The sequence below is a fragment of the Polaribacter sp. IC066 genome (assembly GCF_007997085.1).
Lineage (GTDB): Bacteria > Bacteroidota > Bacteroidia > Flavobacteriales > Flavobacteriaceae > Polaribacter.
The window spans coordinates 1-57,671 of record NZ_VORR01000025.1 but is presented as its reverse complement, the minus strand read 5'-3'; the positions used below and the strand labels follow the sequence as shown (position 1 = coordinate 57,671).

General features: G+C 31.1%; 50 protein-coding genes and 4 pseudogenes (1 of these 54 running past the window's edge). 30 read left to right on the top strand and 24 right to left on the bottom strand.

Annotated elements, in window-relative coordinates:
- The 3 genes in view from ES044_RS10115 to ES044_RS10105 are tightly spaced (at most 18 nt apart) and all read right to left on the bottom strand, a layout consistent with a single transcriptional unit that may run on beyond the window.
- On the bottom strand, window positions 1-462 hold the 5' portion of the coding sequence (locus ES044_RS10115; RefSeq protein ID WP_147118363.1) for a DUF6850 family outer membrane beta-barrel protein. The gene continues 147 nt to the left of window position 1, outside the view; 462 of the gene's 609 nt are visible here — the first part of the coding sequence; the start codon lies at window positions 460-462; the stop codon falls past the left edge of the window.
- An 18-nt stretch (window positions 463-480) separates the two neighbouring features.
- A complete protein-coding gene (locus ES044_RS10110) occupies window positions 481-777 on the bottom strand; it encodes a putative quinol monooxygenase (protein ID WP_147118364.1) in 297 nt (98 codons plus the stop codon).
- Between the two features lie 4 nt (window positions 778-781).
- Window positions 782-1,642: an S-adenosyl-l-methionine hydroxide adenosyltransferase family protein gene (locus ES044_RS10105; RefSeq protein WP_147118365.1), complete on the bottom strand. Its 861-nt coding sequence runs from the start codon at window positions 1,640-1,642 to the stop codon at window positions 782-784.
- 128 nt (window positions 1,643-1,770) lie between these two features.
- On the opposite strand from ES044_RS10105, the gene ES044_RS10100 reads away from it, so the two are divergent.
- The 7 genes from ES044_RS10100 (at window position 1,771) to ES044_RS10070 (ending at window position 9,173) form a co-directional block, all read left to right on the top strand.
- Complete coding sequence (locus tag ES044_RS10100) at window positions 1,771-2,724, top strand: PhoH family protein (RefSeq protein ID WP_147118366.1); 954 nt, start codon at window positions 1,771-1,773, stop codon at window positions 2,722-2,724.
- Between the two features lie 158 nt (window positions 2,725-2,882).
- Complete coding sequence (locus tag ES044_RS10095) at window positions 2,883-3,335, top strand: hypothetical protein (protein ID WP_147118367.1); 453 nt, start codon at window positions 2,883-2,885, stop codon at window positions 3,333-3,335.
- A 72-nt stretch (window positions 3,336-3,407) separates the two neighbouring features.
- On the top strand, window positions 3,408-6,011 hold the full coding sequence (locus tag ES044_RS10090) for a T9SS type B sorting domain-containing protein (protein ID WP_147118368.1): 2,604 nt from the start codon (window positions 3,408-3,410) through the stop codon (window positions 6,009-6,011).
- 51 nt (window positions 6,012-6,062) lie between these two features.
- A complete protein-coding gene (locus tag ES044_RS10085) occupies window positions 6,063-7,010 on the top strand; it encodes a phosphoribosylaminoimidazolesuccinocarboxamide synthase (RefSeq protein ID WP_147118369.1) in 948 nt (315 codons plus the stop codon).
- A gap of 78 nt (window positions 7,011-7,088) precedes the next feature.
- Entirely contained in the window at window positions 7,089-8,276 is a 1,188-nt protein-coding gene (fabV, locus tag ES044_RS10080) for an enoyl-ACP reductase FabV (protein WP_147118370.1), read from the top strand.
- Between the two features lie 65 nt (window positions 8,277-8,341).
- Window positions 8,342-8,824 carry a hypothetical protein gene (locus ES044_RS10075; RefSeq protein ID WP_147118371.1) on the top strand — a complete coding sequence of 161 codons (483 nt, stop codon included), beginning with the start codon at window positions 8,342-8,344 and terminating at the stop codon, window positions 8,822-8,824.
- On the top strand, window positions 8,817-9,173 hold the full coding sequence (locus ES044_RS10070; RefSeq protein WP_147118372.1) for a glyoxalase: 357 nt from the start codon (window positions 8,817-8,819) through the stop codon (window positions 9,171-9,173). The genes ES044_RS10075 and ES044_RS10070 overlap by 8 nt, the downstream gene beginning before the upstream one ends.
- Before the next feature lie 227 nt (window positions 9,174-9,400).
- On the opposite strand, the gene ES044_RS10065 is transcribed toward ES044_RS10070, so the two are convergent.
- The 9 genes and pseudogenes from ES044_RS10065 to ES044_RS10030 all read right to left on the bottom strand — a co-directional run bounded on the left by ES044_RS10065 (window position 9,401) and on the right by ES044_RS10030 (window position 17,309).
- Window positions 9,401-9,982: a fasciclin domain-containing protein gene (locus tag ES044_RS10065; protein WP_189663200.1), complete on the bottom strand. Its 582-nt coding sequence runs from the start codon at window positions 9,980-9,982 to the stop codon at window positions 9,401-9,403.
- A gap of 150 nt (window positions 9,983-10,132) precedes the next feature.
- Complete coding sequence (locus tag ES044_RS18900; protein WP_223269126.1) at window positions 10,133-10,336, bottom strand: hypothetical protein; 204 nt, start codon at window positions 10,334-10,336, stop codon at window positions 10,133-10,135.
- Between the two features lie 40 nt (window positions 10,337-10,376).
- Window positions 10,377-10,508: a hypothetical protein gene (locus ES044_RS19250; protein WP_262712411.1), complete on the bottom strand. Its 132-nt coding sequence runs from the start codon at window positions 10,506-10,508 to the stop codon at window positions 10,377-10,379.
- Window positions 10,509-11,001: 493 nt separating this feature from the next.
- Complete coding sequence (locus ES044_RS10055; RefSeq protein ID WP_147118373.1) at window positions 11,002-11,766, bottom strand: sulfite exporter TauE/SafE family protein; 765 nt, start codon at window positions 11,764-11,766, stop codon at window positions 11,002-11,004.
- Window positions 11,767-11,834: 68 nt separating this feature from the next.
- A pseudogene (locus ES044_RS10050) lies at window positions 11,835-13,061 on the bottom strand (IS3 family transposase).
- 257 nt (window positions 13,062-13,318) lie between these two features.
- A pseudogene (locus ES044_RS10045) lies at window positions 13,319-13,631 on the bottom strand (AMP-binding enzyme); the annotation flags it as partial.
- Between the two features lie 12 nt (window positions 13,632-13,643).
- A complete protein-coding gene (locus ES044_RS10040; RefSeq protein ID WP_147118374.1) occupies window positions 13,644-15,185 on the bottom strand; it encodes an acyl-CoA carboxylase subunit beta in 1,542 nt (513 codons plus the stop codon).
- Between the two features lie 123 nt (window positions 15,186-15,308).
- A complete protein-coding gene (gene accC / locus ES044_RS10035; RefSeq protein ID WP_147118375.1) occupies window positions 15,309-16,751 on the bottom strand; it encodes an acetyl-CoA carboxylase biotin carboxylase subunit in 1,443 nt (480 codons plus the stop codon).
- A gap of 72 nt (window positions 16,752-16,823) precedes the next feature.
- Window positions 16,824-17,309, bottom strand: a complete 486-nt coding sequence (locus ES044_RS10030) for an acetyl-CoA carboxylase biotin carboxyl carrier protein subunit (RefSeq protein ID WP_147118376.1) — start codon at window positions 17,307-17,309, stop codon at window positions 16,824-16,826.
- Between the two features lie 439 nt (window positions 17,310-17,748).
- Between ES044_RS10030 and ES044_RS10025 the strand changes: the two genes are divergently transcribed.
- On the top strand, window positions 17,749-19,521 hold the full coding sequence (locus ES044_RS10025; protein ID WP_147118377.1) for an ABC transporter ATP-binding protein: 1,773 nt from the start codon (window positions 17,749-17,751) through the stop codon (window positions 19,519-19,521).
- Window positions 19,522-19,774: 253 nt separating this feature from the next.
- On the top strand, window positions 19,775-20,545 hold the full coding sequence (locus tag ES044_RS10020) for a DUF6503 family protein (protein WP_147118378.1): 771 nt from the start codon (window positions 19,775-19,777) through the stop codon (window positions 20,543-20,545).
- Window positions 20,546-20,614: 69 nt separating this feature from the next.
- Here the strand turns inward: ES044_RS10020 and ES044_RS10015 are convergent, their stop codons facing one another.
- Entirely contained in the window at window positions 20,615-21,394 is a 780-nt protein-coding gene (locus tag ES044_RS10015) for a hypothetical protein (RefSeq protein ID WP_147118379.1), read from the bottom strand.
- Window positions 21,395-22,915: 1,521 nt separating this feature from the next.
- On the opposite strand from ES044_RS10015, the gene ES044_RS10010 reads away from it, so the two are divergent.
- Genes ES044_RS10010 through ES044_RS09995 form a run of 4 tightly spaced genes read left to right on the top strand, consistent with a single transcriptional unit; the run spans window position 22,916 to window position 25,241 of the window.
- Entirely contained in the window at window positions 22,916-23,107 is a 192-nt protein-coding gene (locus ES044_RS10010) for a hypothetical protein (RefSeq protein ID WP_147118380.1), read from the top strand.
- 5 nt (window positions 23,108-23,112) lie between these two features.
- A complete protein-coding gene (locus tag ES044_RS10005; RefSeq protein WP_147187103.1) occupies window positions 23,113-24,417 on the top strand; it encodes a Glu/Leu/Phe/Val family dehydrogenase in 1,305 nt (434 codons plus the stop codon).
- A gap of 14 nt (window positions 24,418-24,431) precedes the next feature.
- Entirely contained in the window at window positions 24,432-24,839 is a 408-nt protein-coding gene (locus ES044_RS10000; protein WP_147187101.1) for a GreA/GreB family elongation factor, read from the top strand.
- Between the two features lie 6 nt (window positions 24,840-24,845).
- Entirely contained in the window at window positions 24,846-25,241 is a 396-nt protein-coding gene (locus ES044_RS09995; protein WP_147187099.1) for a hypothetical protein, read from the top strand.
- 429 nt (window positions 25,242-25,670) lie between these two features.
- Here ES044_RS09995 and ES044_RS09990 read toward each other — a convergent pair whose 3' ends face one another.
- From ES044_RS09990 to ES044_RS09980, 3 genes are all read right to left on the bottom strand, one after another.
- Window positions 25,671-26,222: an NUDIX hydrolase gene (locus tag ES044_RS09990; protein ID WP_147118384.1), complete on the bottom strand. Its 552-nt coding sequence runs from the start codon at window positions 26,220-26,222 to the stop codon at window positions 25,671-25,673.
- A gap of 255 nt (window positions 26,223-26,477) precedes the next feature.
- Window positions 26,478-27,020 (bottom strand): NUDIX hydrolase, encoded by a 543-nt coding sequence (locus ES044_RS09985; RefSeq protein WP_147118385.1) that lies wholly within the window; start codon window positions 27,018-27,020, stop codon window positions 26,478-26,480.
- Window positions 27,021-27,225: 205 nt separating this feature from the next.
- Window positions 27,226-28,314 carry a M42 family metallopeptidase gene (locus ES044_RS09980; RefSeq protein ID WP_147118386.1) on the bottom strand — a complete coding sequence of 363 codons (1,089 nt, stop codon included), beginning with the start codon at window positions 28,312-28,314 and terminating at the stop codon, window positions 27,226-27,228.
- Between the two features lie 441 nt (window positions 28,315-28,755).
- Between ES044_RS09980 and ES044_RS09970 the strand changes: the two genes are divergently transcribed.
- From ES044_RS09970 to ES044_RS09915, 13 genes are all read left to right on the top strand, one after another.
- Window positions 28,756-29,643 (top strand): ABC transporter ATP-binding protein, encoded by an 888-nt coding sequence (locus tag ES044_RS09970; RefSeq protein ID WP_147118387.1) that lies wholly within the window; start codon window positions 28,756-28,758, stop codon window positions 29,641-29,643.
- A gap of 85 nt (window positions 29,644-29,728) precedes the next feature.
- Window positions 29,729-33,379 (top strand): ABC transporter permease/M1 family aminopeptidase, encoded by a 3,651-nt coding sequence (locus ES044_RS09965; protein ID WP_147187097.1) that lies wholly within the window; start codon window positions 29,729-29,731, stop codon window positions 33,377-33,379.
- A gap of 273 nt (window positions 33,380-33,652) precedes the next feature.
- Complete coding sequence (locus ES044_RS09960; RefSeq protein WP_223269127.1) at window positions 33,653-34,159, top strand: DUF6913 domain-containing protein; 507 nt, start codon at window positions 33,653-33,655, stop codon at window positions 34,157-34,159.
- A 100-nt stretch (window positions 34,160-34,259) separates the two neighbouring features.
- Window positions 34,260-35,135, top strand: coding sequence for a 4-hydroxy-tetrahydrodipicolinate synthase (gene dapA, locus ES044_RS09955; RefSeq protein ID WP_147118389.1), 876 nt, complete (start codon window positions 34,260-34,262; stop codon window positions 35,133-35,135).
- Window positions 35,136-35,593: 458 nt separating this feature from the next.
- The gene (locus ES044_RS09950) at window positions 35,594-36,454 is read left to right on the top strand and encodes an outer membrane protein assembly factor BamD (protein WP_147118390.1); all 861 of its coding nucleotides are present in this window, start codon (window positions 35,594-35,596) and stop codon (window positions 36,452-36,454) included.
- Between the two features lie 12 nt (window positions 36,455-36,466).
- Window positions 36,467-36,787, top strand: coding sequence for a DNA-directed RNA polymerase subunit omega (locus tag ES044_RS09945; protein WP_147118391.1), 321 nt, complete (start codon window positions 36,467-36,469; stop codon window positions 36,785-36,787).
- On the top strand, window positions 36,787-37,998 hold the full coding sequence (gene coaBC, locus ES044_RS09940; RefSeq protein WP_147118392.1) for a bifunctional phosphopantothenoylcysteine decarboxylase/phosphopantothenate--cysteine ligase CoaBC: 1,212 nt from the start codon (window positions 36,787-36,789) through the stop codon (window positions 37,996-37,998). The genes ES044_RS09945 and coaBC overlap by 1 nt, the downstream gene beginning before the upstream one ends.
- A 183-nt stretch (window positions 37,999-38,181) precedes the next feature.
- Complete coding sequence (locus tag ES044_RS09935) at window positions 38,182-39,072, top strand: DUF4835 family protein (protein WP_147118393.1); 891 nt, start codon at window positions 38,182-38,184, stop codon at window positions 39,070-39,072.
- 772 nt (window positions 39,073-39,844) lie between these two features.
- Window positions 39,845-40,012: a hypothetical protein gene (locus tag ES044_RS18545; protein WP_189663201.1), complete on the top strand. Its 168-nt coding sequence runs from the start codon at window positions 39,845-39,847 to the stop codon at window positions 40,010-40,012.
- Between the two features lie 85 nt (window positions 40,013-40,097).
- On the top strand, window positions 40,098-41,750 hold the full coding sequence (gene recN / locus ES044_RS09930) for a DNA repair protein RecN (RefSeq protein ID WP_147118394.1): 1,653 nt from the start codon (window positions 40,098-40,100) through the stop codon (window positions 41,748-41,750).
- A gap of 148 nt (window positions 41,751-41,898) precedes the next feature.
- Window positions 41,899-42,714, top strand: a complete 816-nt coding sequence (locus ES044_RS09925; protein ID WP_147118395.1) for an enoyl-ACP reductase — start codon at window positions 41,899-41,901, stop codon at window positions 42,712-42,714.
- Between the two features lie 312 nt (window positions 42,715-43,026).
- Window positions 43,027-43,476 (top strand): hypothetical protein, encoded by a 450-nt coding sequence (locus ES044_RS09920; protein WP_147118396.1) that lies wholly within the window; start codon window positions 43,027-43,029, stop codon window positions 43,474-43,476.
- Window positions 43,477-43,479: 3 nt separating this feature from the next.
- Window positions 43,480-44,442, top strand: coding sequence for a glycosyltransferase (locus tag ES044_RS09915; protein WP_147118397.1), 963 nt, complete (start codon window positions 43,480-43,482; stop codon window positions 44,440-44,442).
- Window positions 44,443-44,567: 125 nt separating this feature from the next.
- On the opposite strand, the gene ES044_RS09910 is transcribed toward ES044_RS09915, so the two are convergent.
- From ES044_RS09910 to ES044_RS19370, 4 genes and pseudogenes are all read right to left on the bottom strand, one after another.
- Window positions 44,568-47,039 carry a beta-mannosidase gene (locus ES044_RS09910; RefSeq protein ID WP_147118398.1) on the bottom strand — a complete coding sequence of 824 codons (2,472 nt, stop codon included), beginning with the start codon at window positions 47,037-47,039 and terminating at the stop codon, window positions 44,568-44,570.
- The gene (locus tag ES044_RS09905) at window positions 47,032-47,733 is read right to left on the bottom strand and encodes a copper homeostasis protein CutC (RefSeq protein WP_147187096.1); all 702 of its coding nucleotides are present in this window, start codon (window positions 47,731-47,733) and stop codon (window positions 47,032-47,034) included. The genes ES044_RS09910 and ES044_RS09905 overlap by 8 nt, the downstream gene beginning before the upstream one ends.
- A gap of 190 nt (window positions 47,734-47,923) precedes the next feature.
- On the bottom strand, window positions 47,924-48,676 hold the full coding sequence (locus ES044_RS19375; RefSeq protein WP_317132307.1) for a chitobiase/beta-hexosaminidase C-terminal domain-containing protein: 753 nt from the start codon (window positions 48,674-48,676) through the stop codon (window positions 47,924-47,926).
- A gap of 72 nt (window positions 48,677-48,748) precedes the next feature.
- Window positions 48,749-50,260: pseudogene (locus ES044_RS19370) on the bottom strand (beta-N-acetylhexosaminidase); the annotation flags it as partial.
- Window positions 50,261-50,684: 424 nt separating this feature from the next.
- On the opposite strand from ES044_RS19370, the pseudogene ES044_RS18540 reads away from it, so the two are divergent.
- A pseudogene (locus ES044_RS18540) lies at window positions 50,685-50,939 on the top strand (hypothetical protein); the annotation flags it as partial.
- A gap of 307 nt (window positions 50,940-51,246) precedes the next feature.
- Here the strand turns inward: ES044_RS18540 and ES044_RS18895 are convergent.
- The 4 genes from ES044_RS18895 to ES044_RS09885 all read right to left on the bottom strand — a co-directional run bounded on the left by ES044_RS18895 (window position 51,247) and on the right by ES044_RS09885 (window position 56,449).
- A complete protein-coding gene (locus ES044_RS18895) occupies window positions 51,247-51,489 on the bottom strand; it encodes a hypothetical protein (protein ID WP_223269128.1) in 243 nt (80 codons plus the stop codon).
- Window positions 51,490-51,717: 228 nt separating this feature from the next.
- On the bottom strand, window positions 51,718-52,416 hold the full coding sequence (locus tag ES044_RS18890) for a DUF1624 domain-containing protein (RefSeq protein ID WP_223813551.1): 699 nt from the start codon (window positions 52,414-52,416) through the stop codon (window positions 51,718-51,720).
- Window positions 52,417-52,732: 316 nt separating this feature from the next.
- Complete coding sequence (gene yidC / locus ES044_RS09890; protein WP_147118400.1) at window positions 52,733-54,607, bottom strand: membrane protein insertase YidC; 1,875 nt, start codon at window positions 54,605-54,607, stop codon at window positions 52,733-52,735.
- Window positions 54,608-54,835: 228 nt separating this feature from the next.
- A complete protein-coding gene (locus ES044_RS09885) occupies window positions 54,836-56,449 on the bottom strand; it encodes a CTP synthase (RefSeq protein ID WP_147118433.1) in 1,614 nt (537 codons plus the stop codon).
- Between the two features lie 123 nt (window positions 56,450-56,572).
- On the opposite strand from ES044_RS09885, the gene ES044_RS09880 reads away from it, so the two are divergent.
- Genes ES044_RS09880 through ES044_RS09870 form a run of 3 tightly spaced genes read left to right on the top strand, consistent with a single transcriptional unit; the run spans window position 56,573 to window position 57,574 of the window.
- Window positions 56,573-56,869 (top strand): hypothetical protein, encoded by a 297-nt coding sequence (locus ES044_RS09880; protein ID WP_147118401.1) that lies wholly within the window; start codon window positions 56,573-56,575, stop codon window positions 56,867-56,869.
- Between the two features lie 25 nt (window positions 56,870-56,894).
- Entirely contained in the window at window positions 56,895-57,128 is a 234-nt protein-coding gene (locus ES044_RS09875) for a hypothetical protein (protein ID WP_147118402.1), read from the top strand.
- Between the two features lie 2 nt (window positions 57,129-57,130).
- Window positions 57,131-57,574 (top strand): hypothetical protein, encoded by a 444-nt coding sequence (locus ES044_RS09870; RefSeq protein ID WP_147187094.1) that lies wholly within the window; start codon window positions 57,131-57,133, stop codon window positions 57,572-57,574.
- The last annotated feature ends 97 nt before the right edge of the window (window positions 57,575-57,671 follow it).

Sequence of the window (57,671 nt, the reverse complement as noted above, 5' to 3'; positions counted from 1 at the left end):
GCCTAAATTTAGCAATAAAAATTTTCTTTTTGTGGTGTTTAACTCATTTGTGCCAAGTCTAAATCGAGTTTTATCTGTACTTCTACCTAATCCATAACTTGCGATTAAAAATGGCTTTATTTTTTTTTCTGAAAAATAAAATTTCACAAAAGGAGCAGCTGAAATTGTATGTACGGTTGATTCGTAACCAAAATCTTTATCGTCAATATCTAAATAACCAAATGCGAAATCTAAACCGATAAAAAAATTATTTTCTATTGCATAACCAATCTCAGGAGATACCGTAAATTCTGTTGAAGAACCAGCATCTCTAGAAAAACTATCACCTTCAATAGAATTAGTATCAAAATTAAAATTTATATTTGTGTTAATACCAATTAAATAACTGCCTTTTTCGGTTTGGCAAAATGTAGTGATGGTCATTAATAAAAAAAGGAATAGCGCAATTTTTTGTAATTTCATGCAAGGTATCGTTTGTATTTAAGTTAAAGATTCTTTTTTGTCAACACTCCAAGCTTCGGGTTTTTCATTGAAATAAGTTTTGGTTTGTTTCCAAGTTTCTTTAAAAAAATCAGAATTTCTATAGTTTTCTAAATCGCTTTCATTTTCCCAATAAGAATAGGTGAAAAATAGTTCAGGATTATTTTTATCTTGATACAGTTCTAGCAATTGGCAACCATCAGAATTTCTGATTAATTGTTTTTTTTCTTCAAACATTGCTTGAAACTCTTTAATATATTTTGAGTGAAAACTCATTTTTACAATTCTTACAAACATGCTTTTATTTTAAAACGGTGTATTCTGGTTTAGAGTCTGTGAAAAAATCAATAATTATAGGGTCTCTGTATTCTAAACCCAATAAGGTAGATGCACCACCAACTGATTTTAAATTACTTCTATAAATGGCAATTTCTAAATACGCCGCAGAATTAAAAATGGCCAATCTGTTGCCATCAAACTGTCTGCTTTCTTGATTGTTATTGCCAGTTATTTCATTGTATTTATTGTAAATTTTAACAAAAGAATACCGAGAAGCTGTTATTCTAAAAGTACGTCCTTTACCAATTTCTTGAAACATTTTCTTACTGATGTTGCTAATCAGATTGCCATAATTATCGATGTATAAAACACCACCAATAATTTGATTTTGTGCCTGATTTACTTTTGGCTGAATTTCTATTAACCTTTTATATTCTTTTATTTCTTTACCGATAACCGTTAAGTTTCCGCCTCTGGCAATAAAACAAGCTACTTTTACAAAAATATCTAACACCGGGAAACTACTTTCTATGCGATCATGAATATTAATTTCTACAATTTTTGTAGGATTAATTTCTGATGCAATCATTGAGATTAATCCGTTATCGGGGCACACAAAAAAATGCCCGTCTAGTTCTAGAGCAATATGTTTATTTTCAGAACTTAACTCAGAATCTACACCCACAATATGAATGGTTCCTTTGGGAAAGCTTTTGTAAGAATTTTTTAAAATATACGCTGTTTCGGTGATGTTAAACGGTGATATTTCATGCGTAATATCCACAATTTTAGCATCAGCAAGCTCAGAATATATAGCACCTTTTACAGCCCCAACAAAGTGGTCTTTTGTGCCAAAATCTGTAGTTAATGTGATAAAAGACATGCTGTTTTTGCTGTTAATTAATTGTGAAAAAGATGTGAACTATTTTTGGCAAATCTAGTCATTTTACTAATTTTAATGCCTATTTTTATTTGAATAAATGAAACTAACTTTTTAATAAAAATAAACCTTTGAACGAACGCATTATAGAGTTAACAGAAATTAACCCGAAAGATTTTTTTGGGCCACAAAATAGTACAGTAGCGCAATTGAAAAAATACTTTCCTAAAATTAAAATTGTTGCTCGTGGGGCTCAATTAAAGATTTTCGGAGAGTCAGACCTTTTAGATGAATTTGAAATTCGTTTAGAACGTTTGATAAAGTATTTTATCCGCTACAATAAGTTGGATGAAAATAGTGTTGAACGTATTTTAACATCAACAGGAAACGAAGAAAAATCTGTTTCTGCTAAAAAAGCCAAAGATATTTTGGTGCACGGCGTTAATGGAAAGCTTATTAAGCCGCAAACAGAAAACCAACGAAAAATGGTTGTAGAGATGGCTAAAAACGATATGTTATTTGCTGTTGGACCTGCCGGAACAGGAAAAACATATACAGCAGTTGCTTTGGCGGTACAAGCCTTAAAAGAAAAAGAAGTTAGAAAAATTATTTTAACAAGACCTGCGGTAGAATCTGGAGAAAATCTAGGGTTTTTACCAGGAGATTTAAAAGAGAAATTAGATCCTTATATGCAACCTTTATATGATGCTTTGAGAGATATGATTCCGCATGAAAGACTAGAATCTCATATAGAAAAAGGAATCATACAAATTGCACCTTTGGCTTTTATGAGAGGTAGAACTTTAGATAACGCATTCGTAATTTTAGATGAAGCTCAAAACACAACCCACAATCAAATGAAAATGTTTTTAACAAGGATGGGTAAGCATGCAAAATTTATTATTACTGGCGATCCTGGTCAAATTGATTTGCCTAGAAAACAAGTTTCTGGTTTAAAAGAATCTCTATTAGCTTTAAAAGATATAGACGGCATTGCGCAAGTATATTTAGATGACAAAGATGTTGTAAGGCATCGATTGGTTAGAGAAATAATTTCTGCTTATAAAAGCATAGAAACTGAATAATGAAAATTAAACAGAAAAAATTATACTTACAAGATGTTTTTTATATTGGGTACTTAGATCTTATCATTATAGGAATTGTGAGTGATGCTATTTTTTAAGGAATTTTTGGGGTCTCTTATATAGATTATACCACAATTTTAGATGCATTAATATCGCCATTGAGTTTATTGATTAATAATTGGATTTTATCATTAGCATTATTTGTAATGTTTGGTTTGATGTATTTGTATTTTACAATAGGGATGCCCAAATTGTATAAATATTTAAGAACTAAAAAGTGGTGTCAAAAAGTTTACGATGTCGAAAAATGGGATAAAAAGTATGCAGAAATGGAAAATAAGAAGCACTTAATACCGAGTATGATGTTTCTGTTTTTTCTTTTATTTGTTCCTATGAGAACGGGTTTAGATCTCGGTTTAAAACACAAATATTTAAATAAAGACATAATTCCAGATCACACTTTGGTGTTTAAAGATAATGCGCAATTGGATATTAAAAAAGTAGGTCAGAATTCTACTTATTTTTTCTATTTTATTACGGGCGAAAAAGTAATTATGGCAGCACCAATTGCAGATAATTTAAAGCAAATAAAAAAAATACAAAAAGAGTAAAACATTTTTTTTTGGGTATAATTTTTGATTTAATTTTTATAAATATTAATTTTACAACTAGTTTATACTTTTATGAGAACCATTTTTGTTTTTCTGTTTATTTGTTTTAGTGCAAAAATAGCCGCGCAATGTCCGGCTTCAGGAAACAATATATTATCTTCTCAAGAAAAAGTAGATGCTTTTGTAAACAGCTACAGCAATTGCAAAATAATTAATGGTAATGTAGAGGTTATTGCAGGTTTAATTGACACAGATAATGGTGGTGAGGTTTCTTCACCCATAACAGATATTACAGGGCTTTATTTTTTAGAAACAATCAATGGCGATTTAAAAATATCAGTTGATGTAGCAGAAATAAACGGTTTTAATAACCTAGTTACTGTAAATGGAGATATTGAAATTACGAGTTCAAATCAAATGACAATCATAAGTGGCTTTAATAAATTAGAGAGAGCAGGTGGTTTAACAATTGCTTTAAATGCAAATTTAGAGAGTGTAGAAGGTTTTGCTAGTTTAATACGAGTTTTTAATAGTTTAGAGATAGGTAATAGCGAGGCTCTCAAAACAATTTCTGGTTTTGATACTCTAAAAAGTTTAGGGGGGCAATTAAATATTAGTCAAAACCCGAAGTTATTAAAGATGCCTGCGTTTAATCTAATTGAAACTATTGGCGAGGATTTAAATCTTACTTCAAATCCTAAATTACAAGAAGTAGTCGGCTTTCAAGAACTTACATACATTGGTAGTGATCTAAATATAGAATCAGCAAAAATTATAGAAGGCTTTTATAAATTACAAATTATTGAGCGTTTTTTTGATATTAGAGGGGTTGGCATAGAACAAATTCCTAATTTTAATCTCTTAGAAAATATTGGTGCCTCTTTTAGAATTCAGAACACGAGTATTCAGAGTTTTGAAGGTTTTAATAGTTTAAAAAAAGTCGGAGAAAAATATTTTTTAGAAGATTGGTTTATTGTCAGTAACAATAGTGTTTTGAATTCTGTAAAAGGTTTTGGTCGGTTTGTAAAGGTTGATGGTTTTGTACAAGTGCAAAATAACCCAAGGTTAAGTGATTGCTCTTGGCTTTGTAATTTAATTAATAATGGCGATGTATCAGGACCGCTTACCATTCAAGATAATCTCGGAAATTGTTTAAACTCTTTGGTGGTTATTTTGATTTGTGATCCAGATTTTGACGACGATGGTATTGCAAATGTGATTGATTTAGATGATGATAATGATGGTATTTTAGATACTTTAGAAGGCAACGGACGTATAGATACCGATAAGGATGGCTATCCAGATAATATAGATTTAGACAGCGACGGCGATGGATGTTTTGATGTTATTGAATCTGGTTTTGAAGATCCAAATAATGATGGGGTTTTAGGCGATTTACCAGATACTGTTCATTTTGATGGCACCATAAGTAACGAAAGTACAGGGTATACAACGCCTTCTGACAGAAATATAAATAGAATTTTTGATTTTCAAGAAGTAAACATATTAAGTGCAGGTAAAAATAATTTTCTAGAAATTTGTCGCAATTCTCCTACTATAGATTTGCTCGATGTTTTAAATGGTTTTCCAGATCCAGGCGGCGTTTGGTTTCCTGCTTTAGCATCTGGCGGTAGTGTTTTTAATCCGACAATAGACCAAGAGGGTATTTATTCTTATACCCACACAGATGCTGTATGTGGCGATTTAAGTGCAGAAATTAAAGTAGAATTTCCATCTAATTTAACCGCAGGTATTAATACAGAGGTTGCTCTTTGTGAGGGAATTGATCAGGTAGATTTATTTAAAGCTTTAGAGGGAAACCCTTCTTCTGGCGGATTTTGGTCACCAAAATTAACAAGCGGAACAAATATTTATAATAAATTTGACGATACAGCAACAAAGTATAACTACGTACTTCTAGATAGAGAATGTGGTACGCTGCAAGCCACAATAACCATAGGTAATTTTTTAAAACCAAATAGCGGAGAAAGTTCTGAAAAGCAAATTTGCGAATTTTCTGAAGAAATGAGCCTTTTTGAAATGCTCAACGGAACTCCAGATAAAGGTGGTGTTTGGAGCCCCAGTTTGCCAAATGAAATGTTTGATCCAAAATCAGATACGCCCGGAATATATACGTACACAATAGATAGTGGATTCTGCGGTATCAGTTCTTCTACGGTACAAATAGAAGTTATAAAAAATAGCGAATTAAATAATGTCATTGTTAACATAAATGACTTTTCCGCAAGAAATAATTGGGTAGAGGTTGTTGTGTCTTCTAAAAGAATCTACGAATATTCAATAGATGGCATTCAGTACCAATCAGAAAATATTTTTAATAATGTTTCTGGTGGCGAGCAAAGAATTTATGTACGAGGTTTAGATGGGTGTGAGTTTTTTGAGAAAGATATTTTTGTAAAAACGTATCCTAGTTTTTTCTCTCCCAATAATGATGGTCAAAATGATTTTTGGCGATTAAAAGATTTTCCAGATCTGCAATACACTATTTATATTTACAATCGTTTTGGTAATTTGATAAAAGAAATAAAAAGTAATACTGGTTTTTGGGACGGAACTCATAACGGCAAAAATGCGGTATCTTCTAATTACTGGTTCAGAGTTGTTTTAGAAACAGGAGAGATTTTAAATGGTAATTTTTCTTTGTTAAGAAAATGATTTCCTAAAAATTAAACTTATTTTTGTTCTCCTATCAATACAACTAAAATAATGAACACAATTAACGAAACTAACTTTAAGTTTTCTAATCAAAAATCTGTTTACAAAGGAAAAGTAAGAGAGGTTTATAATATAAATGATGAGCTTTTAGTAATGATAGCAACAGATAGGCTTTCTGCGTTTGATGTTGTTTTACCACGTCAGATTCCGTTTAAAGGTCAAATTTTAAATCAGATTGCCACAAAAATGATGCATGATACTTCAGACATTGTTCCTAATTGGTTATTAGCAAATCCTGATGAAAATGTTGCAATTGGTCATCTGTGCGAACCTTTTAAAGTAGAAATGGTTATTCGTGGTTATATGTCTGGGCATGCAGCAAGAGAATATAAGCTTGGTAAAAGAGTTTTATGCGGTGTAGAAATGCCTAACGGACTAAAAGAAAATGATAAATTTTTAGCACCCATAATTACACCTTCTACAAAAGCAGCAAACGGCGAACATGATGAAGATATTACAAGAGAAGCTATTTTAGCAAATCAAGTGGTTTCTGAAAAAGATTATCTGATTTTAGAAAATTACACTCGAAAATTATTTAAAAGAGGAACCCAGATTGCTGCAAAACGAGGTTTGATTTTGGTTGATACAAAATACGAGTTTGGTAAAACGAAAGAAGGTAAAATTGTATTGATTGATGAAATTCACACACCAGATTCTTCGCGTTATTTTTATGCTGATGGGTATCAAGAAAGACAAGATAAAGGAGAAGCACAAAAACAATTATCAAAAGAGTTTGTACGTCAGTGGCTGATAGAAAATGGCTTTCAAGGAAAAGAAAATCAAGAAATACCGGCAATGTCTGATGAAAAAGTGACAGAAATATCGAATAGATATATTGAATTATACGAACAAATTACAGGAGAAAAATTTGTAAAAGCATCCACAGAAAATGTTTTAAGTAGAATTGAAAAAAACGTCAATTCTTTTTTAAGAAAATAAATATAAACTGATTAATAAAGACCTGATAGGTTTTAAAAACCTGTAAGGTCTTTATTAAAAGTAGTAAAACAAAGAACCATGATTATAGAACCAAGAACAAGAGGATTTATCTGTTTAACTTCACACCCAACAGGCTGTGATCAAAACGTGATCAATCAAATGGAATACGTAAAATCAAAAGGAAAAATTGACGGCGCAAAAAAAGTATTAGTCATCGGTTCTTCTACAGGATTTGGTTTGGCATCAAGAATTACAAGTGCTTTTGGTTCAGATGCTGCAACTATTGGTGTTTTTTTTGACAAAGCTCCTGTTGCAGGAAGACCAGGAACTCCAGGATATTACAATACTGCATTTTTTGAAAAACATGCACACAAAGCAGGTTTGTATGCAAAAAGTATGAATGGTGATGCTTTTTCAAACGAAATAAAACAGCAAGTTGTAGATCTTATCAAGGAAGATTTAGGTCAGATTGATTTGATTATTTATAGTTTGGCTTCGCCAGTAAGAAAACATCCAAATACAGGCAAAAGATTCAAGTCGGTTTTAAAACCTATCGGAGAAACGTTTACAAATAAAACGGTAGATTTTCATACAGGCACGGTATCAGAAATATCAATAAATCCTGCTGAAGGAGAGGATATTGAAAATACAGTGACTGTAATGGGTGGCGAAGACTGGAAAATGTGGATGGATGCCTTAAAAGCTGAAAACTTATTAGCGGATGGTGCAACCACTGTTGCCTATTCATATATTGGCCCAGATGTTACAAAACCAGTGTATAGAAACGGAACAATTGGCGCAGCAAAAGATCATTTAGAAGCAACAGCTTTTACCATTACAGATGATTTAAAATCGATCAATGGAAAAGCGTATGTTTCTGTGAATAAAGCATTGGTGACACAAGCTAGTTCTGCAATTCCTGTAATTCCGTTGTATATTTCTTTGTTATTTAAGGTGATGAAAGAAAAGGGAATTCATGAAGGTTGTATTGAACAAATTCAACGTTTGTATAGTGAGCGTTTATTTGGAGGCGATTTATCTTTGGATGAAAAAGGACGAATTAGAGTTGATGATTTAGAAATGCGTGAGGATGTACAAGCAGAAATTGCTGAACTATGGAAAAAAGCAACATCAGAGAATTTAGCAGAAATAGGAGATTTACAGGGGTATAGCGATGAGTTTTTTAGCTTATTTGGCTTTAAAGTTCCTGGTGTAGATTATGACGCTGATGTAAATGAGGTTGTGGTAATTCCTAGTGAAAAGTAAATTTTAAAACAACAAAGACTTCACAGGTTTTTAAAACCTGTGAAGTCTTTTTCAACTATAAAACCTTGAAACCCGCAACTTTAAAACAACTTAAAGACGAATTAAAAGACAAATCTGCACTTGAGCTAAAGGAGCTTTGTTTGCAGCTATCTCGATTTAAAATAGAAAACAAAGAGTTACTTACATATTTATTGTTCGAATCTCATGATGAAGATGCTTATATTCAGAAGGTGAAAGAATTTATTGATGTTCAGTTTATAGAGATAAACTCAAATAATTATTATTACATCAGAAAAGCAACTCGTAAAATTTTAACAAAAATAAAAAAACACATTCGCTATTCTAAAAAGAAAGAAACAGAGGTAGCGTTGCTCTTGTATTTTTGTGTTAAACTTAAAAGCATGAAACCTTCTATGAATAGAAGTCAGCGTATTCAGAGCATTTTTGAAACTCAAGTAAGAATGATCAAAAGAGCGATTGATAAACTACATGAAGATTTACAGTACGATTTTAATTTAGATTTAAATAAATTATTAGATAATGAGTAAAGAAAGACCAGAATTACCGGGAATTATAAAACCACGAACCACAGAAATAGAAGGGTTTCAGAATAAAACAATTAGACCGATTATAAAAATGCAGCATGCATTACTCATTGCATTTATAACAAATTATTTTGAAAAAAGGAAAATAGTGTACCCTAGTTTATCCGAAGAGAAAAAGAAATTGAAGATAAAGTCGATATTAGAAAAAGATATTCAATTTAGAAATATGGTTCTTGGCAGTATCATCGGTCATTTTTCTATGGATGAATATGTATATTATATTATAAGTGCATCTGAAATGAACAAAAGAATTATACAAATTACAATTCAAAGATTTCAAGATAGTTTATAAAAGTAAGAAACCGCTGCAGTGCAGCGGTTCCAATCAATCAACCAAAAAACTTCTTTTATTTTAATTCCGTATGGAAACGAAAAGACTTTATAGAAGTATTCCTATATATTTTACTCTAATTTTCTTACCCCAAAGATAACTTATTTTTGTTTAACTTAAGGTTAAAATCGTTAAACATGACTGTTGTTTTTAAAATTATAGCTTTTATCTGGCTATAGAAAGTGGTATTATTCTGGCATTAAAACAGTGTCAATAGCATGCACTATTCCGTTAGAAGCCGCTACGTCTGCAATTACAACTGTAGAAACGTTTCCTTTTGTATCGGTTAGAATAACTTGACCATCTAATAAAGATGCTGTTAATATTCCTCCTTGTACTGTTTTAATTACAAATTTACCATCGTTATCATTAATAGCCTCGATTACTGCCGCTGCATTAAATGTTCCTGAAACTACATGATAGGTTAAAATTGAAGTTAACATTTCTTTATTTTCAGGCTTTAATAATGTAGCAACTGTTCCTTCTGGTAATTTGTCAAACGCAGCGTTAATTGGTGCGAATACAGTAAAAGGACCAGCACTATTTAAAGTTTCAACTAAATCTGCTGCTGTTACTGCGGCAACTAATGTGGTAAAGTTTTCGTTATCTGCGGCAACCCCTACAATTGTTTTAGCTTCCATATCTTTAGCTTCAGGCACTTCTTCTACAGTAACTTTTTCTTCTTTTTTTTTATCGGCATTTTTAGCACAGCTATAAACTGTTATTAGTGATCCGACTAAAAGTAATGTAATCATTTTTGTAATTTTCATTTTTAATTAGTTTAAGTTCTCAACAAAGTTAAGAACTTCTTTGGATATTTTGTTTAATAAAATGTTAAAAATTATGAACAAAAGGTAAAGTATTAATAATATTTAAGTCGCTTTTTTAAAAAGCGACTTAAAATTCAAAAAATAATGTTTTTAATTTTTTTTCGGCATCAGTTTTTTCTGATATTTTCTTTGAACAATATGAACAATAATTAAAATAAGAATTACAAAATAGAACGTGGTTTTACTCATCGGTAGAATTTCATTACCAAAAAGTTTTATGTGCGCTAAATAACCACCTTCTGTAACCAACATAATACCAACAATGAAAAGAATAAACAATGCTAAAACCTTCATACATTTTGTGTTTCGCTAGAAAAGAAGAGATTTTATTCGCCTAAAACAACATTAATAAACCACTAATTACACTGGCGATTGTCATAATTATAAATGCAGTTGTAGCACTTTCAGTTTTACAGGTAAAACCAATTGCTGCTAAAATAGATTCAAAAGAGAAAACTAAAGCCATAATAATGTTGCTTGCAGTAATTCCATTTCATTTTCTGATATTTACCATCGTAAAGTTTTCAAAATTTTGCCCACAATCAAAAGCTAAATTTCTTTTGTTGCTAAATAAATAATCTGCTACCAAATAACACAAGGATGCTCTGCGCGCTCCGCAAATATTTAACCACATTATCTATACCAAAAGTTAAAAACAAAAAGGCTATATGCAATAGTCAATGATAGCATAAAATAAGAGTAGTAAAACAATGTACAAGGCAGTGGCTATTAAAATGCTCACTTTACTAATTATTTTATGCAAATTCAGGTGCTGTTTTAGATTTTAAAGAAATGTATCGTAAATTATCAAAACCAAGAATAGCTTGCAATAACACTAGCATTAGGAGGATAAATAAATCTGCTAACATTTTTTATTTATTGATTAAAACGAACTTAAAGATTTTTTTTTCATTTTTTACAGAACAATTTTTATCTATTAAATTTAAATGCCCTTTAATCTAAAAAAGAGAATTCCATAAAATACGCAAGCTTACAAAAGCAATTAATACCGCAGTTGCTTTTTTAAGTTGTATCGGAGTAAAGTAGCTTTTGCTCATTCTGCTGCCTATTTGTCCGCCCATAAAAACAGTAATTAATAGTATAAATGTTAAATTCCAATTAATATAAAAATCCGGACTTATATATTGACCAACCAATCCGGCTATTGAGTTTACTAAAATAAAAAAACTTGCAGTTGCTGCTATTTTTTTTGGTGTGTCCCAATTGGTTAAATGTAATATTGGAGCTAAAAAAATGCCACCACCAATACCAACCATCCCGGAAATAAAACCAATAAACCCGCCATAGAAACCATTTTTTAAAGGTTTTGAACTGTTACTTTTTTTATCCGAAGAAACGATGCTTTTAGAAATCCACATCGTAATTGCTGCAAATAGCAAGGTAAAGCCCAAAAGAATAAAAAAGAATTGCTGATTTATTTTTAAATATCCGCCTAAAAAGGAGAGCGGAATGCTACAAATGACGATAGGGATTATTTTTTTCCAATTTATTTCTTTTTGTTTGTGAAAGAAATATACATTTCCAAACACAACAACAATATTGCATAACAATGACGTGGCTCTAATTTGTGTAAATGCAATTCCGGTTAAGGCTAAAATAGCCAAATAGCTAGAACCACCGCCAAAACCCACTGAAGAATATAGTATTGAAACTAAAAAGAAAAGAAATATTACGAGGCTGTAATTGGTAAATAATTCTATCATATTAATTTATTGAAAGCCTCTAAAGTAATGCATACTGATTTGGACTACCTAGTAAATTTGTGACTATTTTACGAGTTTACTTTTTTAATAAATCCTCTCAATTTTATTTCCATTTCTAGAGGTGAGAGATATCCTAAACTAAAATGTAATCTTTCGTTGTTATATCAAAGAATATAGTCTTTAATAGACTCGTATAATTGATTATAAGACGTAAATTTAAATCGGTAGAGCCCTTCGTATTTGATTGTTTTAAAAAATTTTTCAGCTACAGCATTCCTTTTTTATTAAATGCTGCGCTTTTATTCTCAATATCAAATCTTTCCTGCTCATACTTTGGGTTATTTTAAGATTAAAGTTACAGAGATTAGTCATTTTGTTTGATGTATACTGGACACCTCTATCTGAATGAAAAATAAATTTATTGCTAATACTTCTTGTTTTTCGAGCTTTAATCCAAGCTTTCATTACCGTATTTTGTGTAGTCATATCTTCATTTAAAGACCATCCAATAATCTTTATATCAGCAAGATTTATGATGGTTGTTAAATAACTCCAATCATCATTAACTTTAATATAAGTGATATCAGATACTCGCTTTTCTCCTAATTTAAGACTAGAAAAATATCTACTTAACTCATTTTCAGTAACTAAATATTTATGATTAGAGTCAGTTATAATTACAAATTTTCTTTTTAAAACACTTCTTAAACCCATTTCTTTTATCAGTAGTCCGATGTAAGAGCGGGAATAAATCAAGCCTTCTCGTTCTAGTTTTTTTTGAATTCTATAACTACCATAAATTTCTCTACTTTGCTCAAAAATAACATTTATCCTTTCTTTTAGATACGTTGTCGGTGTTTTTAAAAATATACTATCTTTGTTTTTAAACCAAAGATAGTAAGTGTTTTACTAACTTTCATTAATCTACACGTCTTTCAACTACATATATATTAACATTTTCTAAAATGAATTGATATCTTATAAGTCGCTCTTGGATATTTGATATTAAGAGGAGAAAACATCGTTTTCGGGTTGTTTGCTCATCACCTTTTTTAAGATGTCACGTTCCATCGTTACATTCTTTAATTAATTCTTTAGTGCTTTAAGCTCTTGAGCTTCTAGAGATATTTCTTTCTTTTTGGAAAAATCTCTTGATTTCACCTTGTATTCTCGCTTCCAACGCCCAACCATGCTAATGCTTAAGCCATAATCCTCACTAACTTGTTTGATCGTAATACCTAATTTAATAGTTCTACGATTATAACTTTAAATTCATTGTCATACTTTTTTACTATACCTCAACTATAAAATTAATAAGCTCATAAAAATCGTCACACCAATGGTAGACACTAAAGAAAGATGTAAAGAATTAGATGAAAATAATTTTAATCCTATTCTTAATACTTGTTAATTGTTTGCGTTTTCTAGTCAATAACTTTTATAAATATTGAATTTAAAGATAAATAATGATAATATCTTCAGAATAATACCCCCAAAGATGTTCATGTTATCATTATTAAAAAATAGTTTTTAATAATATTTATTTCACAAACTACAATCTCTCATCAATAATACATTGTAAAACTTTAGGGTTTAAAAGTGTAGAAACATCCCCTAAATTATCCATTTCATTAAAAGCTATTTTGCGTAAAATACGACGCATAATTTTCCCGAACTTGTTTTGGTAATCCTTCTGAAAATTGAATTTTATCTAATTTTGCTATTGTCCTTATTCTGTCTGCAATTAATTGATTGATTTCTTTTTTTAAGTTATCGTGATTCCTGCTTTCTCCTATGTCTTTTAAAGTTACATAACTGCATAAAACACTGCCCTTAATATCATGCGGAAAACCTACAATAGCATTCTATGTCTATTTTTACAAAGGAATATTACCATGTTTCCGTTTCGGTCTTTCTACTTCTTTATGCTCTAGCATCGCAAAGGCTTTAATTAATTTACGTCTCGTATCTTTTGGTAAAATTACTTCATCGATAAATCCACGTTGGGCTGCACTATAAGGATTTGTAAAAAGCGCTGCATATTCAGCTTCTTTTTCTTTCCATTTTTCTTCTGGATTTTCTGCAGCTTTAATTTCGCGTTTAAAAATAACTTCAGCAGCTCCTTTTGCTCCCATAACGGCTATTTCTGCGCTTGGCCATGCAAAATTCATATCAGCTCCTATATGTTTTGAGTTCATAACATCATAAGCGCCACCATAAGCTTTTCGAGTAATTACGGTTACTCTAGGCACTGTCGCTTCACTAAAAGCATAAAGTAATTTTGCTCCATGCACAATAATACCATTCCATTCTTGATCTGTTCCTGGTAAAAAGCCAGGCACGTCTTCTAAAACTAAAAGAGGAATATTAAATGCATCGCAAAAACGGACAAAACGTGCTGCTTTTTTAGAACTATTTACATCTAAAACACCTGCTAAAAATAGCGGTTGATTGGCTACAATACCAATACTTCTCCCTCCCAATCTCGCAAAACCCACAATAATATTTTCGGCATATTCTTTATGAATCTCGTAAAACGATTCTTCATCGATAATTCCAGAGATTACTTCATGCATGTCATAAGGCTTATTGGAATTATCAGGAAGTACATGCGATAGGTTGTCTCTAATTTCATCTTGTAATTCAAAAGGCAATAACGCAGGCGTTTCGGTATTATTTTGAGGTAAATAACTTAAAAGATTCTTGATGTCTTCTAAACATGCTGCATCATTTGAGGAGGTTATATGTGCAACACCAGATTTGGACGCGTGCGTACTTGCACCTCCTAATTCTTCACTAGTTACTTCCTCATTGGTTACTGTTTTTACGACATTCGGACCCGTAACAAACATATAACTGGTATTTTCTACCATGATCGTGAAATCTGTTAATGCAGGCGAATATACAGCGCCACCAGCGCAAGGTCCCATGATTGCTGATAGTTGCGGAATGACTCCGGAAGACTGTACGTTTTTATAAAAAATATCGGCATAACCAGCAAGAGAACGAACTCCTTCTTGAATTCTGGCGCCACCAGAGTCATTTAATCCAATGATAGGCGCACCAACTTTAAGTGCTAAATCCATAATCTTGCAAATTTTTTCGGCATGTGTTTCTGATAAAGAACCGCCAAAAACAGTAAAGTCTTGTGCAAAAACATAGGTCAATCTTCCATTTACAGTTCCATAACCTGTTACAACACCATCTCCATAAAAAACTTGATTTTCCATACCAAAGTCTTTCGTTCTGTGAACCACTAAAGCACCAATTTCTTCAAAAGAACCTTCATCTAAAAAGTAGAAAACTCGCTCTCTTGCTGTTAATTTTTTCTTTTGATGTTGTGTATCTATTCTAGCCTGTCCGCCACCTAAATAGGCTTTCGCAAGTTTTTCGTTAAGGTTCTTTATTTTAGATTCCATTTATGATGTGCTTTTTTAAAGAATTTATCTTTGTTTGAATAAGACTTCCATTTTGATTTTTTAAGTTTTGCCAATAGCCAATAGCCAATAGCCAATAGTTAAAAACTAACAGCTAAAAACTAACTATTTCAAAGGCAATCGTACTAATTTTTGATCTTTTATATATTGTTGTACTGCAATAAGTGCAGCAATTTTAGCTTCTTTTTGTTGCTTACTTTTTAAAGCTTCTGGCGTGTAGTATTTCTTTACAAAATGCGTGTCGAAGTTTCCTGAGCGGAACGCATCATGCTCGCAAACAAAACTTCCGAAAGCCAAAGTGGTTTGAATACCTTTAATCTGATAATTTTGAATGGCAGTAATCATTAATTCGATCGCTTCTTCTCGTGTTTTTCCGTAAGTTATTAATTTAGACAACATCGGGTCGTAATAAATAGGGATGTCCATTCCTTCTTCAAAACCATTATCCACACGAATATTTTTACCTTCGGGAGTTTTGTAAACCTCTAAATTTCCGACACTTGGTAAAAAATCGTTTAAAGGATCTTCTGCATAGACACGTAATTCCAAAGCATGTCCATTAATTTTTAAATTATCTTGTGTTATGGGAAGTTTTTCACCACGAGCAACACGAATTTGTAATTCTACCAAATCCGTTCCCGTTATCAGTTCAGAGACAGGGTGCTCTACTTGCAGGCGTGTATTCATTTCTAAAAAATAGAAATTATGAGCATCGTCCAATAGAAATTCTACAGTGCCAGCGCCAATATAATCACAGGATTTTGCTACTTTAATGGCAGCTTCGCCCATTATTTTGCGCAATTCTGGAGTTAAAACAGTCGAAGGTGCTTCTTCAATTACTTTTTGATGACGACGCTGTATGCTGCATTCGCGTTCAAAAAGATGCACCACATTGCCATGTGTATCTGCCATTACTTGAATTTCGATATGTCGAGGTGAGCTTACATATTTTTCTATAAAAACAGCACCATCACCAAAGGCAGAGGTCGCTTCACTAATTGCTCGATTCATTTGCGATTCAAATTCAGCTTCTTTTTCGACCACACGCATTCCTTTTCCACCGCCACCTGCAGAGGCTTTAATAAGAATTGGGAATCCGATTTGTTTTGCTGTTTCTTTTGCTTTAGCGATATCAGTAATGGCTTCCTCGGTTCCCGGAACCATCGGAATATTGTAGGCTTTTACAGCTTCTTTTGCTGCTAATTTACTGCCCATAATTCTAATGGCTTTTGATTTAGGACCAATAAAAATGATGTTATTATTTTCACAAGCTTCAGCGAAGTCCGCATTTTCAGATAAAAAGCCATAGCCCGGATGGATCGCATCGACTTCTAATTTTTTGGCAATTTCAATAATTTTATCACCTAATAAATACGATTTACTAGAAGGCGCTTCACCTATCAAGATAGCTTCGTCTGCAAACCTTACATGCGGTGCATTTCTGTCTGCTGTAGAGAATATTGCAACGGTTTTTATGCCCATTTTTTTTGCGGTTCGCATAACACGGATGGCAATTTCTCCTCTGTTGGCTATTAATATTTTTTTCATTTATTGGTTTCTTGAAGCTAAAGTGTATATTTTGTTTCTACAAATTGGCATATTAAAAAGCACATGGTGTGCCTATTCAAATTCTATTAAAAGTTGGTTTTTGTTCACGTTTTCGCCATTGGTAACCGAAATAGATTTTATAATACCTGCTCTTGGTGACGTTAAAGTGTTTTCCATTTTCATAGCTTCTAAAATAATTAACGGATCGAATTCTTGTACTTCTTGTCCAACTTTTATACTAATAGCTACTATTAACCCTGGCATTGGAGCTTTAATTTCGTTTACTTTTTTAGTGGTTCCAATTTCAAATCCCATTTCTTTAATTAAAGTATCTAACTCATTAAAAATGTTTACGTTATAAGTATTGTTATTTACTTTTACCGTATATTTTTTTTGATTAAAATTAGCTTCAGTAATCTCGGCTTTGTATGAATTATTTTGCTGTAAGACGTGAAACTCTGCATCTGAAACTTTGAACGAGTCTAGGTTTAAAACAGTTTTTTCATCAATTTCAAAATCAGAAGTGTTGTTTACTTTTACTTGATAGGAATTTTTCAATTTTTTGTAATTTATTTTTTCATCGTAAATATAATTATTCTAAAGGTTTCTGTTTAAGTAATTTGCAGAAACATCATTAATTTGATATATTTTTAGTTAAAAAATTATAAAGCTATTTACTTATGTAAATTTATTTTAATTGATATGTATTGGTTTTTGTACAAGAAAATGACTTTAGATTTACGCGAAGTTTTTAAAAATGAGCATGAAAAATTATGCGACGTATCTTATGCAAAATAGTATTTATGTGAGATTGCGTAAACTATGTAGGCCAACAAATTTATTTTAAACCTTACAGATTTATAAAACCAGTGAGGCTATATTAAGAGATTTATTCGAAAAAGAGGGTAGTTGTCAATCTTTTTGTTAATATGTCATGGTTCTTTTGAATGGCATATAAATTGACAATTACAAATTAATTACATTGTTAAAATAAATTATGCAACATTTAAAAAATAAAGATTCAAAAAAAGAAAGTAAAAGACCAAAAGTATCTATTCTTAAAGCCTTTAAAACGATTATTTGGCCAAAGCGAAAATTAGTTTTTATCGGTTTAATTTTGATTGTTTTTAGTAGACTTTCTAGTTTGGTTTTGCCTTGGAAAAGTAAGGCGTTACTGGATGATGTGATTCCGAATAAAGATTATGATCAGCTGTATAATCTATTGCTAATTGTTGGATTGGCAATTTTAGTGCAATCGATCACTTCCTTTTTATTAACAAGAATTTTAAGTGTGCAAGCACAGTTTTTGATTTCTGAATTAAGAGCACAAGTGCAAAAGAAAGTACTGTCATTACCCATAAGTTTTTTTGATAATACCAAATCTGGCGCATTGGTTTCTAGAATTATGAATGATGTAGAAGGCGTTCGGAATTTAATAGGAACTGGTTTGGTGCAATTAGTTGGTGGTACAATTACAGCGGTAATTTCAATGGTTTTATTGATTCAAATTAGTCCTTCAATGACCTTTTTTGTGCTAGTTCCAGTGGCTATTTTTGGAGTGTTAGCTTTAAAAGCATTCAAATATATTCGTCCGATTTTTAGAAATAGAGGCGTTATCAATGCAGAAGTAAACGGTAGGTTAGTAGAAACTTTATCGGGAGTAAGAGTCATTAAGGCTTTTAATGCAGAAGCACAAGAAAATGAAGTTTTTGAAAAAGGGGTGGATAAGTTATTTCAAAATGTAAAAAAGAGCTTAACAGCGACTGCTTTAATGACAAGTTCATCCACTTTTTTATTAGGAATTGCTTCCACTGGAATTATGGGAATTGGAGGATATAAAATTATAACAGGCGAATTAACGGTAGGAGATTTTCTATCCTTTACCTTATTACTTGGTTTTATGATTGCACCAATTGTTCAAATGAGTAATATTGGGAGTCAATTAACAGAAGCGTTGGCAGGTTTAGACAGAACAGAAGAGTTAATGAATATGGAGGCAGAAGAAGATGATGAAGAAAGAACCATTTCTCTAAAAAATATTGAAGGAGAAATTGTTTTTCAGGATGTTTCTTTCGCTTATGAAGAAGGAAAGGATGTGTTGAATAATATCAATTTTAAAGTTCCTTCGGGCTCTGTAACAGCTTTGGTTGGGAGTTCTGGTTCTGGAAAATCTACCATTGCTGGTTTGTCTGCAACATTCTTGAATCCGAAATCGGGTACAATTACAGTTGACAATCAAGATATGTCTAAAGTAAAATTATCAAGTTTTAGAAAACATTTGGGTGTTGTTTTGCAAGATGAATTTTTGTTTGAGGGCACTATCAAAGAAAATATTTTATTTCCAAGACCAAACGCAACCGAAGAAGAATTACAAGATGCGGTAAAAGCAGCGTATGTTAATGAATTTACAGATCGTTTTGAGTATGGTTTAGATACGTTAATTGGAGAAAGAGGTGTAAAACTTTCTGGTGGTCAGCGTCAGCGATTGGCAATTGCGAGAGCAATTTTGGCAAATCCGAAAATAATAATTTTAGACGAGGCAACTTCTAGTTTAGATACGGAAAGCGAATCTTTAATTCAGAAAAGTTTATCAGAATTGGTAAAAGACAGAACTACGATTGTTATTGCCCACAGATTGAGTACTATTAAACAAGCAGATCAAATTTTAGTCATTGAGTCTGGTAGTATTGCCGAAAGAGGTACTCATGATGAGTTAATTGAAGCCAAAGGCAGGTATTTTGATTTGTATACCTATCAGTCGAAGATATAATTGAAAAGTTTTATAGGAGTTAAAAACATTTCGATACTATTTTGTAAAAAAAAAACAAAACTACTCGATGTTACATTATGTTTATACTCGACTTAAATTAGAAGAAACTGTCAGTTCGAGTAAAATTTCTTTTTCAGAAATTTTGTATCGAGAACATTTTATTTAATAAATAGCTTAAAATTTTTACCATAAATTTGTAGTTAGTTATTAAAAATATCGACTTGGTAAATTCTTAAAATCAACACAATCAATTATGAAAAAAGTTGCATTCTTATTTGTTTTATCATTAGTCATACTTTCTTGTAAAAGTGAAGCTAAAAAGGAGTCAAAAAAAGAAGAAACTAAAGAAGTCGTAAGAGAAAATTTTCCGGATGAATTAGGAAAAGTATTTCAAACTCACGGAGGGATTGATACTTGGAGAAAAGCACAAACACTGTCATTTAACATAGGTGAAGAAGTGCATACTTCTGCTTTGCATTCGCGTAAAATAGTGATCAATTCTCCAGAATACTCTTTAGGGTTTAACGGGAAAGAAGTTTGGCTAGACCAAGAAAATTCTGATTCTTTTAAAGGGAATAAAGATTTTTATTACAACTTGTATTTTTACTTTTATGCGATGCCTTTTGTATTGGCCGATGAGGGCATTATGTATGAAAAAGTAGACGATTTAGTTTTTCAAGAAACTAGCTATCCTGGTTACAAGATTTCATATAAAGCAAATGTTGGTTCTTCGTCAGATGATACTTATATAGTGTATTACAACCCAAAAACATTTCAGATGGAGTGGTTAGCCTATACCGTTACTTTTAAGTCTAAAAAGCCAAACGACTCCTACCATATTATTAAGTATAATATATGGCAAAACACTAGCGGATTGATTTTGCCAAAAGAAATTACTTGGTATAAAATAGATGAAAAAGGAATGCCAACAGTTCCTGAAAGACCAGCAACAGAATTCACATTACCACTAATAAGTAAGGCTAAATTGGCAGATGCATTTTTTGAAAAGCCAGTTGTTCAGTAGGGTGTTTTTAAAAACTAAATTTATTTTTAAAAGGGATTGATTTTTAGCTTTCTAAAATAAACTAATTTATCAATCCATTTTAGAAATAGGTTTTTTTTCTAAATCATAAATAGCTGTAGAAATATCTATGCGAAACCATTTTTTAAACATTTTATGGTTTCGTCTTTGTGGCCATTCTTTTTTATTCGCCTGCCATTCGCCGAGTTCCATCATAAAATAACGGTCAAATTTCTTTTTTAAGTGCGCTTCTATATCAAGAATATCATCATTTATTAAATAAATATTTACTTGGTTTAGTGTAGCTTCGTCAATTGGGTTATCTAGATAAAGACTATTGACCCAATCTATGAAAGGTTGCAAGGGTTTTAACGATACTGCAGCTCTATTTATATAATTTTCTTCAAAATCATCTGGACTACTTTCTTTATTCGATGCTTCTTTGAGCATATTCGTTATATAACCGTTTTCGGATTGTGTAAAAACTTTTAAAGTTGGGATGCCCTTTTTTTCATAAAATTCGAAATCAATTATAAAATTTGTAAATTCTTTAAAATTAGAAACTTTAGATGCGATCATCTTTTTTAATAAAGGATAATTAATATCTTTATTTTTAGCTGTAGAAATTATAGGATCAAATTCTGACGTTTTTATAAGAGATTGCATATTTCCTAAATTCCATGCATTTATTACAAAATCAAAAATATCTTCTTGATATTCAAAATGGGTCATATCGTTGAAAGAATTATCAAAAGGTTGCATAAATTGCTCTATGAGCGTAGAATATTTCACTCCTGTATTTTGAATGATGTTCTTGTCTCCAAATAAGTTTAAAACTTTATTTTTTTTCATTTTTATGCAATTTTAAAAAGTTATTAATTTTATTATAGGATGCTACAATAACACTCATGAAACTGCGGCAGCAAAATATTTTAAGGTTCTTTATGTTTCTTAAAACCGTTAAATCTTATATTTATAAACCTGCAACTTTTTCTGTTTGCATGGTTAATGCAGAAGTAGGAACTTTTAATTCGGTTATAAAAACGCAATGATGCTCGTTATCTTGAATTTAGTTCTCCTGTTTTACTTAATGAATTCTTGTTTTGATTTTAATGAGTCCTTTTTCTTTCAATTATAAACCAATTTCTTTAAAACCTATTTGTTTAGCACTTTCTATAATTTTTTCACTTGCACCAATATATCCTGCTACAACAATGGCTCAAATTTATGGAAATACTCTTTTAATTAAGGTTTTTTTTTCGGATTTTTAGCTAAATTTTCTAGATACAAATGTAATTCTTTTCTCCGATTTTTAATTATTTATCCAAAAATAATATTAGAAAGCATCTTCAGTAAATTGCTCACGCTGTTTAGTTTTTTTATAAATATTTACCTAATTAATTCTTTCGTATTTATTGATTTTAACAATTCTACTTTTCTTTTAAGCTTTCTGTATATTTTTTTCAAAAATGTACTTTTTACTGCACGTTGTATAACGCCAATAATAAAAGATTAAGTGGTTTCTGTAGGGTTGATTCTTGCTCATCATAAATCAGAATAAAATATGGTGCTCATTTTTACGCTGCTTATTTTAAAATTTATTTAACTATTTTTCGAAGTAACTGATTGTTCTGAATTGCTTTCTTTTCAAATATTAATGCAATTTTTTTAAAGTAACTTCAAGAAAAAGAAAAGTCTTAGTTCAGAAAATATTTTTTTTTGAACTCAATAATTCTACTAAAAGAACCATCAATTTATTTTGTTTTATTCCTAATCCAGTTCAGTACGATGCTTGATCTTGCATTAATAATTAACTATCTATCCTTTATTTTTTTAACACCTACTTAAATGAAGCGGATTCCTAATTTAAGCGGTTTTTGTACCAATTTAATTGTATCGTTTCTATATAAATTTTAAGTTGAACCTTCATCTCGAAAATAGGTTAATCTCACTAATGAGCTCAACTTGGTTTTGTCTGTAATTCAATTTTTGTTTTAATACGGCAATACTTTAAATCAAAATATTAAAAAGAGATTCTTTTTTGAGTTCTCCATCGCTCTGTCGAAAATTTTTTTGTTGATTTATACGTTAACATACATTTAAATGGTTTTTAAATATCCCTTTAGGGAGCTCTTTTTCCTGGAATAATTTTAGCCACTTTATAAATATTAAAATACATTTTTTAGTTTGTAGTTATTCTTTTTAAAACGAGTAAAAAAGTAGCAGTTGGTGCATTTTTACCTAAACTTTTTGTTTTTAACTAGATGGGTGTTAGTTTAATTTGCTGTTTTTAAGCATTTTATATATTTCGTTCTCTATGTTAAAATTATGGTACAGGAATTGCCAATATATGATTGCAATTAAAATACAATGATGAAAATTAACAAAAAAAGTTTATGTCGTACTTGTGTACACGCTATTGTTTGTAGTTTAACTTCAAACAAAAAGTTTATTTGGTCTTGTAGCGAATATGACGCAGAGATTATTGAAAATGCAAATCTAAAATCTATTTTAATTCCAAATTTTAGTTTTGCCAAAAGTGGAAAAGAATTTAAAACCATTTAATTAAAATGAATTTAATTCAAGAAGTAAAGCCGAAAAAGCAAAAGAAACAGCCTAAACAAGGTATGTTAGAAAACGTAATGAAGCAGTTTGAAAGCGCTGCGGATTTAATAAATTTAAATCCTAATATTAAAAAAATATTAAGTGTAACCAATAACGAATTAATTATTCATTTTCCTGTAAAAATGGACAATGGAGACGTAGAGATTTTTAAAGGTTACAGAGTTCAACATAATAATGCATTAGGTCCTTACAAAGGTGGTTTAAGATACCACCCTACCATAGATATTGACGCGGTAAAGGCTTTGGCAATTTGGATGACTTGGAAAACTTCTTTAGCAGGTTTGCCTTATGGTGGCGCAAAAGGAGGAATAGAAATAGATCCAACTAAATATTCTATCACAGAGTTAGAAAGAATTACAAGAAGGTTTACCTATGCTTTAGGTGACAATATTGGACCGGAACACGACATCCCTGCGCCAGATGTAAATACAAACTCGCAAACAATGGCGTGGATAGCAGATACGTATATGTCTACTAAAAAACCATCAGAAAGATCTAAAAATCAGCATGTGGTTACAGGAAAGCCAATTGGTTCTGGCGGATTAGAAGGTAGAGATAGAGCAACGGGTTATGGTGTTTTTCTAACCATAAAATTTTGGGCAGACCATGAAAACATCAAACTAGAAAATAAAACTTTTATAGTTCAAGGTTTTGGAAATGTTGGTTATTGGACTGCACATTTTCTTGAAAAAGAAGGTGCAAAATTAGTAGGTGTTCAAGATGCTTTTGGAACCATCGTTAATAAAGAAGGTATTGGTGTCGAAAATTTATTAGAATACACTAAAAATAATCATGGAAGTATTGTTGGTTTTTCTAATTCAAGAGAAATAGCAAAAGGAGATTTTTTCGGTTTAGACTGCGATATCTGTGTTCCGGCGGCATTAGGAAATCAAATTACAGAAAATATAGCACCACAAATAAAGGCATCTATTATTGCTGAAGGTGCAAACGGGCCAACTACTGTTGAAGCAGAGGCCATTTTATTAAAAAGAGGTGTTACAATTATACCCGATATTTTATGCAATTCAGGTGGTGTAATTGGTAGCTATTTTGAATGGCTTCAAAATAGGAATGGTGAGCTTTGGGAGCTAGACGAAATTTTAGAGAGACTGCACAAAAAAATGAAAGAGGTTTTTACAAAAGTGTTGGTGGTGTCTGAAAGTAAAAAGATAGATATGCGCACTGCAGCCTATGTTTTAGCGATTGAAAGATTAGAGAGAACGTATGTACAACGCGGTGTTTTTCCATAGATAAATATAGAATAATGAAGTATGGTCAGATTATTATAGAGGAAAATGAATTTTTAATTTTAGAAAATTTATTCAAGCTTAAAAAAGAAGAGCATTCAAAAACAGCTAAAAATCATATTTTAAAATTATTATATGAGTTAAAGAATGCGGTTATTTTACCAGAAAGTGAAATGCCAAAAGATGTAATACGGTTAAATTCTCAAGTACAAATAAGTTCTAAAGATAATTTATGGACAAAAATTTTTGAACTTGTTCTACCGCATCAAAGTAACGTTGCAGAGAATAAAATATCGCTTTTGTTACCAATGGGAACTGCTGTTTTAGGATATGCCAAAGGAGATGATATTTTATGGGAATTTCCTAGCGGATTAAAAGAACTGAAAGTAATTGATGTACAACAGTTTTTGAAGGTGTTAAAATAAATAATTATGACGAACTCAAGGAATTTGAATAGTAGTGCTTTTGAAGATGAAATGGCAGAACAAAAAAACTTGGAAGAATTAGATCTATGGGCTTCTTTTCTGAATCGTTTTACCGAAGAGTATGAAGGCTTTATAATTACAGCCTCTAGTAGCGCAAATAAAGAAGATTTGCAAAATCAACTTTTGACTGCTTTTAAAAATAATGAGACTATTTTAAGAGATATTTTAAATTACAAAAGAGCAACACATAATTTTATGGAATGTATCGATTTAGCGTGCGATTCGTTTTATAAAAACAAGTATTTAAAAATAAAAAAGGCCTACGTATTGCATGCAGAAAATTGTAGCCTTTTAAAGAAAAAAGTGTTTTTTCGTTCTTCTTCGGAAGGTTTAGTTTTTTAGTATTTGACTCCAAATTTATTTGGAGTCATTTTTTTTAGATGGTATTTTAGTATTACTTCAGAAAGAGTTTATCTTTTTAAGCGAAAATAATTGGTATGTGATTTAAATTTATGTTTTAATGTTGGATGAGCTTTATGATGTCTTAATAAATTACTTTTTTCTGGTTGGCGTTGCGTAAGTCCGATTAATTTTCACAAAAAAAGTCTCTTTAAATACAATGTGAATTGAGTGTAGTTTTAGTTTATCAAAAAATAATTTAATTTATAGATTCGTCATCATTAAATTAAATTGTTTTTTTAATTTATACATTATTTATTGAGTTGATTTGGTGTAATGTTTCTTTTTTTTTCTAAAGTAACTTTAAAATAAAGATTAGTTTTGATTTATAAAAAGCAAATGCATCCCTTTAAAAGAGTAAGAAATTAGTCGTTAAACTCTAGCAGATAATTCTGCTATTATTTTTTGATAAACGGATACATAATACTCATGAAACTCTGGTAGTAAAACGTTTTTAAGATTTTTGGTATCTTTTAAAACTGTTAAATCCCATAATTCTAAACCTGCAACTTCTTCTGCTTGCATAATTAATGCAGCAACAGGAACTTCTAACTCGGCTATAAAAACATGATGATGCTCGTTATCTTGAATTCCGTTTTCATGTTTTACTTGATGAATTCTTGTTCCGATTTTGATGAGGTCTTTTTCTTTGAGTTTTAAACCAATTTCTTCAAAAACTTCTCTTTTTGCACCTTCTATAATTTTTTCACCAGCACCAATATGTCCGGCTACAGAAGTAGCCCAAATTCCGGGAAACACTTTTTTAGTTAAAGCTCTTTTTTGAAGTAGTATTTTTTCATTTGAAGTAAATAACCAAATGTGCACTGTCGCATGAAACCAACCGTTTTGGTGTGCTTCCGATTTTAAAGCAGTTTTTCCTGTTGGTTCTCCTTCAGGAGTTAAAATGTCAATTAGTTCATCCAAATTAATTTTTTTTTCATTTAACGACACAAAAATAAGTTAAACATTTATTAGAAGCTATTTTTATGCTTCAGCATATGAGTTCATTAGAATTTACTTGGTATAAAATTGATAAAAAAGGAATGCCAATAGCATTTTCAAGCCAGTAATAAAACTTATATCACAACTAATGTTTGGGTCTAAATTGGTAGATTCATTTTTTGAGAAACAATCAAAATAAGAAAGTAATTTTCTGTATCGAATTCTAGTGCGCTAATTTTATTTCAAGTGTGAAATAATTTTATCATAAACAGAAACATAATATTCATGAAACTGCGGCAATAAAACATTTTCAAGATTCTTCGTGTCCTTTAAAACCGTTAAATCCCATAATTCTAAACCTGCAACTTCTTCTGCTTGCATAATTAATGCAGCTACAGGAACTTTTAATTCGGCTATAAAAACATGATGATGCTCGTTATCTTGAATTCCGTTTTCATGTTTTACTTGGTGAATTCTTGTTCCGATTTTGGTGAAGTCTTTTTTTTCTAATTGTAAACCAATTTCTTCAAAAACTTCTCTTTTTGCACCTTCTATAATTTTTTCACCAGCACCAATATGGCCAGCCACAGAAATATCCCAGATTCCTGGAAATACTTTTTTAGTCAATGCTCTTTTTTGAAGCAATATTTTTTCATCCGAAGTAAAAAACCAAATATGTACAGTAGCGTGAAACCAACCGTTTTTATGCGCTTCAGATTTTAAAGCAGTTTTCCCTGTTGATTTTCCTTCGGGGGTTAAAATATCTATGAGTTCATCCATAATAGTAAGACACGTATTTCACTAACTATTGCTAAATATAAATTATTAAAAAATTGCTTGTAATTTCGAAATTAGTTTTTTAATCGATTAAGAAATCTCATAATTTAAGTTAGCATTATGAGATTTCTTTGATCGTCTAAACAATTGTATGCTGATAAAATGTAATAAGCAGATTACTTCGTACTTCGCAATGACGTTTTACTTTCTATTCAAAATAGGAAAAAGTTTCTCCGTCTTTTATATTCAATAAGGTTTCGTAAATCATCTTAATTACGTTTTCTACATCATCTCTATGCACCATTTCTACCGTAGTGTGCATGTATCTTAACGGTAAGGAAATTAACGCAGAAGCTACGCCACCATTGCTATATGCAAAAGCATCTGTATCTGTACCTGTTGCTCTAGAAAGCGCAGTACGTTGAAAAGGAATGTTATTTGCTTGGGCAGTTTCTGTAATTAAATCGCGTAATTTTTGTTGCACAGCGGGTGCATAGGCAATAACTGGCCCTTTACCAATTTGTATATCACCAGCAGACTTTTGTTCAATCATTGGTGTTGTGGTGTCGTGCGTAACATCGGTAACAATGGCAACATTTGGTTTAATGGTTTGTGTAATCATTTCTGCGCCACGCAAACCAATTTCTTCTTGTACAGAATTGGTAATATACAATCCGAAAGGTAATTCTTTCTTGTTTTCTTTTAATAAACGTGCAACTTCGGCAATCATAAAGCCACCCATTCTATTGTCTAAAGCTCTACAAACAAACTTATTACCGTTTAAAACATGAAACGTATCTGGATAGGTAATTACACAACCTACATGAACGCCTAGTTTTTCTACCTCTTCTTTGGTAGTGCAACCTGTATCAATAAAAATATTGTCTGGTTTAGGCGCTTCTTCTTTAGCTTTATCTCTTGTATGAATTGCTGGCCATCCAAAAACACCTTTAACTATGCCGTTTTTGGTATGAATGTTTACAATTTTACTAGGTGCAATTTGATGATCTGAACCACCATTTCTAATCACATAAATTAATCCGTTGTCAGAAATGTAATTTACATACCAAGAAATTTCATCGGCATGCCCTTCAATAACTACTTTGTATTTTGCATCAGGATTAATGACACCAACAGCAGAACCATAGGTATCGGTAATAAAAGTATCTACATAAGGCTTTAAATAGTCCATCCAAATTTTTTGACCTTCCCACTCATACCCTGTAGGAGCGGCATTGTTTAGGTATTTTTCTAAAAACGTAAGAGATTCTTTATTTAATATTGATTTTTTTTCCATGAAGTACGTGTATAAAAATTTATTTTTAAGGTATCAGTTTTAGTTTTTGTATCTCTTTTAGATACATCAATAAGGTAAGAATTTTTTTAGAAATTCTTATAACTTTTAGCAAAAATAAAGCGATTTTTAAGTTTTACAGAAATTAATAGTAAAAACTTGTAACAAAAGTTGTTTCTTGCATACTTATCTAAAGATAAAACGAATTATGAAGAAAGAATATAAAGTAGAATCATTAATATGCCATTCAAAACTTACGTTAGATTCTAAATATATCTAAAAAGTTCTACCCGAGATATTCAATAAAAATGAGATGCGTACTTTAAAAAAAGTTGGTATTTGATCTCTACAGATACCACGAATTTTGGAGCCGCCATTTATTTGTATCTTTATTTTGAAAAAAGCAGTTAACAAATTACATTCAAGAATTAAAATAGTTGTAACATGAAATTAGTAATCAAAAATTTAACAAAAACATATAAGAACGGCGTAAAAGCAATTGATGATTTGAGTATAGAAATCGGTTCGGGAATGTTTGGTTTGTTAGGACCAAACGGTGCAGGTAAATCATCTTTAATGAGAACAATTGCTACGTTACAAAGTCCGGATTCTGGCTCTATTATGTTTGGGGATATTGATGTTTTAAAAGATAATATGTCTTTAAGAAAAGTGTTGGGGTATTTGCCACAGTCTTTTGGTGTGTATCCTAAAATGTCTGCAGAAGAGTTGTTAAACTATTTTGCAACCTTAAAAGGAATTTCTAAAAAGTCTGAAAGAGACGCTATTGTAAAAGAAGTTTTAGAAATTACCAATTTATATGAGGTAAGGCACAAACATGTTGCGGGGTATTCTGGCGGAATGAAACAACGTTTCGGAATTGCGCAGTTGCTTTTAAACAACCCGAAGTTAATTATTGTTGATGAACCCACAGCAGGGCTAGATCCGGCAGAAAGACATCGTTTTTTAAATGTTTTACGAGAAGTAGGTACCAATTGTACCGTTATTTTTTCTACTCATATTGTAGAAGATGTAAAAGAGTTGTGCAACGAAATGGCTATTTTAAACGGCGGTAAAATTCTGAATCATACCACGCCTCAAAATGCGACAAAAGAATTAGAAGGTAAAATTTGGACTAAAATTATTGAAAGAGAACATTTAGAGCAAGAAGAAAAATTGTACAAAATTTTATCATCGAACTACAACCAAGATAATACCCTAAATGTACGAGTGCATTCGGCTGAAAAACCATCAGAAGAATTTGTTGCCTCAACGCCTCAATTAGATGATGTTTATTTTATCGCTTTAAAACAAGATGAACCACAGTTAGTTTAAAAATCAAAATTTAAAGTTTTGATTTCAAGGTTTTGAGTTTTCCTCTAATGGCACAATCTAATATTTACACAATTATATATTCTATATGTTTTCAACTATTTTTAAACAAGAATTAAAATACTGGTTTCATAAACCTGTTTTTTACATTTACATTACTATATTCTTATTCCTTTCTTTTTTATTGTCTGCTACAACCGCTGGTATCTTTGACGGCATTACAGGAACAACAGGTTCCTCTAGAGTTGTAAATTCGCCCATTGGTATTACGGGTTTATTTAATGGCTTTACCACTTTAATATTTTTCTTGTTCCCGTCGATTATTGGGGTTTCTATTTACAGAGATTTTAAAAGTGAAATGCACACCATTTTATATTCGTATCCATTTACAAAGGCTAATTATTTATTTGCGAAGTTTTTTAGCGGTATTGTGGTAGTTTCTGCCATTGTTTTGGTAATTGCTTTGGGAATGATGATTGGTTTTAGATTTCCTGGAACAAATTCAGAAATTGTTGGCGATTTTAACATCATTACCTATTTACAAACGTACTTAATTTATATTTTACCAAATATTTTGTTTTTTGGAGCCGTTGTTTTTGCTGTTGTTACTTTCTCTAGAAATATTGCTGCTGGTTTTATAACCGTAATCATTTTATTATTTGCGCAAGGAGCTGTTGCTACTATTCTTTCTGATCCAGAACAAGCAAAGTTGTTAGCAATACTAGATCCTTTTGGGTCTTCTGCCGTTGGTTATTACACAAAATATTGGACAGTTTTTGAACAAAATGAATTACAAATACCCATAAAAGAACTCATAATTTATAACAGATTGTTATGGTTGGTTGTTTCTTCGTTAATTTTTGGTTTGGTTTACAAATATTTTAAATTTAGTCAAAACGCGATTTCTATTTCTTTTAAGAAAACGAAAGGTGAAAGAGTTACCAAAAGAAATTTTAGCGGAATTACAAGAATTACGTTACCAAAAGTAACGCATAATTACTCTTTTGTTCAGAATTTAAAAACAATGTGGAATCTGTCTAACCTCGATTTTAAATTTATTTTTAAGAGTTTACCATTTATTTGTATTCTAGTTGTAGGTATTTTATTATTGATAGGAGCCTTATTTACAGTTGGTGAAATTTCAGGTACAAAAACACTTCCTGTAACATGGTTAATGTTAAGTGGCGGAAATGTTTTTAGTGCATTAATCATTAACTTATGTACTTTTTTATATGCAGGTATTCTAATTCAAAGAGCAAATACGGCGAATATAAATCATTTGGTAGATAGCACTCCAATACCTAATTGGACGCTACTTTTCTCTAAGCTAATTGCCTTATTAAAAATGCAAATCGTTTTATTAGCAGTTATTTTGGTTGCAGGGGTTTTGTTTCAGACGTATCAGGGATATTATGAATACGAAATAGGCCATTATTTAAAAGAACTATATGGTTTAAAATTCTTGAATTATGTTATTTGGGCGTTCCTAGCAATCTTTGTACAAACTTTAGTTAAAAACCAATATTTAGGCTTTTTTATCTTGTTGATATTGGCTATCGGAATTCCGTTTTTATCTTTAATAGGCATCGAATTAGCAATCTTTAAATACAATGAAGGCCCTGGTTTTAGTTATACAGATATGAATGGCTATGGTTCGGCCTTGTCAAGATATTTATGGTACAAATTATATTGGATTTTAGGTGGAACCTTACTTTTAATTTTAAGTATCTTAATGTGGGTTCGAGGTTTGCCAAATTCTTTTAAGGAAAGACTTTCTATTGCAAGCGAACGTTTTACAAAATCGAAGATCATAAGTTTAGCGGTTGTTTTGGTTGCTTTTTTAACTTTAGGAACTACTATTTATTTTGAAACTAAATCTGACAAAGAAAATTCATCTTCTAAACAAGCTGAATTAGATGCTGTAAAGTGGGAAAAAACTTATAAAAAATATCAAAATTATAAACAGCCAAGAATTGTTGCTGTAAATGCCGATGTCCATCTTTATCCGAAGAAAAGAACTTATAAAGCCAGTGCAATTTATACACTGGTAAATAAAACAGATGAAGCAATTGATAGTGTTTTTTTAAATCATAATTCATTAGAAAATACTTTTGAGTTTAATAAAGCGAACACGCTAGTTTCAGAAGACACTATTTTTAATTTTGATATCTATCATTTTGATAAAAAAATACAACCTGGAGATACTTTACAGCTTACAATTCATGTGAAAAGTAATGAGAATACAATGTTTCAAAGACAATCTCCAATTGTAGAAAACGGTACCTTTATAAATAATTCTTCTATGTTTCCCTCTCTAGGGTATGCCGCCGGAGGAGAATTAACAGATAATAAAACACGTGAAAAATACGATTTACTACCCAATAATTTAAAACCATATCCATCAGACTCTACTGCTTTAGGAAACACCTATATTTCAAAAGATTCAGATTGGATCGATTTTGAAGCAACGGTATCGACTTCTAAAGATCAAATTGCCATTGCTCCAGGGTATTTACAAAAAGAATGGCTAGAAAATGATCGAAAGTATTTTCATTATAAAATGGATAGTAAAATTTTAAATTTTTACGCATTTAATTCTGCTAGATATGAAGTTAAAAAAGAAATGTGGAATGGAATTAGTCTAGAAATTTATTATCACAAACCACATGATTATAATCTAGATAGAATGATGAAAGGAATGAAAGCTTCTTTAGCCTACAATGCAAAGAATTTTAGTCCGTATCAGCACAGACAATTAAGAATTGTAGAGTTTCCTAGTGGAAGTTTTGCCCAAGCTTTTGCAAATACGATTCCATTTGCAGGTGATGCAGGTTTTATAGCAGATGTAGATGATGAAAATGATGACGGAGTTGATTATCCTTTTAGAATAACGGCTCATGAAGTGGCGCACCAATGGTGGGCGCATCAAGTAATTGGTGCAGATGTTTTAGGTGCTATAATGATGTCTGAAAGTATGTCTGAATATGCCTCTTTAAAAGTGTTAGAGCAGGAATATGGAAAAGCTAAAATGCGAACCTTTTTAAAAGGATCTTTAGATAGTTATTTAATGCAAAGAACTTTTGAATCTAAAAGAGAAAACCCGTTAATGTATAATGATGGGCAAGGCTATATTCATTATCAAAAAGGTTCTTTGGTATTATATGCTTTAAGCGATTATATTGGTGAAGAAAAGTTAAACGGAGCTTTAAAAAAATATGTAGAAAAAGTGCAATTTCAAGAGCCACCCTATACAACATCAATAGAAATGTTAGCTTATATTAAAGAGGTTACACCAGATTCTTTGAATTATGTAATTAAAGATATGTTCGAGACCATAACACTCTATCAAAATAGAATCGTCGAAGTAAAATCTACAAAGTTAGAGAACGGAAAATATCAAGTAGATATTGAGTTTGAAGTTGCTAAGTACAGAAACGATGAAAAAGGAAAGAAGTTTTACGGAGAAAAAGTAGGCGATACGTTAACCTATAAAACAGAAGACATGAAAAAGCCTATTTTATCAGTTCATTTAAAAGACTATATAGATATTGGTGTTTTTGGTGAAGAAGAGGTTGATGGCGAAAAGAAAGAAACCGAATTGTATTTTAAAAAGCACAAGATAACTGAAATCAATAATAAAATCACCATTATTGTTGATAAAAAACCGGTCGAAGTTGGCGTAGATCCTTACAATAAATTGATTGATACGCAATCTGGAGATAATAGAAGAAGGTTGTAGTTCATTTTATATTTAAAAAAAAACAACTGCTAAACGTAATTATTTGGCAGTTGTTTTTAGTTTTAGGGGTTCTTTTTTAGTTGATAGTTGGCGTTTAATTTGTTCGTTATAAACGTAAATTTAAATAATTATCAAGTTGGGTGTCCGAACTTCAAAGTGTTATTTTAACAATTAAAGGCAGCTATAAAATCAGTGTATTCGGTTAGAACAAGAAACAAATAAATAATAGTATTTTTACCGACGAAACAAATCATATAAATAGAATTTACTAGTTTGAAAAAATCTTTCATAAAAAAACGATTTCACAAATTACTACTAGAAAAAGAGGAAAATAGGGTAGTCTCTAATGAAGAGGTGTACACAGTTGCCATCTTAATATCTGGTGAGCTTGCAAAATGGATACAGATTCAAGATGAAGCAGAAAGAATATTAGATTTAGGAAATATGAGAACCTACCGCTACAGACCTTTTAGTACAAATCAGGTTCGTTCATATAAATTTTTTACAGAAAAAGATTTTAACTGGAAAGGAGAGCCAAAAAAAGGCCCTTTTAAATCTTTTATTGATGAACCTTTTGATTTGTTAATTGGGTATTTTAATAAAAATAATTTATATCTAGAAAATGCAGTTTTGCGCTCTAACGCTAAATTTAAAGTTGGTTTTGCAGAAGTAAACCAGCGTTTATACGATTTAGAAATAGCAGAATACCCAACAAAAGTAGAAAGCTTTCTTTCAGAATTAAAAAAATACTTAATTATTTTACAAAAACTAAAAAATTAAACTTCATTTAAAAAGTTGTGTATTCTTTATTAGAACTCACTTTTTAATGCAGCATTCAATTTGATTATTGTAATTTTACCCTTCTAAAAAATAAAAAATAATGCAAAAATTTATTGGTACTGGTGTTGCTTTAATTACCCCTTTTAACGACGATTTAACCGTAGATGTTGATGCGCTTATAAAATTAGTAAATTTTAACATCGAAAATAGTACTAATTATTTAGTAATTAATGGCACAACTGGCGAAAGTGGTACAATCTCTGAAGAAGAGAAACAAGTAGTGATTGATGTTATTGTAAAAACAAATAATAAGCGTGTGCCTTTAGTGTTAGGTATTGGCGGTAATAATACACTAAAAGTTGTAGAAGAGTTGCAAACTAGAGATTTATCAGAAATGGATGGAATTCTTTCTGTTGCTCCGTATTATTGCAAGCCAACTCAAGAAGGTTTTTATCAGCACTTTAAAGCAATTTCAGAAGCAACTAAATGGCCTATTATTTTATACAACGTTCCTGGAAGAACTGCTAAAAATATGGAGGCAGCAACAACATTACGCTTGGCAAAAGATTTTAGCAATATTGTGGGCATTAAAGAAGCAGGCAACAATCAGCAACAATATCACACATTACTAAAAGACAAACCTGCCGATTTTTTAATTATTTCTGGTGATGATGATTTGGCTTTGGGGGTTGCTTTAGCAGGTGGTGCAGGTGTTATTTCTGTTATAGGGCAAGCGTTTCCGAAATTGTTTTCTAAAATGATTCAGTTAGGTTTAGAAGGCAAAAACGTGGAGGCCTACAAGATTCATTATAAAATGATGGATATTATGGATTATATTTTTGAAGAGAATAATCCGGCTGGTATTAAAACTGTTTTACAAGAATTAGGTATTGGTAAAAATAATGTGCGTTTGCCATTGGTAAAAGCGAGTGCGGCGTTAGAAGCAAAAATAAGTAAGTACGTTTCAGATTTTTAATTTCAAGTTTGATCTTAGAGACGAAAGACGAGAAATAAGAAATTCTATTTAGAGACAATAGAGAAGAAATAATAGATTATTTTAAGAGACAAGAAAACAAGAGACAACAAACAAGAGTCGAGAAATAATAAATATTATTTTGGAAAACGGAACCACGAGCCAAGAAAGAAACAAGAAACCAGAGATATTAATCAATAATTAACAGCCACAAACCACAAATTAACAACCATCAACCAAAAACCAACCTTAACAAACCTTTAATATCAATTTGGCGTATTTTTAGGTCTTTTATGTTGATTATTGCAGAGCACAATTTAGTGTTGTAAAATTCGTTTTAAAGGGTGATGAATTTCTTTAAAAATTCGCATTGTTAAAAAGGGTATTGAAGAAGTTGAAAAGATTTATTTTGAGAAAAACAAATACTTTTATTATCCATAAATAATTACTAATTTTGCCCGATGCAAAAAGTTAAAAATTTAGCGTGTTTATTGTTGTTTAGTATTTTATTATTCTCTTGCGGAGAATATCAAAAAGTATTGAACAAAGGTACTATTGAAGATCAGTACAAGATGGCTGTAAAGCTATATGAGACCAAAAAGTACGGTAAAGCTTTGCGCTTATTTGAGAAAATTACGCCAGCCTATAGAGGTAAGCCACAAATGGAACGTGTACAATTTATGGTTGCACAGTCTAATTTTAATGAAAAAAACTACACTTTAGCGGGTTATTATTATGATCGTTTTATAAAAAATTATCCTAAAAGCTCAAAAAGAGAAGAGGCAGCTTTTTTATCGGCGTATAGTTACAAATTAGCATCACCTGTTTTTAGTAAAGATCCAACAGATACTAATAAGGCATTAGAAGCTTTTCAAAGTTTTATAAATACATATCCAGATTCTGAAAAAATTCCGGAAGCAAATGAGCATTATAAAGAATTAAGGTACAAGTTACAGAAAAAATATTTCGAAATTGCAAAGGTGTATTATACAACTGCCGGATATGATAAGAGAAATTATAACGCAGCCATACAAGCTTTCGATAATTTATTGTCAGATTATTTAGGCTCTGAATTTAAAGAAGAAGCGCTGTATTACAGGTTTAAAGCAGCCTACGATTATGAGATTAAAAGTACCGACAGAAGAAAAACAGAAAGAATAAAGATTGCAATGGAAGCGTATGATAAGTTGAAAAGAAATTTTCCGGAATCTGAATACATGGAAGAATGTGATGAGATGTTTGCAACACTTCAAAAAGAAGAAGAAAGGATAAATAATATTATTGATCAAAATAAAGAATTAGTAAAAGAGGACTCTAAATAGAAATAACAAATTATGGATTATAAAGATACACAAGCGGCAATAAGTACAATTACTTATGATAAGAATGAGATCGAAGCTCCAACACAAAATATTTATGAAGCAATCTCGATTATTGCTAAAAGAGCCAATCAGATAAATGCAGATTTAAAGAAAGAGTTGGTAGATAAGTTAGATGAGTTTGCTACTTATAATGATAGTTTAGAAGAGGTTTTTGAAAATAAAGAACAAATAGAAGTTTCTAAATTTTACGAGCGTTTACCAAAACCAACCGCGATTGCCGTTGAAGAATGGTTAAATGGTAAAGTATATTTTAGAACTCCAGAAACAGAATAATGTCTGTTTTAAGTGGTAAAAAAATCCTTTTAGGCATTACTGCTGGCATTGCTGCATACAAAACGGCCAGTTTAGTCCGTTTATTTATAAAATCGGGCGCAGAAGTCAAAGTAATTATGACTCCTGCGTCTAAAGATTTTATAACACCTCTTACACTTTCTACACTTTCTAAAAACCCTGTTCATTCCACTTTCTATGATAAAGAAGCCGAAAATGAATTGTGGAACAATCATGTAGATTTAGGCTTGTGGGCAGATTATTTTCTAATAGCGCCTGCAACGGCCAATACACTTTCTAAAATGGCAAATGGCGTTTGCAATAATTTATTGTTAGCCACCTATTTGTCTGCCAAATGTCCTGTATATTTTGCTCCTGCAATGGATTTAGATATGTACAAACATCCATCTACCCTAGAAAGTTTAGCAAAATTACAGTCTTTTAAGAATATTATTATTCCTGCAACCTCGGGTGAATTAGCCAGTGGCTTAGTAGGCGAAGGTAGAATGGCAGAGCCAGAAGATATTGTATCATTTATAGAAAATGATGTGGTATCAAAATTAGCACTTTACGGTAAAAAAGTATTAATTACTGCGGGCCCTACGTATGAAGCTATTGATCCGGTACGTTTTATTGGCAATCATTCTTCAGGAAAAATGGGATTTGCCATTGCAAACGCAGCGGCCAATTTAGGTGCAGAGGTTTATTTAATTTCTGGACCAAGTCAGCAACAAATAAAACACGCTTCGGTGCATAGAATCGATGTAGTTTCTGCGGATGAAATGTATACCGCAGTGCATCAATATTTTGAAAACGTAGATATTGCAATTTTATCGGCCGCCGTTGCAGATTACAAACCAAAAAATATTGCGCATCAGAAAATAAAAAAGCAAGATTCTACGTTACACATGGAGTTAGAACCTACAAAAGATATTTTAGCCTCTTTAGGGGTGCTTAAAAAACAGCAGTTTTTGGTAGGTTTTGCATTAGAAACAAATAATGAAGTAGAAAATGCCAAAAGTAAGATTAAACGTAAAAATTTAGATGCTATTGTTTTAAATTCTTTGCAAGATAAAGGTGCAGGTTTTGCTACTAACACAAATAAAATTACTATTATTGATAAAAATTTTAATGAAAAACCATTCGAATTAAAATCTAAAATAGAGGTTGCCAAAGATATTATGAGTGAAATTGTGTTGAGAATAAAAAAGTAAGACGGTTTGAATCGATATTTTATTTGGTAAAGATGACTAGAAACAGGATGTTTTGATCTAAAATGTTTAGAGTTAAGATTATGTGTAGTAATAATCATTTTTTGTCTCTTTTTTCGTTTTCCTGTCTGATGTCTTTTTTTAAGGTTTCTTGGCTCAATAATATCTAAAATATTAAAATATATTATGCGTAAACTTGTTTTTCTTTTTGCATTATTTTTGATGAATGCTACTATAAATTCGCAAGAAATAAACTGTTTGGTCAATGTAAATTTTGATCAAATTGCTGGTTCTAACAGACAAGTTTTTGAAACATTAGAAACTGCGCTAAAAGAGTTTATCAACCAAAAAAAATGGACTAACAGAGTTGTACAAACAGAAGAGCGAGTAGATTGTGCCATGAATATTATTATTACCTCTAGAGATAATAATACCTTTACAGCAACTTTACAAGTACAATCTTCAAGACCAGTGTATGGTTCTAGTTACTCAACTCCGCTCTTAAATTTAAAGGACAACGATTTTACATTTAAATACAATGAGTTCGATCCTTTAATTTACAATAGAAATTCTTTTGATAGCAATTTAATATCTACCATAGTTTTCTATGTCTACACAATTTTAGGTGTTGATGCCGATACATTTTCGAAATACGGAGGCGAAACAGAATTACAAGAAGCGCAAAATGTAATGCTACAAGCGCAGCAAAGTGGTTTGGGCTCTTGGCAAAATGTGGTTGGTAAACAAAACCGTTTTTTATTGATAGATAATTTACTAGCACCAAAACTAAAAGTTTTTAGAGACGTTTTATATGAATATCATATTACAGGATTAGATAATTTTGCTTCGAATAAAGAGTTTGGCAAGCAAGCTTTAGAAGATAGTTTGTTTTCTTTAGAAAATATTTTTAATAAAACAGTGGGTAATTACTTAATTAGAGTATTTTTTGATGCCAAAGCAGATGAAATTGTGAGTGTGTATTCTGATGGTCCAAGAACCAAAAATGCTAGTGGTTTAACGAGTACTTTACAAAAAATATCTACTAATAATAATTCTAAATGGAGAGCTCTTGAGTAGCATACTTTAAGTATTATTTTGAATTTATAAAATTGTAATGTAGTCGTTTTGACTCATGAAAATAGTACAGAGATATAATTTAGGTACTGAAAGAGCTCTTAACGGAGTTATAAAAACACCAAATAATACATATAATCCTGGAAATCAATTTAAAATCAATTATCCATGAATTGTATGAATTCTTGTTAGATTACTTTTTTTACTTGAGATATGAATCAAATTGAGAATATCAACAAATAAATTTATCTAAACAATTTTTGACAAATTTTCATCTCGTATTCGATTACAAGTAATTATGAAAAATAATAAATTAAATTCAGGTACATCAGGATTGCTAAAAAATTATTGTAGGCATTGTAATTTGTGCTTTTATAGCCTATCATGTTGCATACGAAGTAGGTAAGTTTAATGCGCATATAGAGAATAATCAAAATCGCTAATCCTTGCAGTATATACTATCTTTAATCTTACGAGTTAAGCAGGTGTTCGCGAAATATATTTATTTTGATAGAATATTGTTGATTATATAAATGTTATAAATTTACGCTTCGGTGTAAAGTGGGTTCTTGACATAGGTAAAAACATTCATAATTTGTCGAATACATTTAATGTATATTTAGAAGGAAATAGATCTAAATCCATCAAAAGTTAAAAACATCCAGTAGCATTTGCAAGTCTAGTTATGAGGTAAGGCAGAAGTTTTAGTATTTGATAAAGCTAACTTGTCTTTAGATTCCACTTTAGAAAGCTATATTAAAAATTAAAAGCTAGATTGCGTATAGAAAACAAAACCATTATCATTATTGGGCATCGTTTAAGCACCGTAATTAATGCCGATGAAATTGTTGTGCTACAAAAAGGAGAAGTTTTAGAACAAGGCAATCACAAAGAATTAGATGCTAAAAAGGGTAATTATTATAATTTATGGCAATCACAGTAGCCACAATTAAATTAAAACAATTATAGTTTACATTTTAATTTTCTGAATTAATTTCACTAATTTTATTACTTAAAATTTAGAGAATTTGTTAACACAACTTTCCATCAATAACTACGCATTAATCAATCAATTAACTATTGATTTTTCATCGGGTTTATCCATTATTACAGGAGAAACTGGTGCAGGAAAATCTATTTTATTAGGCGCTTTAGGTTTAGTTTTGGGCAATAGAGCAGATTTGTCCTCGTTAAAAGATACTTCCAGAAAATGCGTGGTCGAAGCAAAAGTTTCAGTAGCGAATTATAATCTAAAAGATTTTTTTAATAAAGTTGATTTAGATTATGAAGCCGAAACGATTATTAGAAGAGAAATTTTACCATCGGGCAAATCACGCGCCTTTGTAAATGACACGCCTGTTAAACTTTCTGTACTAAACGAATTAAGAAAATACTTGGTAGATGTGCATTCGCAACATGAAACAATGCAGTTATCTGATAATAGTTTTCAGTTTTCTGTGATTGATTCTTTGGCCAAAAACCAAGATAAAATAGCTTCTTATCAAAGAGGGTTTCAGCAGTTAAATCATCACAAAAAAGAATTACAAAAGCTAGAAACTATTCAGAAAGAAGCAAATCAGCAATACGACTATAATTTGCACCTGTTTAACGAATTAGAGGAAGCTAATTTAAAAGCAGATGAGCAAGAAGAACTAGAAGAAAAGCTAGAAAAATTAAATAATATAGAAGATATTAAACTAAACTTATCAGAAGCTTTAGAGCTTTCTGTGAATGAAGAAATCGGAATTCAGAATTTATTAAACACGCTAGAGAACAGGTTGGATAAAATAGCTCCTTTTTCCGCGGCATACCAAGAAATTTCAAAAAGAGTTACCAGTATTAAAATTGAAATAGACGATATTGTAGCGGAGTTAGAAGACGCAAATGAAAATGTAGAATTCAATCCGAATGAAGTAGAAGAAATTAATGACCGATTGCAACTGATTTACAATTTGCAGAAGAAACATTCTGTAGACACCATTCAAGGCTTGTTAACCGTTTTAGAAGATTTATCAGAAAAAGTAAGTCAAGTAGAAAATGCAGAAGAAACCATTAATAGTAAGAAAAAGGAAATTGAAGAGATCTCTGTAAAATTAGACAAAGTCGCTGCATTAATCTCTAAAAATAGAGAAACGGCTGCTCCTAAATTAACGAAAGAATTACAGTTTTTATTGCTTGAGTTAGGTATGGAAAACGCTCGTTTCTCCATAAAAATAAAACAAACTGCCAACTATTTTTATAACGGAAAAGATGAATTAGAATTTTTGTTTTCTGCAAACAAAGGCGGTAATTTCGGCGAATTAAAAAAGGTAGCTTCTGGAGGAGAATTATCGAGAATTATGTTATCTGTTAAGAAAGTGTTGTCAGAAAACACGCAATTACCAACCATTATTTTTGATGAGATTGATACAGGTGTTTCTGGTGAAGTTTCTAATAAAATTGCAGCCATTATGCAACAAATGAGCAAGCATATGCAAGTAATTTCAATTACGCATTTACCTCAAATTGCATCCAAAGGAGAGAATCATTATAAAGTATTTAAAAAAGAAATAAACGGAGTTACCACAACCAACTTAAAGCATTTATCAATGGAAGAAAGAGTTGTTGAAATTGCCGAAATGTTAAGTGGCAAAGATATTTCAGATTCAGCACTTACGCATGCCAAAGGTTTGTTGAGTTAGGTTTAGACTTGGAGAAGAGAATAAGGAAACAAGAGGTTTTAGATTCAAGACTCAATAAATATGAGACAAGAAACAAGAGACAAGAAACAAGAAAAAGGGCAAATAGAAAATAGAAAAGATTCATAAGCCAACAACCAACAACCAATCTATGTACAATTTATTAAAAGGTAAAAAAGGAATTATATTCGGCGCTTTAAACGAGCACTCTATTGCATGGAAAGTTGCAGAAAGAGCGCACGAAGAAGGTGCGGAGTTTGTATTAACAAACGCGCCAATTGCTTTAAGAATGGGCGAATTAAATATATTAGCAGAAAAAACGGGCTCGCAAGTTATTGCTGCAGATGCCACTTCTATTGAAGATCTAACCAATTTGGTCGAAAAATCTATGGAAATTTTAGGTGGTAAAATAGATTTTGTTCTGCATTCTATCGGCATGTCTATAAATGTGCGTAAAGGCAAACATTATACCGATCCTAAATATGACTTTACAACCAAAGGTTGGGATATTTCTGCAGTTTCTTTTCATAAAGTAATGAATGTGCTATACAATAAAAATGCCATGAATGAGTGGGGTTCTATTGTTGCCTTAACGTATATGGCCGCACAAAGAGTGTTTCCAGACTACAATGATATGGCAGATAATAAAGCGTATTTAGAGTCTATTGCACGCAGTTTTGGCTACTTTTTTGGCAGAGATCATAAAGTTCGTGTCAATACAATATCGCAATCGCCAACACCAACAACTGCCGGAAATGGCGTAAAGGGTTTTGATGGTTTTATTGAATATGCAGAAAAAATGAGTCCGTTAGGAAACGCAACCGCTTTAGAATGTGCAGATTATACGATAACTATGTTTTCAGATTTAACGAAAAAAGTAACCTTACAAAACTTATTTCATGATGGTGGATTCTCTAATATGGGGGTAAGTGATCCAGTAATGGATACGTTTTTAGGAGAAGAATAATTTAATTGTTTTTTGAAGCTATTTCCTGCTTTCCATTATATCTTTTTATGCTGAATTTAATTCAACATCTGTAACTATTTATAAGTTATTTTATTGTTCATAAAAGATACAGAAACGAGTTGAGCATAAAAAGGATGCCATTTCAATCAGGGCTAGATTTGTTTGCCACTTTTAGCAAACTTAAGCTAGTATCGTAAACAAATACCTTAACAAACTTTTATAAAGTATTAAAAAAAAAGTAAAATGCAAATCTGTTCAGGTTTGCATTTTTTGTTTAATGTTGTTTTTGTAATTTCGTAAAAAATAATTAAAATGGGTTTTTTTAAGAAGATAGATAAAGTATTTGCATCGTCAGAAAATTTTAATCTGATGGAGAGAACCGAAGTGGATATACAAATCGAAGAGAATATAAAAAATGTGGGTATTAGTAAGTTTGCAGAATCTGCTTATGGAGATTTATATTTAAGAGTAAATGAATTAGGAGGTTTTTTAATTTTAGAAACCATTACGGTAAGTGCCACTAATTTAAAAACTAAAAAAGGAAGCAGACTTACCTTTATAAAAGATAACGAAGTTTTAAAATTAGAATCTGATGAACATAAAATTGAATCTGATTTCTCTGATACCGTAAAAAAGTCTGTCACCAAAATAGACTATAACATCTCTGCAGAAGAGGCTGAATATTTTAAAGAAGAAAAATACAACGAAGCTCGTTTTGAAATTAACGGAAAAGAACTAGTGTTTTCCGTGATAACATCATAAATATTGAAACTATCATTCTCTATCATCATTCCGGTTTATAATCGTCCAAAAGAAATAGACGAGCTGCTAGAAAGCCTTACAAAACAAGATTTTTCTGATGATTTTGAGGTGCTAATTATTGAAGATGGATCCACAATTAAAAGTGATACTATTGTAGAAAAGTATAGCAATCAATTGAATTTAAAATATTTCTTTAAAGAAAATACTGGTGCAGGAGCAAGCCGTAATTTCGGAATGCAACAAGCTTCTGGAAACTATTTTATCATTTTAGATTCGGATGTGCTTTTGCCAGAACAGTATGTATCAGAAGTAAAACAAACATTACAGAACAATTTTACAGATGCTTTTGGTGGGCCAGATGCGGCGCATTCTAGTTTTACGTCATTACAAAAAGCAATTAATTATTCCATGACTTCTGTTTTAACTACAGGCGGAATTCGTGGAAAGAAAGAAGCTATTGGTCAATTTCAGCCAAGAAGTTTTAATTTTGGCTTGTCGCAAAAAGCTTTTATGAAGACAAAAGGCTTCTCTAAAATGAAAAATGGAGAAGATATTGATTTAACGTTTCGACTTTGGAAAGCTGGTTTTGAAACACAGCTCATAAAAAAAGCTTTTGTATATCATAAAAGAAGAAGCTCAATTAGACAATTTTTTAAGCAAACTTTTGGCTTCGGAACCGCAAGACCTTTATTAAATAGAAAATATCCAGAAACAGCAAAAATCACCTATTGGTTTCCTAGTTTGTTTATTATCGGGTTGGATATCAGTATTGTTTTAGCATTTTTTGGTTACCATCAACTTTTATATGTTTATGCATTTTATTTTTTGCTAATTTTCTTTGACTCCTTATTTCAGAATAAAAACTTACGAGTCGCTTTTTTAAGCACAGTAACTTCTCTAACGCAATTTTTGGGTTATGGATTGGGTTTTTTACAATTGCAGTTTTTTAGTAAGAATACAAAATAATTATAAGTCAGTGTCTCATCGAGTGATTCTGATTTTTTTATCAGAATTGTGTCGAGAGGCGTATAAACAAGTTTTCGTTATAAAATTGTTCTTATTTCTTAATTTCACTCGAACAGACAAATACGCTAATCAATAGTATTTAATGTTTTTACTTGTAAATCCTCTAAAGAACTCACTTCAGTTTTAAAATTAAGAACTTTAGTTTCATTCGGCATTACATCAAAAAAATTGTCAGAAAAATGACCTTTTTTAGCTGTAAATAAAAATACATCTTTCTGTAAAACAGTACTTTTTAGAGTGATGTAAAATCCTTTTTCTGTTTTATTAATTTCTTTTTGAATTTCTCCTTTTGGTAAGTTTAAATCTTTAGGTTTTGTAAAGTAGAAATAAGATTTTTTATTTTGAAATTCAGTAATGAGCAGTGTGTTTTCTTTATCAATTGTATCCAAAGGAAAACTACTAAATTGTTGACTACTATTTTCTAAAACTTCAATTTCTTTGGAGTTTGACCAAATTTCTTTTCCTTGAAAATCAATTAAGGTTGCTTTTAAGGCTCCATTTAAACGCTCAAAAGTATCATTGATAACAAAGGTGTTTACGCTGTCATTATTCATAACCGATGAAATTAAAACATTTTCAAAAGCATTTTTAGCTTTATACTGCAAGGCTTTCCAATGACCAAAATAATCGATACTAGACCAAGAAATTGCAGCCCAGCAGTCATTTAATTGCCAATACAAAGTGCCCATATTATAGGGTTTTGCTCTTCTGTGCGCTTCAATTCCCATCACAATTCCTTTAGCTTGCACTAACTGACTTGTGTATATATAATCATCATCCGGCATAGGAACTTTATAATCTCTTTTCATGTAATCAAAAATTAATTGATGACCTCTATCATGTTTTTGATGCGACTTCCAAGTGTTTGTCATTAAGGTTACTTCATCATTTTGATTGATATATTTCATTGTTTCAAAACTAGGGAAAGATTGAAAACCAAATTCACTCATAAACCTCGGAACATTGTTTTCAAAGTGCTCAAAAGGATATGCATCATGCCAAACGCCCCAATCATGAGCGTCCCCTTCTGTTTTGTGTTTCGGGTTTCCGCGCCCGTATTTCGGTGAAGATTGCCAATAATCAGTTTCACTAAATTCAGCAACGGTTTTGGGTAAAATAGTATCAAAAATGGCTAAATAATCATTCCAAATTTCTTTTTTTTCTTTTTCAGTTCTATTCTTTTGCCATCCCCAATGTTTCCATCCTTCAGAATTTTCATTATTGCCGCACCACAGCGCTATAGAAGCATGATTTCTTAATCTTTTAACTTGCTGTTTCGCTTCTTCTTTTACGTTTGCTAAAAACTCAATATTTCCAGGATACATGGCACAAGCAAACATAAAATCTTGCCAAATTAGTATTCCTTTTTTGTCACATAAATCGTAAAAAATATCATTTTCATAAATTCCTCCGCCCCAAACCCGTAACATATTCATATTAGATTTTACAACATCAGACAATAGTTTTTCATAATGCTGATGGGTTACTTTATTCTGAAAGCTCTTTTGAGGAATGTAATTGGCACCTTTCATATACACAGGTTTTCCATTCAATTCAAAATAGAAAGATTCGCCAATAGTATCTTTTTTAGTGATTAGTTTTATGGTTCTAATTCCTTTTTTTACTTGATACGTGTCAAGAATTATATTTCCTTTTTTAACAACAATTTTAAAGTTATAGAGATAAGGTTCTCCTAGATTGTTTGTCCACCAAAGTTTTGGGTTTTTGATATTAATTTTTGTTATCCATGAATATCCTTTAAAAACTTCGTTAGATGTTTTTACTAGTTTATCATTTACATAAATCTCATAAACTAATTGCTTATCTAGCTCGGTATTCGAAATCTTCTTTATATCAATTAAAAGAGAAGCATTAGACTCATTTACATGCAATTGTTTTATATATACATTATCAATCTTATAATCATCCCAAGCATCGATAGAAACTCTTTTCCAAATTCCGGAAGTATTTAGTTTTGGTCCCCAATCCCAACCATACTGAAACTGTGCTTTTCTTGTATAAATTCTTTTGCCTTCTGGTAATTTATGCGAATTTTTATTTTCTAAATCTGTTTCAATTTTATCCGTATTGGTGAAGAGGATTCTTAAACTATTTTCTTTTTTTGATAAAATTTTAATATCAAACGTAAAAGTTCTAAAGGCGTTATTTGTTTTATCAAGTAAAGAATCATTCAAATAAATGGTTGCGTACGTATCTAAACCTTCAAAATTAAGTTCGATATGTTCTTTTTTTAAAACAGCATCAGAAAGTGTAAACGAGGTTTTATATTCCCAACTCTTATCAGAAACCCACTGTACTTTTTCTTCATTATTTTTGATAAATGGATCTATAATTATTTGATGAGATAGCAAATCTGTGAATATATTTCCAGGAACAGTTGCGGGTTTCCAATCTAAAGTATCAATTCCTTTAAATTGCCAATTAGTAGTTAGTGCTATTTCAATTGGTAGATTTTTCTCTAAAGAATTACATCCAAAAAAAAGGAATACTGCGAATCCAAAAATAATTTTATTCATTTTTAATCACTTTTAAAATTTCTTGAATGGTTTCTATATCCGAAACTGTTTGAGAGGTTTTATCAAAAAACACACTCGAATTCGCTATAGCTTTTGAAGCTGAACTGTGAATTTCTTTAAAACCAACTTTTTTAAATAGCTGTGCATTGGTTGCATTAATGCCACTTCCTGCAAGAATAATCAAGTTGTCTTTGGCTATTTCTTGCAGTTCTCTAAATAACTTAATTCCGTTTTCTGCTTTTTCTTGCAAACCAGAAGTTAGAATGCGATCAACTCCTAAAGTAATTAATTGGGCTAGCGCTTTCTTCGGATTTTCAACACAATCAAAAGCTCTATGAAAAGTAAAAGAAAGTGGTTTAGAAAGTGCAATCAATTCCTTCGTTCTTTCTATATCAATGGTAGCATCAGCAAATAATACTCCTGAAACAATTCCATTAAAATCAAACTCTTTGCAAATGTTAATGTCTTTTTTCATTTGTTCAAACTCAACATCGGTATAACAAAAATCGCCACTTCTTGTTCTTATTAAAACATTTACAGGAATTGTGATATGTTCTGAAACTATTTTTAGTAGCCCATAAGAAGGCGTAATTACGCCAACTGAAAGTTCAGAGCAGAGTTCAATTCTGTCTGCTCTAGCTTTTTGAGCGTTTATAGCTGATTGATAGGAATTTGCACAGATTTCTAGTTTCATGGTATTTCGTTCGGCATTACGATGAAGAATGACGCGGTACTCTTATGAATGAATAATATTTCGCTATATTTTTTTGCGGTTTGTCACATCGAGTGATTTTGAGTTTTTCTCAAAATTGTATCGAGATGTTTTGGTTCTCGATACAATTTTTTTCGTTCTTCAAAAATTTACCCGAACTGACAATATGTTATTACTCAACGATTATTTCATCAATAAAAGTCCAAGCTTTATGACCTGCTCCTTGTTTTCCTTCTGGAATAATTCCATAATTAGGAATTATAAGTTTTAACGTTTTTGTTTTTAATATGTTATTTTTCGGGTATAATTGAGATAGATTTACATCGAAATTTACCAATAAGGAATCCTTTTTTGTAATCATTTTTTTAGATGAAATAAGGCTTCCATCTTCTAATGTTAATATTAAATTTAAAGTTTTAGGAGCATAAATCCATTGTTCGTTTCCATTATAAAATCGTGTAGAAATAGAGTTGATTTTTGTGGGTTTATTAAAATCAATTGTAATTTCTACATCATCTCCAGAAAAGCCTAACCATTCTTTGTCTCCATAACGTTCATTATTTCCAGAAATACCATTAATTAAGGCCTGTTTTCCTCCGGCATTATATCCTTTGTTGGGTTGTACACTTAATGAAATTTTCTTTCCAACAGCTTTATGAAGATCTAATTTTTGTTCAAAAACTGAACCCAATTGTTTTTCATCCGTATTAAAAATGGCTGCCTTAATGGTGGTAGAAGAAGTTATTTTTATTGGGTTTTTATAGGTAAGAGAGTTTAAATAAGAAGGTTGCAGTCCATCTAACGAATATAAAATTTTGTTGTCTGTAGCATTTTCTAATTGATATGTTAATTGGGCATTGTTATTTAATAATTTTCCTTTTATTTCATATAAATGGTTGGCATAATGAACATTCAGTAGATCCAATCTTTTATTAAAATGAGCCAATCGATTTACAAAATCAGCATAATTTTTATTTTCTGGTACACTCCAAACTACTTCAGCTAATGCAATTGCTCTCGGAAAAGCCATGTATTCAACTTTTTCTGGCGTTTGCATATACTCTGTCCAAACATTGCCTTGAGCACCTAAAACATATTTGGCTTCATCTTCATTTAATTCTTCAGGAATTGGATCAAAACGATAGACTTTTTCCAAAGGAAGAAATCCGCCAATTGCCAGAGGTTCATTTTCGTGATCAGATTGGTAATGGTCAAAATAACAATGAGAATTTGGTGTTAAAATAACATTGTGTTTTTGTTTTGCTGCTTCTACAGCGCCAGCAGTTCCTCGCCAAGACATTACAGTGGCATTTGGTGCTAAACCACCTTCTAAAACCTCATCCCAGCCAATAATTTGTTTTCCTTTAGAATTGATGTATTTTTCCATTCTAGTGATAAAGTAACTTTGCAAACCATGTTCATCTTTTAGGTTTTCTTTTTTGATGAGTTTCTGGCAATGAGCACATTCTTTCCACCTAGATTTAGGGGCTTCGTCTCCACCAATATGAATGTATTTTCCCGGAAATAACTCCACCACTTCATCAATAACATCTTCTAAAAATTTAAAAGTGCTTTCTTTTGTACAATAAATATCTTCGAAAACACCCCATTTGGTGGCAGTTTTAATTTGTTTTCCTGTGCAACCTAATTCAGGATATGCTGCAATTGCCGCTTGTGAGTGCCCTGGCATTTCTATTTCTGGAATGATGGTTATTTGTCTTTCAGCAGCATATTTTACAACTTCTTTTATTTCTTTTTGCGTATAAAATCCGCCATATTTTTTACCATCAAATTTTTGAGGTTTATTTGAATAATGTCCAATTTACGTTTCGTCTCTAAACGCTGCAATTTCTTGTAATTTTGGATATTTTTTAATTTCAATGCGCCAACCTTGATCTTCCGTTAAATGCCAATGAAAGGTATTCATTTTTATCATTGCCATTAAATTGATGTACTTTTTGATAAAATCTACAGAGAAAAAATGACGACCAACATCTAAATGCATTCCTCTATAAGAAAAACGAGGTGCGTCTTTAATTTCTAAACATTGAATTGCAATATGGGTTTTATCATAGGTATCTTGTTTCTCAAAATCAGCAGGTAATAATTGTCTTAAAGATTGAAAAGCATAAAACGCTCCTTTTTCTGATTTTGCAGAAATTAAAATTTCATCAGTAGTAATTTTCAATTGATATCCTTCATCATTAAAAATTGAGCTATCTATTTTAAAATGAATGCCGTTTTTCGCAGCAGAATTCGTATTCAATTTTATGCTACTTCCGTTTTCAACATAGCTTTTAAAAAAGTAGGCTACACTTTTTAAGTGATCATCAAAGGTCAATTTTGTGTCACTATTTAAGTTAAAAACTCCTTTCTTTATAATTTGTTCGGTAGGAATAGGAATAATTGAAGTATCATTAGTGGGCTTATTTTCTTTAAAACATGCTGTTAACAGTGCCAACAAAGTTGTACACAAGATTATTTGTGTTATTCGTCTAAAAGTATTCATTTCTAGTGGATTGGTTATCGTTATCTTGCTAATTTAGACAAAATTTTATACTTACCTAACGGATGAAAAAACACTTACGAATCTCGCTTTTTTCAATCATTTCTTCTTTTTATTCTGTAATGAAAAGATACTAGTTGCTAATGTAGAAAAAGATAAAAAGCTTACTTTTTATGGAAATCTGTTTATTGGAACTGCCGATCACGGACACTTATATTCTTTCGAAGCAATGCTTTTTGGGATGATAAAACGCTATCCTAACAACCGTTTAGATGGTTGGGATGGGTGGTTCTAGTCACCATTATTCTGATGATGAAATCTACGGGTTTTGGTATGCGTATTTCAGCTGACCTGGTGTTTTTGATAATAATGATATTTATTGATGCCAACCAATAAATAAGTTTTTAATAATGACGCTGATAGAAAAGAAGGCTGTAAAAATAAACTTTCTCATAGTAATGAAGTCGCTGAACAGGGTTTTTACAAAGTACATTTAGAGGGTACAGATATTGATGTTGCGCTGACGGTTTTTAAAAGAAGTGGAATGCATAAATATAATTTTCCTGCTGCGGAGAATCAGTTTGTGATTTTAGATTTAGTGCACAGAGATAAAGTGTTAGATTCAAAAATAATTAGAATTTCGGGTACAGAACTTGTTGGTTATCGCTTTTTTGAAGCTTAAACGCCAGACTAACCTTTGTTTTTTACAATAAAAATTTCACGCTCTTTTTTGATATCTGTCACTCTACTCCGGGATTGTTCCGTTTAGCATCTTAAAGAGCGCAAACAAATACTATTATCAAGGTTAAAGGTGTTTGCCGGTTTTAATCAGAATATTTTGTTTTGCAAACATCTTTTTCTGGAAAAATTAGATAGTTTTTATACACTAAAAATTTTAGTTTATAAATGACTTTTAGTCTATTAAACTACTTTTTTTGAATGCTAAAAGGATTATTCTTTATAGACGCAATGGGTACTAGTTTTCAGTTTTATAAATAACTCAACCACCATTTATCTTTATTATTTAATTTATATTTCATGTACCAATTACATAATGGGTAATGAATAAGTATAATACCAATCCATACAAGATATACAATGCCTAAACTGAAGCCAAATTTACCTAATCGACCACTTTCCATAAGTGCATCATTCCAAATACTATCCGTAAAAAGACCACCGTTGGCTATGATGGCAATCGCAGCAGCTAAAAGAATGATGAGTATATGCAAAAAAATAAAAAAATAGAGGCACTCTGCCAAAAGTGATTGCAAATTCAGTGCTTTTATTGCGGACTCCTTCAATAGCATATAAAAATAATAATGCAGGACCAAGCGTAATTAATGCAAAGTCTAATGATGGTGGGTATTTAGTCACATTCAAAAAAGACATTATTGTATACACACTGTTTTTTTATTCAACCCCTGGTAATAGATTTCCATACATATTTATGGACCTAATTATAATAAAAAGTATGATTGTTCCTTTTCCGAGATAAAGGAATAGTTTTTTTTTATCAAAATATCAAAACCTTTTTCATAAACAGTTCCGAAGCAATATCCCAAAAAAATAATTCCAATCCATGTAATTAAAGGATAAGAGAAGCTAATAAGTCTGCTTTCTCCTAGAGGTATTATTCCTCCTTGGTGCATCGCTTTCCATAGGATTGATATAAAATTATTTCCATTCATTAGAACACCATCTAATAGGTTGTGACCAGCAATTAAGATGATGGCGATTAAAAGAATTACTTTTTTAGGTACATAAATAAGAAATGATAAAACGACCATACTGCAACCAATTGCCCAAATAACCTGCAGCTGGGTGAATCCTAAAGTAATATCAAACCACCAAAGAAAATTATTTAGAAAAATTTCTAAAAATATCAGCCATACTCCTCGTGTAAAAAGAAACTTGAACAGGTCTTTCTTCGTCTTCTTCGATGCATATAAATAAGCTGAAGATCCGGCTAAAAACACAAAAATAGGTGCGCAATAGTGAGTAATAAAGCGAGTTGCAAAAAGTACTGGAGAGGTTGTTTCTAGATTGGTAGGGTCGGGTAGCCCTAGGTGGAAGTAATCTCGTGTATGATCTAATGCCATTAGAATCATTACAATACCTCTTAATATGTCGAGAGATTCGATGCTATTTGATTTCAATTGTTTTAACATAAAAGGTACGTTATTGCCAAGGTTTACAATGATATGATGTCCTTTTAATACTGAATTAAGTTCAGTATAATTTACTCATATTAGTTGTTATTGAATTAAGTTCTACACAATTACGAAGTTCGTTTTTTCTGAATTGAAAAATAAACAGGAAAAAACCCCTTTTTAAATAAAAAAACCAATCAAAAGTGTGCCTTTTTCTGAAGACCTTTTTTGGATACGAGAAGTTTATAAAAAAAAACCAAAACAATTAAGTTTTGGTTTTTTATATCATTTTGCTAAAAGCTAAAAGCTAAAAGCTAAAAGTTTACTTTTTCTTTTGCTGCGCTTGTTGCTCTTGCGCTTGTTTCATTGCGCTATCAATTTTTTGACGAAATTTGCTCTTCGCTTTTTCAGGACGCTTTTTGTTTTCTTCTATTTGTGCATGAATTTTGTCTTCATCTATTACATAGTTTTTAATAACTAACATAATTGCAATCGTTAGTAAGTTAGAAATAAAGTAATATAAACTTAAAGAACTTGCGTAATTGTTAAAGAAAAATAACATCATAATAGGAGAGAAGTAAATCATATACTTCATCATTTTACCCATATCTGGCATCCCTTCTTGTGTTGGTGCTTGCATATTTGCTTGCTGACTTTGGTTCATTTTCATGTAAAAGAAAATTGCTATAGAAGCTAATATTGGAAATAAACTGATGTGATCTCCATAAAAGGGTATATAAAACGGTAACTGAAAAATAGCATCATAAGAAGATAAATCTGGCGCCCACAAAAAGCTTTCTTGTCTTAAAGCTAAATTTGTAGGGAAAAACTTAAACAATGCAAAGAATACAGGCATTTGTAATACGGCAGGTATGCAGCCAGACAGCATGCTAACACCGGCTTTACGCTGTATGGCCATGGTTTCTTGCTGACGTTTCATTGCATTTTCTTTACCAGGAAATTTTTCGTTTAGTGCTGTTAATTCAGGTCGAATCACCTTCATTTTTGCACTTGATAAGTACGATTTATACACCAAAGGAGACATAAAAATTCGAACAACAATCGTCATTAAAATAATGATCAACCCGAAGTTGCCCATATAATTTTGTAAAAAATTAAAGACAGGGTAAAATAAGTTCCTGTTTAGAAAACCAAAAATTCCCCAACCTAAATCTGCAGTTTCATCTAAATCTGTTCCTTCATATTTTTTAAGTAAATTATAATCACTTGGTCCATAAAACCACTTCATATTATAATTCAACTCACCAGCAGTTAAGGCTAAAGGTGTTTTTAGTTCGTATTTTTTAGTAAAAATAGTATCTATTTCTTCATTGTCAACTAAATCTGTAGACGTGATTGTTGCATTGTTAAAAGGCGTGTCTGTTAATAAATTAGAGGTAAAAAAGTGTTGTTTGTAGGCAACCCAATCTACATCATTTATAACTTCTGTATTACCAGCGTTTAAATAATCTACTTCATCTTCTGTTTTGTAATAGTAATAAGAATACATACTATTTTCAGTTTTGATACTTTTTTCGTGTCTGTATCCTTTTAAAGTCCAATCTAAATTAATAGGATTAGAGGAGTTTATAACATCGCTTAAACCTTGAGAGCGAACAGAAAAATCAACCATATATTTCTTTGGTTTTATTTCGTATCGGTATTCTAAAAACTGACTATTAGAAACTTTAAGTTTCATAGACAACACAGTATTATCGCCATTTTTAGTTAAAACGGGCTCGAAGAATAAATCTTTTGTATTTAATATTCTGTTATCGGTAGTCCCAAAATTAATGTTAAAAGACGCGTTATTGTCTTTTATCATATATAAAGGTAACGAATCATAGGTTTTATAATTCTTGATTAAGGCTTCAATAATTTGTCCACCTTTATTATCAACCGTTAATTTTACTAAATTATTTTGTATTACAGTAGTTCCTTCAGACCCTTTAATAGCGCTTTGTGCAAAAGCACCCAATCTATTTTGATATTCGATTTGCTGAATAGAATCGTTTTCAAACGCAGAAGTATAATTAGTGGTTGCTTTGTTTGGCGTTTCTGTTGATGAATCTACAACTTCTTCTGTAGTCATTTCTTCAATGTCAGTTGGGCTATTGTTGATAAAATACCAAAACAGAATTCCTCCAAGAAGAATCATACCAATAAAAGAATTGTAATCGAATTTTTTTTGTTCCATGTGTAAAATTAAATGTCAATTTGTCATTAGCTCAAGAAGATTTCCTGATAAAAACGCGACAAAGGTAGTTAAAAAGCAGTTTTTATATCGATTTTACTGCTTTAAATTATATTCTATACTTTTGCTCAAATAGCGTACCTAAATTGTATGCTAAATTTAAAATGCTTTACTAGCGTTACGTTGAGAAATAATTATCTTTTGAACAGCGCGCTAGCAGAACAGCCAAAGTTATTTTTTAGATTGTTTTAAAGCTGCTTTTATAAAATCTACAAATAAAGGATGCGGTTTTAGCACGGTACTTTTATATTCTGGGTGATACTGAACACCCACAAACCAAGGATGGTCAGAAAGCTCTACAGCTTCTACCAAACCAGTTTTCGGATTTATACCCGTAGCTTTTAAACCTGCTGCTTCTATTTGAGATAAATACTCATTATTAAATTCGTAACGATGTCTGTGTCTTTCACTAATTAATTCAGAATTATAAGCTTTAAAAACTTTAGAACCTTTTGTTAACTTACAATCCCAAGCGCCTAAACGCATAGTACCTCCTTTTTCCGTTACGTTTTTCTGACTTGCCATTAAACTAATTACCGGATGTTTGCTGCTTTTGTTCATTTCTGTAGAACTTGCGTTTTCTAAATGCAACACGTTTCTAGCAAATTCAATCACTGCCATTTGCATTCCTAAACAAATTCCGAAAAACGGAATGTTATGTTCACGTGCATATTTAACCGCTTTTATTTTTCCTTCTATTCCGCGATCACCAAAACCAGGAGCCACTAAAATTCCGTTTAAACCTTGTAATTTTTTTTCAACACTTTTAGGTGTTAAGCTTTCAGAATGAATCCAACGAACCTTTACTTTTGTTTCATGAGATGAACCTGCATGAATAAATGCTTCGGTAATTGATTTATAAGAATCTTGGAGTTCGATATATTTACCAATCAAACCAATTTCAACCTCGTATTTAGGGTTTTTATGTTTTTGTAAAAAGCTATTCCAAACTTTTAATTCTGGTTCTCCTTTAGAAGATAGTTTCAATTTATTTAAGACAACCGTATCTAAATTTTGTGCTAACATTAAATTAGGTACATCGTAAATGGTTTCTGCATCTATAGATTGTATAACATCTTCTTGTTTTACATTGCAGAATAAGGCTAATTTTCTTTTGATGTCATCAGAAATTTCGTGTTCTGTTCTACACACCAAAATATCAGGACTTACACCACTTTGCATCAACATTTTTACAGAATGCTGGGTTGGTTTTGTCTTTAATTCACCTGCTGCCGCTAAATACGGAACTAATGTTAAATGTATAACAATGGCATTACTATCGCCCTTTTCCCATAATAATTGACGCACAGACTCTATGTAAGGTAAAGATTCTATATCGCCAACGGTTCCGCCAATTTCGGTAATTACAATATCATATTTTCCTGTTTCACCTAAAAGTTGAATTCTACGCTTAATTTCATCGGTAATATGCGGAATTACTTGCACCGTTTTTCCTAAAAATTCCCCTTTGCGCTCTCTGTTAATAACAGATTGATAAATTCTACCTGTAGTAACATTATTTGCTTGACTTGTAGGTATGTTTAAATAACGCTCATAATGACCAAGATCTAAATCGGTTTCCGCACCATCATCAGTTACATAACATTCGCCATGTTCATAAGGATTTAAGGTTCCTGGATCTATGTTTATATAAGGGTCTAGCTTTTGAATGGTAACAGAGAAGCCTCTTTCTTGCAATAATTTTGCTAAAGAAGCAGCTATAATCCCTTTTCCAAGGGATGATGTTACGCCTCCTGTTACAAAAACGTATTTTGTATTGTGCATGGTATTATTAGGTTTGCGCAAAAGTACTAACATTCGTTTTTATCACAAATAAAAAAGAGATAAAGATTTTAGTTTTTTTAGTTTTTATATTTCTACTTACATTTGATTTTGATACAAAATAATATGAAATCAAAAAATATTTTATTTTTAATTCTTGCCTTAACCGCTATTTTAATAAAAGCACAAGATAACACTAGTGTAGAAAAATCAATATACAGTGTTCAGTTAGGTATTATGGGTGTTTGGGGGCAAAATGAGATTAAATTATCTAACACAATAGCTTTGCGAACAGAAATAGGTTTGTATACAGAAATACAAGCAGGTTCTGGTTTTTTTATGGCGCCAGAAATTACTTTCGAACCCAGATGGTATTACAATATAAAAAAAAGAGCTTCAAAAGGGGGTAAATATAGAGAATAACGCTGCTAACTTTTTTACAATAAAATTGAATCACAGATCGGATATTTTCGAGATTAATCATAATAGAACTAGCGGGCCAGAAAACAGTATTTCTTTAATACCAAAATGGGGTATAAGACGCAATCTAGCAAAGTATTTTAGTTATGAAGCAGGAGTTGGAGTTGGTTATATTCGATTTATCAATCAAAAATATTTTAGAACTTTTGATAATAATGGAATTGCAATAGATCTGCATTTAAGAATAGGATATAATTTTTAATCATGAAATTTAGAATTTTAATAATTTGTTGTTTTTTTCTTTCATCATGCTCTGTTTTTTATCCTGGAGGAATTACTTTTAACGGTGCAAACTATAATTACGACTATTATGCATTTAATGAAAAACTAGATTACAGTGAAGTAAGCTATCTGTTAAATCCAACTAATTTTAGTGGTTCAAAATTTAGTAATGGTAGTAATTTAGAAAATGTTGTAGAATTTTTTCAAAAGAAATTAGGTAAAAAAGTTACTTTAAAGAAAAATTTTAAAGATAAGAACGGAAAATTGAAAATCCCTTTCCTTATCAATTTTGACATTACTGACGAGGAAGTTCGTTTTTTAAAAAGCAATACCAAATTAGACTATATTATTTTGTCGAAGATTTCATATTTAAACGAGTTAGACCATACTTCATTAACTCAAGTTTCGCAGGTCACTACCCCTTGAAAACAAAGAGAAAAAGAATAAAAAAAGTAGCATTTTTATTCCTTTAAGTTTCTAAATTTCAGTACCTTAAAGGTGTAATTCCAATACGCTAAAAATG

What these genes read in the sequence shown, in the direction of transcription:
- ES044_RS10085 (WP_147118369.1), top strand. Translation starts at nt 6,063, where the DNA reads ATGAACACAATTAACGAAACTAACTTTAAGTTTTCTAATCAAAAATCT.
- ES044_RS09910 (WP_147118398.1), bottom strand. Translation starts at nt 47,039, where the DNA reads ATGAATAAAATTATTTTTGGATTCGCAGTATTCCTTTTTTTTGGATGT.
- ES044_RS10090 (WP_147118368.1), top strand. Translation starts at nt 3,408, where the DNA reads ATGAGAACCATTTTTGTTTTTCTGTTTATTTGTTTTAGTGCAAAAATA.
- ES044_RS09980 (WP_147118386.1), bottom strand. Translation starts at nt 28,314, where the DNA reads ATGGAAAAAAAATCAATATTAAATAAAGAATCTCTTACGTTTTTAGAA.
- ES044_RS09950 (WP_147118390.1), top strand. Translation starts at nt 35,594, where the DNA reads ATGCAAAAAGTTAAAAATTTAGCGTGTTTATTGTTGTTTAGTATTTTA.
- ES044_RS10005 (WP_147187103.1), top strand. Translation starts at nt 23,113, where the DNA reads ATGAATTTAATTCAAGAAGTAAAGCCGAAAAAGCAAAAGAAACAGCCT.
- ES044_RS10020 (WP_147118378.1), top strand. Translation starts at nt 19,775, where the DNA reads ATGAAAAAAGTTGCATTCTTATTTGTTTTATCATTAGTCATACTTTCT.
- yidC (WP_147118400.1), bottom strand. Translation starts at nt 54,607, where the DNA reads ATGGAACAAAAAAAATTCGATTACAATTCTTTTATTGGTATGATTCTT.
- ES044_RS10010 (WP_147118380.1), top strand. Translation starts at nt 22,916, where the DNA reads ATGAAAATTAACAAAAAAAGTTTATGTCGTACTTGTGTACACGCTATT.
- ES044_RS09870 (WP_147187094.1), top strand. Translation starts at nt 57,131, where the DNA reads ATGAAATTTAGAATTTTAATAATTTGTTGTTTTTTTCTTTCATCATGC.
- ES044_RS09945 (WP_147118391.1), top strand. Translation starts at nt 36,467, where the DNA reads ATGGATTATAAAGATACACAAGCGGCAATAAGTACAATTACTTATGAT.
- ES044_RS09880 (WP_147118401.1), top strand. Translation starts at nt 56,573, where the DNA reads ATGAAATCAAAAAATATTTTATTTTTAATTCTTGCCTTAACCGCTATT.
- ES044_RS10040 (WP_147118374.1), bottom strand. Translation starts at nt 15,185, where the DNA reads ATGGAATCTAAAATAAAGAACCTTAACGAAAAACTTGCGAAAGCCTAT.
- ES044_RS09985 (WP_147118385.1), bottom strand. Translation starts at nt 27,020, where the DNA reads ATGGATGAACTCATAGATATTTTAACCCCCGAAGGAAAATCAACAGGG.
- ES044_RS10055 (WP_147118373.1), bottom strand. Translation starts at nt 11,766, where the DNA reads ATGATAGAATTATTTACCAATTACAGCCTCGTAATATTTCTTTTCTTT.
- ES044_RS09925 (WP_147118395.1), top strand. Translation starts at nt 41,899, where the DNA reads ATGTACAATTTATTAAAAGGTAAAAAAGGAATTATATTCGGCGCTTTA.
- ES044_RS19250 (WP_262712411.1), bottom strand. Translation starts at nt 10,508, where the DNA reads ATGGCTTTAGTTTTCTCTTTTGAATCTATTTTAGCAGCAATTGGTTTT.
- ES044_RS10065 (WP_189663200.1), bottom strand. Translation starts at nt 9,982, where the DNA reads ATGAAAATTACAAAAATGATTACATTACTTTTAGTCGGATCACTAATA.
- coaBC (WP_147118392.1), top strand. Translation starts at nt 36,787, where the DNA reads ATGTCTGTTTTAAGTGGTAAAAAAATCCTTTTAGGCATTACTGCTGGC.
- fabV (WP_147118370.1), top strand. Translation starts at nt 7,089, where the DNA reads ATGATTATAGAACCAAGAACAAGAGGATTTATCTGTTTAACTTCACAC.
- ES044_RS10070 (WP_147118372.1), top strand. Translation starts at nt 8,817, where the DNA reads ATGAGTAAAGAAAGACCAGAATTACCGGGAATTATAAAACCACGAACC.
- ES044_RS09885 (WP_147118433.1), bottom strand. Translation starts at nt 56,449, where the DNA reads ATGCACAATACAAAATACGTTTTTGTAACAGGAGGCGTAACATCATCC.
- ES044_RS10110 (WP_147118364.1), bottom strand. Translation starts at nt 777, where the DNA reads ATGTTTGTAAGAATTGTAAAAATGAGTTTTCACTCAAAATATATTAAA.
- ES044_RS09905 (WP_147187096.1), bottom strand. Translation starts at nt 47,733, where the DNA reads ATGAAACTAGAAATCTGTGCAAATTCCTATCAATCAGCTATAAACGCT.
- dapA (WP_147118389.1), top strand. Translation starts at nt 34,260, where the DNA reads ATGCAAAAATTTATTGGTACTGGTGTTGCTTTAATTACCCCTTTTAAC.
- ES044_RS09995 (WP_147187099.1), top strand. Translation starts at nt 24,846, where the DNA reads ATGACGAACTCAAGGAATTTGAATAGTAGTGCTTTTGAAGATGAAATG.
- ES044_RS10025 (WP_147118377.1), top strand. Translation starts at nt 17,749, where the DNA reads ATGCAACATTTAAAAAATAAAGATTCAAAAAAAGAAAGTAAAAGACCA.
- ES044_RS09935 (WP_147118393.1), top strand. Translation starts at nt 38,182, where the DNA reads ATGCGTAAACTTGTTTTTCTTTTTGCATTATTTTTGATGAATGCTACT.
- ES044_RS10000 (WP_147187101.1), top strand. Translation starts at nt 24,432, where the DNA reads ATGAAGTATGGTCAGATTATTATAGAGGAAAATGAATTTTTAATTTTA.
- accC (WP_147118375.1), bottom strand. Translation starts at nt 16,751, where the DNA reads ATGAAAAAAATATTAATAGCCAACAGAGGAGAAATTGCCATCCGTGTT.
- ES044_RS10015 (WP_147118379.1), bottom strand. Translation starts at nt 21,394, where the DNA reads ATGAAAAAAAATAAAGTTTTAAACTTATTTGGAGACAAGAACATCATT.
- ES044_RS09970 (WP_147118387.1), top strand. Translation starts at nt 28,756, where the DNA reads ATGAAATTAGTAATCAAAAATTTAACAAAAACATATAAGAACGGCGTA.
- ES044_RS18900 (WP_223269126.1), bottom strand. Translation starts at nt 10,336, where the DNA reads ATGAAGGTTTTAGCATTGTTTATTCTTTTCATTGTTGGTATTATGTTG.
- ES044_RS10105 (WP_147118365.1), bottom strand. Translation starts at nt 1,642, where the DNA reads ATGTCTTTTATCACATTAACTACAGATTTTGGCACAAAAGACCACTTT.
- ES044_RS09965 (WP_147187097.1), top strand. Translation starts at nt 29,729, where the DNA reads ATGTTTTCAACTATTTTTAAACAAGAATTAAAATACTGGTTTCATAAA.
- ES044_RS09920 (WP_147118396.1), top strand. Translation starts at nt 43,027, where the DNA reads ATGGGTTTTTTTAAGAAGATAGATAAAGTATTTGCATCGTCAGAAAAT.